54 protein-coding genes (1 of these 54 running past the window's edge) are annotated in these 48,689 nt (G+C 67.7%); 26 read left to right on the forward strand and 28 right to left on the reverse strand.

Annotation, left to right across the window (positions count from 1 at the left end; translation table 11 throughout):
- The 4 genes in view from HPA02_RS06620 to HPA02_RS06635 are tightly spaced (at most 19 nt apart) and all read left to right on the forward strand, a layout consistent with a single transcriptional unit that may run on beyond the window.
- Positions 1-654, forward strand: partial view of a penicillin-binding protein activator gene (locus tag HPA02_RS06620; protein WP_146802299.1) — the final stretch only. Its footprint begins 1,098 nt before the window's first position; the window shows 654 of its 1,752 coding nt (coding positions 1,099-1,752); its start codon lies beyond the left edge, outside the window; its stop codon occupies positions 652-654.
- Positions 638-1,006, forward strand: coding sequence for a YraN family protein (locus HPA02_RS06625; RefSeq protein WP_146802300.1), 369 nt, complete (start codon positions 638-640; stop codon positions 1,004-1,006). Before HPA02_RS06620 ends, HPA02_RS06625 begins: the two co-directional genes overlap by 17 nt.
- A 19-nt stretch (positions 1,007-1,025) precedes the next feature.
- Complete coding sequence (locus HPA02_RS06630) at positions 1,026-1,622, forward strand: phosphoheptose isomerase (protein ID WP_146802301.1); 597 nt, start codon at positions 1,026-1,028, stop codon at positions 1,620-1,622.
- Between the two features lie 2 nt (positions 1,623-1,624).
- Positions 1,625-2,179 carry a BON domain-containing protein gene (locus tag HPA02_RS06635; RefSeq protein ID WP_146802302.1) on the forward strand — a complete coding sequence of 185 codons (555 nt, stop codon included), beginning with the start codon at positions 1,625-1,627 and terminating at the stop codon, positions 2,177-2,179.
- Positions 2,180-2,256: 77 nt separating this feature from the next.
- Here the strand turns inward: HPA02_RS06635 and HPA02_RS06640 are convergent, their stop codons facing one another.
- The 8 genes from HPA02_RS06640 to zapE all read right to left on the reverse strand — a co-directional run bounded on the left by HPA02_RS06640 (position 2,257) and on the right by zapE (position 8,631).
- Positions 2,257-2,742, reverse strand: a complete 486-nt coding sequence (locus HPA02_RS06640) for a ClpXP protease specificity-enhancing factor (RefSeq protein ID WP_146802303.1) — start codon at positions 2,740-2,742, stop codon at positions 2,257-2,259.
- 75 nt (positions 2,743-2,817) lie between these two features.
- Positions 2,818-3,444, reverse strand: a complete 627-nt coding sequence (sspA, locus tag HPA02_RS06645; RefSeq protein WP_146802304.1) for a stringent starvation protein SspA — start codon at positions 3,442-3,444, stop codon at positions 2,818-2,820.
- Between the two features lie 187 nt (positions 3,445-3,631).
- Positions 3,632-4,399 (reverse strand): cytochrome c1, encoded by a 768-nt coding sequence (locus HPA02_RS06650; protein ID WP_146802305.1) that lies wholly within the window; start codon positions 4,397-4,399, stop codon positions 3,632-3,634.
- Positions 4,399-5,658: a cytochrome b gene (locus tag HPA02_RS06655; RefSeq protein ID WP_146802306.1), complete on the reverse strand. Its 1,260-nt coding sequence runs from the start codon at positions 5,656-5,658 to the stop codon at positions 4,399-4,401. Before HPA02_RS06655 ends, HPA02_RS06650 begins: the two co-directional genes overlap by 1 nt.
- Entirely contained in the window at positions 5,658-6,257 is a 600-nt protein-coding gene (gene petA / locus HPA02_RS06660; protein ID WP_146802307.1) for a ubiquinol-cytochrome c reductase iron-sulfur subunit, read from the reverse strand. The genes HPA02_RS06655 and petA overlap by 1 nt, the downstream gene beginning before the upstream one ends.
- 218 nt (positions 6,258-6,475) lie before the next feature.
- Positions 6,476-6,865, reverse strand: a complete 390-nt coding sequence (gene rpsI, locus HPA02_RS06665) for a 30S ribosomal protein S9 (RefSeq protein WP_146802308.1) — start codon at positions 6,863-6,865, stop codon at positions 6,476-6,478.
- Positions 6,866-6,878: 13 nt separating this feature from the next.
- Complete coding sequence (gene rplM / locus HPA02_RS06670) at positions 6,879-7,307, reverse strand: 50S ribosomal protein L13 (protein ID WP_146802309.1); 429 nt, start codon at positions 7,305-7,307, stop codon at positions 6,879-6,881.
- Positions 7,308-7,461: 154 nt separating this feature from the next.
- Entirely contained in the window at positions 7,462-8,631 is a 1,170-nt protein-coding gene (gene zapE, locus HPA02_RS06675) for a cell division protein ZapE (protein WP_146802310.1), read from the reverse strand.
- A 179-nt stretch (positions 8,632-8,810) separates the two neighbouring features.
- Here zapE and HPA02_RS06680 point away from each other — a divergent pair, with 179 nt between their 5' ends.
- Entirely contained in the window at positions 8,811-9,275 is a 465-nt protein-coding gene (locus HPA02_RS06680; RefSeq protein WP_146802311.1) for a Z-ring associated ZapG family protein, read from the forward strand.
- Positions 9,276-9,355: 80 nt separating this feature from the next.
- On the opposite strand, the gene HPA02_RS06685 is transcribed toward HPA02_RS06680, so the two are convergent.
- On the reverse strand, positions 9,356-10,114 hold the full coding sequence (locus tag HPA02_RS06685) for a Nif3-like dinuclear metal center hexameric protein (RefSeq protein ID WP_146802312.1): 759 nt from the start codon (positions 10,112-10,114) through the stop codon (positions 9,356-9,358).
- Between the two features lie 88 nt (positions 10,115-10,202).
- On the opposite strand from HPA02_RS06685, the gene HPA02_RS06690 reads away from it, so the two are divergent.
- Positions 10,203-11,420, forward strand: a complete 1,218-nt coding sequence (locus tag HPA02_RS06690) for a Do family serine endopeptidase (RefSeq protein ID WP_146802313.1) — start codon at positions 10,203-10,205, stop codon at positions 11,418-11,420.
- Between the two features lie 150 nt (positions 11,421-11,570).
- Here the strand turns inward: HPA02_RS06690 and hisD are convergent, their stop codons facing one another.
- From hisD to HPA02_RS06735, 9 genes are all read right to left on the reverse strand, one after another.
- The gene (hisD, locus tag HPA02_RS06695) at positions 11,571-12,878 is read right to left on the reverse strand and encodes a histidinol dehydrogenase (RefSeq protein ID WP_146802314.1); all 1,308 of its coding nucleotides are present in this window, start codon (positions 12,876-12,878) and stop codon (positions 11,571-11,573) included.
- Between the two features lie 107 nt (positions 12,879-12,985).
- A complete protein-coding gene (gene hisG, locus HPA02_RS06700; protein ID WP_146802315.1) occupies positions 12,986-13,639 on the reverse strand; it encodes an ATP phosphoribosyltransferase in 654 nt (217 codons plus the stop codon).
- A gap of 41 nt (positions 13,640-13,680) precedes the next feature.
- A complete protein-coding gene (gene murA, locus HPA02_RS06705) occupies positions 13,681-14,943 on the reverse strand; it encodes a UDP-N-acetylglucosamine 1-carboxyvinyltransferase (RefSeq protein WP_146802316.1) in 1,263 nt (420 codons plus the stop codon).
- Between the two features lie 8 nt (positions 14,944-14,951).
- Positions 14,952-15,206, reverse strand: a complete 255-nt coding sequence (locus tag HPA02_RS06710; protein WP_146802317.1) for a BolA family protein — start codon at positions 15,204-15,206, stop codon at positions 14,952-14,954.
- A gap of 154 nt (positions 15,207-15,360) precedes the next feature.
- Positions 15,361-15,699: an STAS domain-containing protein gene (locus tag HPA02_RS06715; RefSeq protein ID WP_146802318.1), complete on the reverse strand. Its 339-nt coding sequence runs from the start codon at positions 15,697-15,699 to the stop codon at positions 15,361-15,363.
- A complete protein-coding gene (locus HPA02_RS06720) occupies positions 15,696-16,349 on the reverse strand; it encodes an MlaC/ttg2D family ABC transporter substrate-binding protein (protein WP_146802319.1) in 654 nt (217 codons plus the stop codon). Before HPA02_RS06720 ends, HPA02_RS06715 begins: the two co-directional genes overlap by 4 nt.
- 28 nt (positions 16,350-16,377) lie before the next feature.
- The gene (gene mlaD / locus HPA02_RS06725; RefSeq protein WP_146802320.1) at positions 16,378-16,842 is read right to left on the reverse strand and encodes an outer membrane lipid asymmetry maintenance protein MlaD; all 465 of its coding nucleotides are present in this window, start codon (positions 16,840-16,842) and stop codon (positions 16,378-16,380) included.
- Between the two features lie 94 nt (positions 16,843-16,936).
- The gene (gene mlaE, locus HPA02_RS06730) at positions 16,937-17,719 is read right to left on the reverse strand and encodes a lipid asymmetry maintenance ABC transporter permease subunit MlaE (protein ID WP_146802321.1); all 783 of its coding nucleotides are present in this window, start codon (positions 17,717-17,719) and stop codon (positions 16,937-16,939) included.
- Positions 17,716-18,528, reverse strand: coding sequence for an ABC transporter ATP-binding protein (locus HPA02_RS06735; RefSeq protein ID WP_146802322.1), 813 nt, complete (start codon positions 18,526-18,528; stop codon positions 17,716-17,718). Before HPA02_RS06735 ends, mlaE begins: the two co-directional genes overlap by 4 nt.
- Positions 18,529-18,666: 138 nt before the next feature.
- Between HPA02_RS06735 and HPA02_RS06740 the strand changes: the two genes are divergently transcribed.
- The 11 genes from HPA02_RS06740 to HPA02_RS06790 all read left to right on the forward strand — a co-directional run bounded on the left by HPA02_RS06740 (position 18,667) and on the right by HPA02_RS06790 (position 26,907).
- Positions 18,667-19,605 carry a calcium/sodium antiporter gene (locus HPA02_RS06740; RefSeq protein WP_146802323.1) on the forward strand — a complete coding sequence of 313 codons (939 nt, stop codon included), beginning with the start codon at positions 18,667-18,669 and terminating at the stop codon, positions 19,603-19,605.
- Positions 19,606-19,636: 31 nt separating this feature from the next.
- Positions 19,637-20,617: a KpsF/GutQ family sugar-phosphate isomerase gene (locus HPA02_RS06745; RefSeq protein WP_146802324.1), complete on the forward strand. Its 981-nt coding sequence runs from the start codon at positions 19,637-19,639 to the stop codon at positions 20,615-20,617.
- A gap of 97 nt (positions 20,618-20,714) precedes the next feature.
- Entirely contained in the window at positions 20,715-21,284 is a 570-nt protein-coding gene (locus HPA02_RS06750) for a KdsC family phosphatase (protein ID WP_146802325.1), read from the forward strand.
- On the forward strand, positions 21,271-21,849 hold the full coding sequence (gene lptC, locus HPA02_RS06755; protein ID WP_146802326.1) for an LPS export ABC transporter periplasmic protein LptC: 579 nt from the start codon (positions 21,271-21,273) through the stop codon (positions 21,847-21,849). Before HPA02_RS06750 ends, lptC begins: the two co-directional genes overlap by 14 nt.
- Before the next feature lie 35 nt (positions 21,850-21,884).
- Positions 21,885-22,397 (forward strand): lipopolysaccharide transport periplasmic protein LptA, encoded by a 513-nt coding sequence (gene lptA / locus HPA02_RS06760; RefSeq protein WP_146802327.1) that lies wholly within the window; start codon positions 21,885-21,887, stop codon positions 22,395-22,397.
- An 8-nt stretch (positions 22,398-22,405) separates the two neighbouring features.
- Positions 22,406-23,131, forward strand: a complete 726-nt coding sequence (gene lptB, locus HPA02_RS06765; RefSeq protein ID WP_146802328.1) for an LPS export ABC transporter ATP-binding protein — start codon at positions 22,406-22,408, stop codon at positions 23,129-23,131.
- A 177-nt stretch (positions 23,132-23,308) separates the two neighbouring features.
- Positions 23,309-24,721 (forward strand): RNA polymerase factor sigma-54, encoded by a 1,413-nt coding sequence (locus HPA02_RS06770; RefSeq protein WP_146802329.1) that lies wholly within the window; start codon positions 23,309-23,311, stop codon positions 24,719-24,721.
- A 164-nt stretch (positions 24,722-24,885) separates the two neighbouring features.
- Positions 24,886-25,194, forward strand: coding sequence for a ribosome hibernation-promoting factor, HPF/YfiA family (hpf, locus tag HPA02_RS06775; RefSeq protein WP_146802330.1), 309 nt, complete (start codon positions 24,886-24,888; stop codon positions 25,192-25,194).
- Between the two features lie 6 nt (positions 25,195-25,200).
- Positions 25,201-25,689, forward strand: coding sequence for a PTS IIA-like nitrogen regulatory protein PtsN (gene ptsN / locus HPA02_RS06780; protein ID WP_146802331.1), 489 nt, complete (start codon positions 25,201-25,203; stop codon positions 25,687-25,689).
- A gap of 38 nt (positions 25,690-25,727) precedes the next feature.
- Entirely contained in the window at positions 25,728-26,651 is a 924-nt protein-coding gene (rapZ, locus tag HPA02_RS06785) for an RNase adapter RapZ (protein ID WP_146802332.1), read from the forward strand.
- A complete protein-coding gene (locus HPA02_RS06790) occupies positions 26,638-26,907 on the forward strand; it encodes an HPr family phosphocarrier protein (RefSeq protein ID WP_146802333.1) in 270 nt (89 codons plus the stop codon). The genes rapZ and HPA02_RS06790 overlap by 14 nt, the downstream gene beginning before the upstream one ends.
- A gap of 96 nt (positions 26,908-27,003) precedes the next feature.
- On the opposite strand, the gene pmbA is transcribed toward HPA02_RS06790, so the two are convergent.
- Positions 27,004-28,344, reverse strand: coding sequence for a metalloprotease PmbA (pmbA, locus tag HPA02_RS06795; RefSeq protein ID WP_146802334.1), 1,341 nt, complete (start codon positions 28,342-28,344; stop codon positions 27,004-27,006).
- Between the two features lie 92 nt (positions 28,345-28,436).
- On the opposite strand from pmbA, the gene yjgA reads away from it, so the two are divergent.
- Positions 28,437-28,943, forward strand: a complete 507-nt coding sequence (gene yjgA / locus HPA02_RS06800; RefSeq protein WP_146802335.1) for a ribosome biogenesis factor YjgA — start codon at positions 28,437-28,439, stop codon at positions 28,941-28,943.
- Between the two features lie 98 nt (positions 28,944-29,041).
- Here yjgA and tldD read toward each other — a convergent pair whose 3' ends face one another.
- From tldD to HPA02_RS06835, 7 genes are all read right to left on the reverse strand, one after another.
- Positions 29,042-30,511, reverse strand: coding sequence for a metalloprotease TldD (gene tldD / locus HPA02_RS06805; RefSeq protein WP_146802336.1), 1,470 nt, complete (start codon positions 30,509-30,511; stop codon positions 29,042-29,044).
- Positions 30,508-34,287 (reverse strand): YhdP family phospholipid transporter, encoded by a 3,780-nt coding sequence (locus HPA02_RS06810; RefSeq protein WP_146802337.1) that lies wholly within the window; start codon positions 34,285-34,287, stop codon positions 30,508-30,510. Before HPA02_RS06810 ends, tldD begins: the two co-directional genes overlap by 4 nt.
- A 69-nt stretch (positions 34,288-34,356) precedes the next feature.
- Positions 34,357-35,820, reverse strand: a complete 1,464-nt coding sequence (gene rng, locus HPA02_RS06815; protein WP_146802338.1) for a ribonuclease G — start codon at positions 35,818-35,820, stop codon at positions 34,357-34,359.
- 30 nt (positions 35,821-35,850) lie between these two features.
- Positions 35,851-36,450, reverse strand: a complete 600-nt coding sequence (locus HPA02_RS06820) for a Maf family protein (protein WP_146802339.1) — start codon at positions 36,448-36,450, stop codon at positions 35,851-35,853.
- Positions 36,451-36,462: 12 nt separating this feature from the next.
- On the reverse strand, positions 36,463-36,951 hold the full coding sequence (gene mreD, locus HPA02_RS06825) for a rod shape-determining protein MreD (protein WP_146802340.1): 489 nt from the start codon (positions 36,949-36,951) through the stop codon (positions 36,463-36,465).
- Positions 36,951-37,802: a rod shape-determining protein MreC gene (gene mreC, locus HPA02_RS06830; RefSeq protein ID WP_146802352.1), complete on the reverse strand. Its 852-nt coding sequence runs from the start codon at positions 37,800-37,802 to the stop codon at positions 36,951-36,953. The genes mreD and mreC overlap by 1 nt, the downstream gene beginning before the upstream one ends.
- Positions 37,803-37,878: 76 nt before the next feature.
- Positions 37,879-38,916, reverse strand: a complete 1,038-nt coding sequence (locus HPA02_RS06835; RefSeq protein WP_146802341.1) for a rod shape-determining protein — start codon at positions 38,914-38,916, stop codon at positions 37,879-37,881.
- A 202-nt stretch (positions 38,917-39,118) separates the two neighbouring features.
- Here HPA02_RS06835 and gatC point away from each other — a divergent pair, with 202 nt between their 5' ends.
- From gatC to thmT, 5 genes are read left to right on the forward strand one after another with little or no spacing between them, the layout of a single operon-like run.
- Positions 39,119-39,406 (forward strand): Asp-tRNA(Asn)/Glu-tRNA(Gln) amidotransferase subunit GatC, encoded by a 288-nt coding sequence (gatC, locus tag HPA02_RS06840; protein ID WP_146802342.1) that lies wholly within the window; start codon positions 39,119-39,121, stop codon positions 39,404-39,406.
- A 44-nt stretch (positions 39,407-39,450) separates the two neighbouring features.
- The gene (gene gatA, locus HPA02_RS06845) at positions 39,451-40,911 is read left to right on the forward strand and encodes an Asp-tRNA(Asn)/Glu-tRNA(Gln) amidotransferase subunit GatA (protein WP_146802343.1); all 1,461 of its coding nucleotides are present in this window, start codon (positions 39,451-39,453) and stop codon (positions 40,909-40,911) included.
- Positions 40,911-42,377: an Asp-tRNA(Asn)/Glu-tRNA(Gln) amidotransferase subunit GatB gene (gene gatB, locus HPA02_RS06850; protein WP_146802353.1), complete on the forward strand. Its 1,467-nt coding sequence runs from the start codon at positions 40,911-40,913 to the stop codon at positions 42,375-42,377. Before gatA ends, gatB begins: the two co-directional genes overlap by 1 nt.
- Before the next feature lie 51 nt (positions 42,378-42,428).
- Complete coding sequence (locus HPA02_RS06855; protein WP_146802344.1) at positions 42,429-42,980, forward strand: cupin domain-containing protein; 552 nt, start codon at positions 42,429-42,431, stop codon at positions 42,978-42,980.
- Positions 42,981-43,027: 47 nt separating this feature from the next.
- Positions 43,028-43,345: a 2-hydroxymuconate tautomerase gene (gene thmT, locus HPA02_RS06860; protein WP_146802345.1), complete on the forward strand. Its 318-nt coding sequence runs from the start codon at positions 43,028-43,030 to the stop codon at positions 43,343-43,345.
- A 197-nt stretch (positions 43,346-43,542) separates the two neighbouring features.
- Here the strand turns inward: thmT and HPA02_RS06865 are convergent, their stop codons facing one another.
- Positions 43,543-44,460 (reverse strand): LysR family transcriptional regulator, encoded by a 918-nt coding sequence (locus HPA02_RS06865; protein WP_146802346.1) that lies wholly within the window; start codon positions 44,458-44,460, stop codon positions 43,543-43,545.
- 195 nt (positions 44,461-44,655) lie between these two features.
- On the opposite strand from HPA02_RS06865, the gene HPA02_RS06870 reads away from it, so the two are divergent.
- The 3 genes from HPA02_RS06870 to HPA02_RS06880 are packed head-to-tail and all read left to right on the forward strand — an operon-like array spanning position 44,656 to position 48,373.
- On the forward strand, positions 44,656-45,813 hold the full coding sequence (locus HPA02_RS06870; RefSeq protein WP_146802347.1) for a M20 metallopeptidase family protein: 1,158 nt from the start codon (positions 44,656-44,658) through the stop codon (positions 45,811-45,813).
- 15 nt (positions 45,814-45,828) lie between these two features.
- Positions 45,829-47,253: a YfcC family protein gene (locus tag HPA02_RS06875; RefSeq protein ID WP_146802348.1), complete on the forward strand. Its 1,425-nt coding sequence runs from the start codon at positions 45,829-45,831 to the stop codon at positions 47,251-47,253.
- Positions 47,254-47,266: 13 nt separating this feature from the next.
- Positions 47,267-48,373 carry a mandelate racemase/muconate lactonizing enzyme family protein gene (locus tag HPA02_RS06880; RefSeq protein WP_146802349.1) on the forward strand — a complete coding sequence of 369 codons (1,107 nt, stop codon included), beginning with the start codon at positions 47,267-47,269 and terminating at the stop codon, positions 48,371-48,373.
- 192 nt (positions 48,374-48,565) lie between these two features.
- On the opposite strand, the gene HPA02_RS06885 is transcribed toward HPA02_RS06880, so the two are convergent.
- Positions 48,566-48,689 (reverse strand): aldehyde dehydrogenase family protein (locus HPA02_RS06885; RefSeq protein ID WP_146802350.1); only part of this gene is annotated, 124 nt, incomplete at its 5' end.

Genomic DNA, 48,689 nt, shown 5'->3' on the forward strand with positions numbered 1-48,689 from the left:
GACGGCCATCGCCGCGCCGCCATGCTGTTCCCCGGCAACGAGTGGGGCCAGCGGGTCGCCCGCGCCTTCGAGCGCGAGTGGCAGGCCCTCGGCGGCGAACTCGCCCAGCGCGTCGGCTACAACCCCAACGCCCCCGCCACCGACGCCGCGCGACGCGCCGCCGCCGGTCGCCCGGACATGCTGTTCCTGCTGGCGATCCCCGGCTATGCGCGCCAGGTCCCTCCCAACCTGGAATTCATCGGCGTCGACGACCTGCCCATCTACGGCACCTCCCAGCTCTACGAGGGCCGCCCCCAGCCGCGCCTCGATCACGACCTCAATGGCGTCCTCTTCGTGGAGATTCCCTGGTTGATTCCCGATGCCGCGGTGGGCGGCGAGGCGGTCCTGCCCTTCCGCGACAGCTACCAGCGGCTGCGCGAGAGCGACGACCCGGGCCTGCTGAAGCTGGGCGCCATGGGCGTGGATGCCTTCGAGCTGGGGCGTCGCCTGCCACAATTGCAGGTGCTCGGCAGCACCGAGATCCAGGGCGCCACCGGCACCCTGCGCCCGGCGGCCGACGGACGCATCCAGCGCGAGCTGCCCTGGGCGCGTTTCGAGGGCGGCGTGCCCCAGCTGCCACTGTTCAACCGCTTCGACGATGGCCGGACCCGCTGACGCACGTGCTCGTGGCGCCGCCGTCGAGGCCGCCGCCGAGGCCTGGCTGGTCGAGCGCGGCCTGACCCGAGTGGCGCGCAATCAGCATGCCAAGGGCGGCGAGCTCGACCTGGTGATGCAAGACGGCGCTACCCTGGTGTTCGTCGAGGTCAAGCATCGCCGCGACTGCCGCCACGGCCACCCCCTGGAAAGCGTCACCCCCACCAAGCAGCGTCGCCTGATTCGGGCGGCGCATTTTTATCTCCAACGCAACCGGCTATCATGTCCCTGCCGCTTCGATGTGGTGGCCGTCACCGGCCAGCCTCCGCACCTGGAGTTCCACTGGGTGCGCGCCGCCTTCGAAGCGTTCTGACTGCCAAAGGACCCGGAAGATGGATTTGCAGACGCGCATTCTCGGCCACTTCAACGCCAGCATCGACACCAAGACCTACGCCAGCGAGGTGCTGCCGCCCTTTATCGAGGTGGCCAGCCAGATGATGGTGCAATGCCTGGTCAACGAGGGGAAAATCCTGGCCTGCGGCAATGGCGGCAGCGCCGGCGATAGCCAGCACTTCTCCTCGGAACTGCTCAACCGTTTCGAACGCGAGCGCCCCAGCCTGCCCGCCCTGGCCCTGACCACCGACACCTCGACCCTGACCTCGATCGCCAATGACTACAGCTACAACGAGGTCTTCTCCAAGCAGGTGCGCGCCCTGGGTCAGCCCGGCGACATCCTGCTGGCGATCTCCACCAGCGGCAACTCCGCCAACGTCATCCAGGCCATCCAGGCCGCCCACGATCGCGACATGACGGTGGTCGCCCTGACCGGCCGCGACGGCGGCGACATGGCCTCCCTGCTGGGCCAGGACGATTGCGAGATCCGCGTGCCCGCCACCTCGACCGCACGCATCCAGGAGGTACACCTGCTGGTGATTCACTGCCTGTGCGACCTGATCGACGAACAACTCTTCGGCAGCAGCGAGGCCTGACCATGCGCTACCCTCTCGTGACATCCCTGCTGGTCGTCGCCGCCCTCGGCCTGTCCGGCTGCGCCGTCAACTCCTCGGGCGAGAACTACAGCCAGCGCACCCTGGGCGCCCAGGTGGAGGACCAGAGCATCGAGTTCAAGGTCAAGGGCGACCTGGAACGCGCCGACGCCCGTTTCCGCGATGCCCGGGTCATGGTCGATAGCTACAATGGCATCGTGCTACTCACCGGCCAGGTGCCCAGCCAGGAACTCCAGGCCCGCGCCACCGAGATCGCCAGCCGGGTACGCCAGGTGCGCCAGGTACACAACGAGTTGGCGGTGGCCGCCAACCTGCCGCTCTCCCAGCGCGCCACCGACACCTGGCTGACCACCCGGGTCCGTGCCCACCTGGTGGCCGACGCCAGCATCGATGCGGCGCGCCTGCGGGTGATCACCGAGAATGCCAGCGTCTACCTGATGGGCCTGGTCACCCGCGCCGAGGCCGAGCGTATCGTCGCCTCGGTGGCCGAAGTGCCCGGCATCCAGCGCATCGTCAAGGCCTTCGAGTATCTCGACTGATTGCCTTCAGACGCAACGACAACGGCGGCCCGCAGGCCGCCGTTGTCGTTTTATCCCTCGTCGCGAGGCACCAGGCGCTACTTGACCACCCGTAGACTAGGGCGCCCCTTCTTGGGCGAGGGTCGCTCCTCGCTCGCCGCCTCGTCCGAGGCGTCGACGGGGTCGGCGTCGCTCTCCACGCTGCTGAGGGCGGGCCCGGCGACATCGTCGTCGGGCTCCTCCACCGCGGCGCCATCGTCGAAGCCAGGCATCACCGGCTCGTGACCGAAGACCATGCCGACGCCATTCTCGCGGGCATAGAGGGCCACCAGGGCCTCGCCGGGTACCACCACCTGCATGGGCTGCCCGCCGAAGCGCGCCCCGAAGGTGATGGCCTCGTTACCCAGCTCCAGGTCGCGCACCGCCGTGGGGGCGATATTCAGCACGATCTGGCCATTCTGCACGAACTGGGTGGGCACCACCACGCCGGGGCGTTCGGCATCCACCACGATATAGGGAGTCTGGTCGTTATCCAGCAGCCACTCGTACAGGGCCCTGGCCAGATAGGGACGGCTCGATAGCATCTCTGCCCTCCTCGTCGTCTCGATCGCGTCGGCGGGATCACCGCCGACACGCAAAGTGAATGGCCGAGCGCCGCCTCAGGGGCGCATCTCCTTCTCGGCCTCGGTCAGCGAGGCCTGGAAGGCGTCACGCTCGAAGACCCGCTGCATATAGCCCAGCAGCGGCTTGACCTGCTTCTCCGGCAGCTCGATGCCCAGCGCCGGCAGGCGCCACAGCAGCGGGGCCAGGCAGCAGTCCACCAGCGAGAACTCCTCGCTCATGAAATAGGGCATGTCCTCGAAGATCGGCGAGATCCCCACCAGGCTCTCGCGCAGCTCCTTGCGCGCCTTCTCGGCATCCTTCTTGGCGCCATCGAGGATCTGCTCCACCAGCGGGCACCACTCCCGCTCGATACGGTGCATCCACAGGCGACTCTGGGCCCGGGCCACCGGATACACCGGCAGCAGCGGCGGATGCGGGAAGCGCTCGTCCAGGTATTCCATCATCACCTTGGATTCGTAGAGCACCAGGTCGCGATCCAGCAGGGTCGGCACGCTGTTGTAGGGGTTGAGATCCGCCAGCTCCTCGGGATGATTCTCCTCGGAGACCTCCAGAATATCGACGGCCACCCCCTTCTCCGCCAGCACGATACGAACCCGATGACTGAAGTGATCATCGCTACCGGAATAGAAGGTCATCGACGACCGCTTGGCCACTACACCCATGAAACAATCCTCGCATCAGTTCGAGCCAAGATGATAACACGCTCATCCTGGCGTGAGACGCACCCTCGGTGCATTCGACACGGCACCTCGGGAACTCGGAGCCCTGCCCCTGCATCGGCTCCCGGACATTCGACGCAAAGGGGGCGCATGACCCGGTCATGCGCCCCCGCACCGAACGGCATGCCGATCAGTGAATGTCGCGCCAGTACTCGCGCTTGAGCAGGTAGGCGATGACGCCGAAGATAAAGATGAAGATCAATACCTTCGGGCCCAGTGCCTGAGCCTGGAGCTTGGAGGGCTCACCCACATAGGCGAGGAAGTTGGTCAGGTCATAGACCGCCTCCTCGAACTCCTCGGGCTCCATGGCCCCGGGGCGGGTCACCTGCAGTACCTCGCAGGACTGGTACTTGCCGGTCAGCGGATCGAGCTCGGCATGACCGTGGGGACGATCGCTCTCGGCACACACCATCTCCTGCACCCCCTGCAGCGGCTCCAGCACATTGGGCATGGCCACCAGCTCGAAGACCGCGTTGTTCACCCCGGTGGGGCGGCTCGGGTCCTTGTAGAAGCTGAGCAGGTAGGAGTAGATCCAGTCGGTACCGCGCAGGCGCGCCTCCAGGGTCAGGTCGGGCGCCGCGGCACCGAACCAGTTCTCGGCATCCTCGGCGGCCATGGCGTTATGCATCTGGTCGTTGAAGGCCAGATCGGAGGAGAAGATCAGGTTCTCCTCGACCAGGTCCTGGGGCATGCCCAGGTCCTCGGCGGCGCGAGCGAAACGCTGATGCTCCAGGCTGTGGCAGCCCATGCAGTAGTTGGTGAACAGCTGCATGCCCCGCTGCAGGGAGGCCTGATCCTGAAGGTCGGGAGTCATCGAGTAGGGCACAGCGGCGCCCCCCGCCGCCAGCGCCGTGAAGGGCACCAGCGCGAACAGCAGTGCGAAGAGTTGCTTTTTCATTAGCCAGTCACCCTCTCCGGAACGGGTTTGGTCTTCTCCAGCTTGGTGTAGAGCGGCATCAGCAGGAAGAAGGCAAAGTAGATCGCGGTACACACCTGGGATACCAGGGTACGCACCGGGGTCGCCGGCAGCACGCCGAGCACGCCGAGGATCACGAAGCTGATGGCGAAGAGCACCAGCATCACCTTGGAGATCCAGCCCTTGTAGCGCATGGAGCGCACCGGGCTACGGTCGAGCCAGGGCAGCACGAAGAGGATCGCGATCGCCCCACCCATGACCACCACGCCGAGGAACTTGGCATCCAGGCCGAACAGCGAGAAGGTAATGGCCCGCAGCATGGCGTAGAAGGGCGTGAAGTACCAGACCGGCGCGATATGATCCGGGGTCTTCAGCGGGTTGGCCGGCTCGAAGTTGGGCCGCTCGATAAAGTAGCCACCGCCCTCGGGGAAGTAGAAGATCACCACGCAGAAGACGAACAGGAAGACCGCCACACCGACGATGTCCTTCACGGTGTAATAGGGATGGAAGGGAATGCCGTCCAGCGGCTTGCCGGTCTCGTCCTTCTTCTCCTTGATATCGATGCCGTCCGGGTTGTTGGAGCCGACCTCGTGCAGGGCGATGATATGCAGCACCACCAGCGCCAGGATCACGATGGGCAGGGCCACCACATGCAGGGCAAAGAAGCGGTTCAGGGTAATGCCAGAGATCAGGAAGTCACCGCGCACCCACTGGGCCAGGTCGGGACCGACCGCCGGGATCGCCGAGAACAGCGAGATGATCACCTGGGCCCCCCAGTAGGACATCTGTCCCCAGGGCAGCAGGTAGCCCATGAAGGCTTCCGCCATCAGCAGCAGGTAGATGGTCATGCCGAAGATCCACACCAGCTCGCGGGGCGCCCGGTAGGAGCCGTAAAGCAGGCCACGGAACATATGCAGATAGACCACCACGAAGAAGGCCGAGGCCCCGGTGGAGTGCATATAGCGGATCAACCACCCCCACTCCACGTCGCGCATGATGTACTCGACGGAGGCGAAGGCCCCCTCGGCGGAGGGGTTGAAGCTCATGGTCAACCAGACGCCGGTGAGGATCTGGTTGACCAGCACCAGCAGCGCCAGGGAACCGAAGAAGTACCAGAAGTTGAAGTTCTTCGGGGCGTAGTACTTGGAGAGGTGCTCCTGCCACATCTGGGTGGCCGGGAAGCGATCGTCGATCCAGCGCATGATGCCGCTGTCGGCCTTGACGCGATTCGGGTTACCCATCAGGCGGCCTCCTCATCTTCACCGATCACGACGATCTCGTCGCTATCGAAACGGTAGGGGGGCACCTCGAGGTTGATGGGTGCCGGCACATTGGCGAAGACCCGGCCCGCCAGGTCGAAGCGTGAGCCGTGGCAGGGACAGAAGTAGCCGCCCGGCCAGCTGTCGCCGCCCAGGTCGGCGGCACCGGGCTCGGGCCGGAAGGTCGGCGAGCAGCCCAGGTGAGTACAGATGCCCACCAGCACGCCGATCTCGGGACGCAGCGAACGCAGCTGCCCGCTGACATAGGCCGGCTGCTGCGGCACCGTCGACTCCGGATCGGAGAGGCGCGAGGGGTCGATGCCCTGGGTACGCTCGATCATCTCCGCGGTGCGGTGCACGATCCATACCGGCTTGCCCCGCCACTCGACGGTCATCTGCTGCCCCGGCTCGAGCTTGGAGATATCCGCACTGACCGGGGCACCCGCCGCCCTCGCCCTGGCACTGGGCTGCCAGGAAGCCACAAAGGGAACCGCAACCCCGACGGCGCCCACCGCACCCACTACGGTGGTAGCACCCACGAGGAAACGGCGCCGCCCTTTGTTTACGCCGTTATCTGCCATTTTCAGGTTTCTCCCATCAACTTACCCGTTGTCGTTTCGCGGAACCGCGATCCGCAGCCACGGATACAAATGCGCACTATGGTAAAAAAATGCCTGCCGGAACACAACAATAAGCAGGCCCTGACCTAAGTGGAAGGCTGATATAAGTCATTGTCATATCATAAAAAAACGCCCAGACCCGCGAGGGTCTGAGCGCTCTTGACAGTCTCGAAGCGAGATTAACGCTTGGAGAACTGCGGACGACGACGCGCCTTGCGCAGGCCGACCTTCTTACGCTCGACCTGACGCGCATCGCGGGTCACGTAACCGGCGGCGCGCAGCGGCTTGCGGAACTCTTCGTTGTACTCGATCAGGGCACGGGTGATGCCGTGACGAATCGCGCCCGCCTGGGCGGAGCCGCCGCCACCCTGAACGGTGACGTAGATATCGAACTGACCGGTGGTCTCGGTCAGTTCCAGGGGCTGACGCACCACCATACGACCGGTGACGCGACCGAAATACTCGTCCAGATCACGGTTGTTGACGGTGATCTTGCCGGTGCCCGGCTTGACGAAGACGCGCGCGGTAGAGGTCTTGCGGCGCCCGGTACCATAATACTGCTGTGACATGGCGAATTATCCCTCAGATGTTCAGTTCTTGCGGCTGCTGAGCGGCATGCGGATGCTCGGCACCGGCATAGACCTTGAGCTTGGTGTACATGGCGCGACCCAGCGGACCCTTGGGCAGCATGCCCTTGACGGCCTTCTCGATGATGCGCTCGGGAGCGTGATCGATCAGCTTCTCGAAGGTCATGGAACGCAGACCACCCGGGTAACCGGTATGACGATAGTAGGTCTTGTCCTGGGCCTTGTTGCCGGTCACCTTCACCTTCTCGGCGTTGATCACGACGATGTAGTCGCCGGTATCCACGTGGGGGGTGTACTCGGGCTTGTGCTTGCCACGCAGGCGGCGAGCGATTTCGGTAGCCAGACGACCGAGCGTCTTGTCCGCGGCGTCGACGACATACCAGTCGCGCTGCACGGACTGCGGCTTAGCAGTGAACGTCTTCATGGATGAATCACCAAAAGTCGAAATTTGGGTCTTGCGGGCCGGGCCCACGCGACCATCCCTATTTTTCTTGGTTGCCAGGGCCTGAGCCATGGCAACGTTCGAGCGAGGGCGCATTCTACACGACCCGCCCCCGCCGGGGCAATCACCCGCCGACTCAGGGCTTATGCGGCAGCGCCAGGTACTCGTGGGACTGCATCTCCTGGAGCCGCGACAGGGTACGGTCGAACTCGAAGGAAAGGCTGCCCTCGGTGTAGAGCCGCTCGGCCGCCACTTCCGCCGACATCAGCAGCTTGACGCCGCGATCGTAGAACTCGTCGACCATATTGATAAAGCGCCGCGCCTGATCGTCGCTGCCGCGCCCCATCTGCGGCACATTGGAGACCAGCACCGTATGGTACTCCCTCGCCAGCTCGATATAGTCGTTCTGGCTGCGCGGCCCGTCGCACAACTCGCGAAACTCGAACCACACCACATCGTCATGGTGGCGACGCGACTTGAGCACGCGCCGATTGATCTCGATGGGCACCCCAGCCTCCCCCGCCTGGCCGGCGATCTCGCGAAAACTGCGCGAAAGCTCCGCCTCGGCGGCATCGTCCAGGGGCGCATGAAAGATCTCGGCCCGCTCCAGGGCCCGCAACCGGTAGTCGATGCCCGAGTCCACGTTGACCACCTCGCAATGGCGCTCCAGCAGGTCGATGGCCGGCAGGAAACGTGCCCGCTGCAGGCCATCCTTGTAGAGCTCCGAGGGGACGATATTGGAGGTGGTCACCAGCACCACGCCGCGCTCGAAGATCGCCTCGAGCAGGTTGGCCAGGATCATCGCATCGGTGATGTCCTTGACGAAGAACTCGTCGAAGCAGATCACCCGCGCCTCGGCGGCAAACTTGGCGGCGATCAGGGTCAGGGGGTTCTTCTCGCCCTTGTAGTGCTCCAGCTCGTTGTGCACCCGCTGCATGAAGCGGTGGAAATGCGTGCGCATCTTCTCCGGGAAGGGCAGCGACTCGTAGAAGGTATCCACCAGGTAGGTCTTGCCGCGACCGACGCCCCCCCAGAAGTAGAGCCCCATGATCGCCGGCGGCCGGGGCGCCGCGTCACTCTTCTTCTTGCCGAACAGGCCGGCCACCCGCGATTTCAGGCCCTTGCCGGGCACGCCCGCCTTGGCCGGCGCCGGTCGCCGGACCAGGTCGTCGTAGAGTCGCTGCAGGTGGGCCACCGCCTGCTCCTGGGCGGCGTCGTACTGGAAACCGTCGCGCTCCAGGTCGGCACGGTAGCGAGCCATGGGGCCCGCGGCGGGGGTGGCAGGGGAAGTCATTGTCGCGCACATCAGCGTCTTGGCTACCTCGGACTCGGGGCTTCGGGGCGCTATTATACGCAGGCGCCGACGGATTCCCATGCGTCGGCGGTCGCATTGACCCGGCCCTCGGAGTGCCTCGTATAATGACGCGAGCGTGATGCCAACCGCCAGGAGCCGCCTGGCTGATAAAGAATTTCAAGGGGAACACCGTGTACGAGAGCAATATCGACTGGATCCTGGCCATCGCCAGCGGCCTTGCCGGCATCGGCATCGGCGCCCTCGGCTACCATCTGCTCAACGCCAACGTGGCCCGCAATCAGAAGGTGCGTCAGCGCCTGGCCGAGAGCGAGCTGGAGCTGACCCAGGTCAAGGACTCGCTGAACGATCACTTCGCCCGGGCCGCCGACCTGCTGCAGGGCATCCAGCGCCAGAGCCAGGAACTGCAGCAGCAGCTCGCCCAGAGCGCCGAGCGCTTCTGCGACGATGACCAACTGAAGCGCCGCCTCAAGGGGAGCGACGAGAGCGTCGAGAGCGGCGACGACGCCGAGGGCACCGCCCCGCCCCGGGACTATGCCGACGGCACCCATGGCACCCTCTCGGAAGATTTCGGCCTGCGCCGCGCCCCCGAAGAAGCCGAGACGGCCTCCGCCACGGCCCAGCCGCCGCGCTACTGAATCCCACCCAGAGCAATCAAACAGCGGGGCCAGGCAAATGCCTGGCCCCGCTGTTTGTGTTTGCGAACCGCAGCCGCCATTTAAGCGGGATTATCGATATCCACGAAGCGATGCTCGACCCCGAAACGCCGGGCGAGCCAGTCGCCCAGCGCCTGGACGCCATAGCGCTCGGTGGCATGATGCCCCGCCGCCAGGTAGCCGATGCCCAGCTCTCGGGCCAGATGGGTGGTGCGCTCGGAGATCTCGCCGGAGATAAAGGCCTGGGCACCGGCCTCATGGGCCAGGCTGATCATGTCCTGGGCGCCGCCGGTGCACCAGGCGACTCGCTCGATGGGCCCGGCATGGCCGGAGATCAACAGCGGCTCGCGCCCCAGACGCTCGCCGATCCGCGCGGCCAGCGCCGCCTCATCGAGGACCTCGTCCGGCTCGCCCAGCCACACCAGCCCCTCCCCCAGTTCGCCATCGGCGCAACCGCTGGCACGCAGCCCCAGGCGCTCGCCGAGGCGGGCGTTATTGCCCAGGGTCAGATGGGCGTCCAGCGGCAGATGGTAAGCCAGCAGGCTGATATCGTGACCGAGCAGCGTCTTGAGGCGACGCTGCTTGATCCCGGTAATCGCCACCGGTTCATTCTTCCAGAAGTAACCGTGATGCACCAACAGCAGATCGGCACCCCAGGCCACCGCCTCATCGAGCAGCGCCTGACAGGCGGTCACCCCGCTCATCACCCGGGTCACCCGCTCACGCCCCGCCACCTGCAGGCCGTTGACGGTGTAGTCCTTGAAGCGCTCGGCATTCAGCTCCGCCTGGCAGGCCGCCACCAGCTCGTCGCGTCTGATCATTCCTGCTCCTCGATTGGGGCAATGGTACAATGCCGGCCATTGTAACCACTGTGGCGGAGGCCCCGCCACGCCAGACCGGGAGCCCTGCATGGGTCGCAAGCTGATCTCCTGGCTATGGCCGGCCCTGGCGGGCCTGGTCATCGCCGCCCTCCTGCTGCTGCTCTTTCCCCAGCTGGGCGGGCGCACGCCCCCCGTCGAGCAAGCCCCCCTACCCACCATCGCTCAGCCCGTCGAGCGCGAGAGCCGCCCCGCTCCGGAGATCGAACAGGCCGCGCCGCTGAGTCGCGACCAGGGGCCGGTCAGCTACGCCGAGGCGGTGGAGCGTGCCGCCCCGGCGGTGGTCAACATCTACTCGTCGCGGATCGTCGAGCGCGACGAGCACCCGCTGATGTCCGACCCCTTCTTCGGCCAGTTCTATGGCGACGACCTGCCCAGCCAGCAGCGCATGCTCTCCAGCCTGGGCTCCGGGGTGATCGTCAGCCGCGACGGCTATGTACTCACTAACCACCATGTGATCAACGGCGCCGACCAGATCCAGGTGGCCCTGCGGGATGGTCGCGAGACCCTCGCCGAGGTGATCGGCACCGACCCGGAGAGCGACCTGGCGGTGCTGCATATCGAGCTGGATGACCTGCCAGTGATCGCCCTCTCCGACTCCAATCGCGTGGCGGTGGGTGACGTGGCCCTGGCCATCGGCAACCCCTTCGGGGTCGGCCAGACGGTGACCATGGGCATCATCAGCGCCACGGGGCGCAGCCACCTGGGCCTCAATGCCTATGAGGACTTTATCCAGACCGATGCCGCCATCAACCCGGGCAACTCCGGCGGCGCCCTGATCGACCCGGAAGGCGCCCTGGTGGGCATCAATACCGCCATCTTCTCCCGTTCCGGCGGCTCCCAGGGCATCGGCTTCGCGATTCCCGCCAACCTGGCCCGCAATATCCTCGAGGAGCTGGTCACCCAGGGTCGCGTGATCCGCGGCTGGCTGGGCATCGAGGCCCAGCAGATGACCCCGGAGCTGGCCCTCTCCTTCGGCCTGCAGACACCCCAGGGGGTGGTGATCGCCGGCGTGATGGCGGACGGCCCCGCGGACCGGGCCGGCCTGCGCCCCGGCGACGTGCTGCTGGCGGTGGACGGTCGCCCGATTCTCGATGCCCGGGCGGCGATGAGCGATATCGCCGCCATCGCCCCCGGCGCCGAGCTGCCGCTGACGGTGATCCGCAGCGGCCAGCCGCGGGAAGTAATCTTGGAAGTGGGCGAACGCCCGACGCCGACCACCCCTAATGGCCCGGAGCGACGCCCCTGACTGACTCCCGCGACCAGCAACCGAAACCGGCTCTTGACAGCGGCGAACGCCCGACGTCGCTCCCAGCGGTCCTCAACGGCGCTGAACGGCGGCTCGCAACGACGGCGGCCCCGCCTAGGCGGGGCCGCGTCACAGGCGCCTCGGGCCGACTCAGGACTTGATGCGATACTCCGCTGAGCGGGCGTGGGCGGTCAGGGATTCACCGCGCGCCAGGATGGAGGCGGTGGGCCCCAGGCTCGAGGCGCCCGCCTCGGAGCAGTGGATGATCGAGGAGCGCTTCTGGAAATCGTAGACCCCCAGCGGCGAGGAGAAGCGTGCGGTCCCCGAGGTCGGCAGCACATGATTGGGGCCGGCGCAGTAATCACCGAGGGCCTCGGCGGTGTGGCGCCCCATGAAGATGGCACCGGCATGGCGCACCCGGGGCAGCCAGGCCTCGGGGTCGGCCACCGAGAGCTCCAGGTGCTCGGCGGCGATGCGATTGATCAGCTCCACCGCCTCGGCCTCGTCGCGGCAGTGGATCAGTGCCCCCCGCTCGGCCAGGGACTGGCGGGCGATGGCTTCCCGCTCCAGCGTCGGCAACAGCCGAGCCATGGCCTCGGCCACCGCGTCCAAATGCTCGGCGTCCCAGCTAACGAAGATCGCCTGGGCATCCTCGTCGTGTTCGGCCTGGGAAAAGAGGTCCATGGCCAGCCACTCCGGGTCGGTGCCACCATCCGAGACCACCAGGATCTCCGAGGGACCGGCGATCATGTCGATCCCCACCTGGCCAAAGACCGCCCGCTTGGCGGTGGCCACATAGATATTGCCGGGGCCGACGATCTTGTCGACCCGCGGCACCGTCTCGGTGCCATAGGCCAGGGCCGCCACCGCCTGGGCACCGCCCAGGGTAAAGACCCGGTCGACCCCGGCCAGGTGGGCGGCGGCGAGCACCAGCTCGTTGAGCACGCCATCCGGGGTCGGCACCACCATGATGATCTCCTTGACCCCGGCCACATGAGCGGGGATGGCATTCATCAGCACCGAGGAGGGATAGGCCGCCTTGCCGCCGGGCACATAGATGCCGGCGCGGTCCAGGGGGGTCACCTGCTGCCCCAGCACGCTGCCATCGGCCTCGGTGTACTGCCAGGACTCCGGCTTCTGGCGCTCGTGATAGACCCGCACCCGCTCCGCGGCCAGGCGCAGTGCCTCGCGCTGCGCCTCCGGCAGGCCGTCGAAGGCCTGACGCAGACGCTCGGGGGTCAGGGTCAGCTCGTCCATGCCGCTGACCGAGAGGCGATCGAAGCGGTTGGAGAGCTCCACCAGAGCGGCATCACCCCGGGCGCGCACCTCGGCGATGATCGTCTCGACCCGATGCTGCACCTCGGCATCGGAAACGCCTTCCCAGGCCAGCAGGCCGTCGAGGCGTGCGGTGAAGTCGGAGTCACGGGTGGAGAGTCGAGCGATATCGAGTGCGGTCATGGTTTTCTCTTGTCAGGATCGGCACGGGGCCTTCAGCATGCCGCCATCGATGCCGGCGAGCAATCCCGAAGGCCCTATGGGGAAGATATGCCGAACGTATCGGCGACTCAGGCCTCGGCGGCCTGGCGGCGCGCCGCCACGGCGGCCTCGAGGCGCTCCAGCAGCGGCTTGAGGCGCTCGTGCTTCATGGTCATGGCGGCCTTGTTGACCACCAGCCGGGTGCTGATGGGCGCGATCAGCTCGCGGGGTTCCATGCCATTGGCGCGCAGGGTATTGCCGGTATCGACGATATCGACGATCTCGTCGGCCAGGTTCATCAGCGGCGCCAGTTCCATGGCGCCGTAGAGCTTGATCACCTCGGCCTGAATGCCCCGCTCGGCATAGTAGCGACGCGCGACATTGACGAACTTGGTGGCGACCCGACGCCGGGCCCGACTGGGCTCGGCGCCGGTGACCCCGGCGGTCATCAGCTTGCACTTGGCGATCTCCAGGTCGAGGGGCTCGTAGAGTCCCTCGACGCCATGCTCCAGCAGCACGTCCTTGCCGGCCACGCCGAGATCGGCGGCGCCCAGTTGCACATAGGTGGGCACGTCGGTGGCACGAATCACCACCAGCTTGACATCGGGCAGGTTGGTATCGAAGAGCAGCTTGCGGCTCTTGCCCAGGTCCTCGGCGGGCTCGATACCCGCGTCCGCCAGCAGCGGCAGGGTCTCGTCGAGGATACGGCCCTTGGAGAGGGCCAGGATCAGTTGTTTAGACATAGTCGCCTTCACAGGTCCAGGAAATCGGTGGCCAGTCGCGCCTAGCCGGGCACGCGACGGATCTTGGCGCCGAGCAGCTGCAGCTTCTCCTCGATGCACTCATAGCCCCGATCGATATGATAGATGCGGTCCACCAGGGTCTCGCCGTCGGCCATGGTCGCCGCCACCACCAGGGAGGCGGAGGCGCGCAGGTCGGTGGCCATCACCGGGGCCCCCGAGAGGCGCTCGACGCCGGTGACCACGGCGGTATTGCCCTCCAGGGCAATGCTGGCACCCATGCGGTTGAGCTCCTGGACGTGCATGAAACGGTTCTCGAAGATGGTCTCCACCACCCGCCCGGTGCCCTCGGCCACCGCGTTCATGGCCACGAACTGGGCCTGCATGTCGGTGGGAAAGGCCGGATAGGGCGCGGTGCGAATGTTCACCGCCCGGGGCCGGCGCCCCTCCATGTCCGCCTCGATCCAGTCGTCGCCGGTGGTCACCTTGGCCCCGGCCTCCTCCAGCTTGGCCAGCACCGCTTCCAGCACGTCGGCCCGGGTACGGCGCACCTTGACGCGGCCGCGAGTCACGGCGGCGGCTACCAGGAAGGTACCGGTCTCGATTCGATCCGGCATCACGTCGTGATAGCAGCCATGCAACCGCTCCACCCCCTCGATGGTGATGGTGTCGCTGCCATGGCCGGTGATTTTCGCGCCCATGCCGATCAGGCACTCGGCCAGGTCCACCACCTCGGGCTCCCGGGCGGCGTTCTCCAGCACCGTGGTGCCCTCCGCCAGGGTGGCGGCCATCAGCAGGTTCTCGGTACCGGTCACGGTGACGGTGTCGAAGAAGATGGTCGCGCCCTTGAGGCGGCCATCGACCCGGGCGCGGATATAGCCGCCCTCGACGCGGATCTCCGCCCCCATGGCCTCCAGGCCGCGGATATGCAGGTCCACCGGCCGCGAACCGATGGCGCAGCCGCCCGGCAGGGAGACGTCGGCATGACCGAAGTGGGCCAGCAGCGGCCCCAGCACCAGGATGGAGGCGCGCATCTTCTTGACCAGCTCGTAGGGCGCATGGCAATCGCGCACCTGAGCACCGTCGAGCTGGATGGTCATCTTCTCGCCCATCACCGGCTCGACCCCCATGCGCCCGAGCAGCTCCAGGGTGGTGGTGATGTCCTGCAGGTGGGGCAGGTTACCGATGGTCACGGGCCCTTCGGAGAGCAGGGTAGCGCAGAGGATCGGCAGGGCCGAGTTCTTGGCGCCGCTGGCCCAGACTTCGCCGTCGAGGGCGCCGTTGCCGGTAATGATCAACTTGTCCATGTGGCGGCTCAGGCTCCGGTGTTTTCCGGGGCCCCTTGCCACTGGGCCGGGGTATAGGTCTTGATGCTCACGGCGTGCAGGGCGCCGCTGGCGATCTCCTCGGCGAGGGCGCCGTAGATCAGTTGCTGTCGCTTCACCGGCGAGAGCCCCTCGAAGACCTCGCCCACGGCGATCACCTGGAAGTTGCAGCCTTCGCCCTGGATATGGAAGTCACAGCCCTCGATCTGGGCCTCGAGCCGCGCCTTGACATCACTGGGTTGCATGGGCGTAAGCCTCCTTGAGTGGGTAGCGGGCGCCCTCGGCGGGCGCAGCGGAAATCGTGGAGGCCCATGGTAATCAAAAGCGCCGCCGATGGCGATGGCGGCGCGCGGCGACGACTCGGCCGAGGCACTGTCGCCGGGGCGCGACAGGCATCACTCAGGAGCTCGCGCTCCCCACACCGGGCAGCAGGGCATCGAGGTCCGCCAAGCGGGTCAGCCGGGCCAGGGGCTCGGAGAGCGCCACCTCGTCCACCTCCACGCCGGCGCCGCGACTGTCGCGCAGCCATTGCAGCAGCACGCTCAGGGCCGCGCTGCTGACCCGGTCGACGCCGCCCAGGTCGATCACCACCCGGCTGCCCGACGCCAGGCCCGCCAGCCAGTCGCTACCGGCGGCGGCCAGGGAGGCCGCGACATCGAAGTCCACCTCCCCATCCACGCGCAGGCGCTCCCCCTCGGCCGAGAGGCACACCCCCTGGGCCTCGAGCAACTGCGTCATGCACCACGTCCCTCCTCCAGGGCCTCGGCGCCCACCTCCGGCGCCCAGGTATCGATCACGGCGTCGTAGTCGCGCCCCAGGTCGCGCATCGCCTGGTCGAACTGATTGCGGAAGGTCAGCCCCAGGTTGATGCCGTTGACGATCACATTGACCACCTTCCACTGACCATCGCTCAGGCGCAGGGAATAGCTGACCGGATAGACCTGACCGTCGCCGGCCACCACTTCCATCTCGACGCTGGCCTGATCCGACTGGCGCGAGGCCCGCTGGTTGTCGAGCACCCGCAGCTCGCGATAATCGAAGGTCACCAGCCCCTTGACGTAGGTGTCGATCAGGGTCTGGCGGAAGGTGGTAGCGAAGCGCGCCCGCTGCTGGGGGGTGGCATTCTGGAAGTAACGCCCCATCACGCTGGCGCCGATATAGCGGAAGTCGGCGACCTCCTCGAGGCTCTCGTCGACCAGGGCTTCCAGCTCATCGAGGTTATCGGCGAAGTAGTCGCGCCGCCCCTCGATCTGCCCCATCAGTTCATCGATGCTGTCGCGGATCATTCGCTCGGGAGAGTCGCCGGACTGGGCCAGGGCCGGCGGCGCCAGCATCAGGCACAGCAGTAGCAGCCAGGGACGCCACAGGGTCGGGGAAAGGGTCTTCATGGGGCCATCCTTTTTTCTCTGGGGTGACTCAGTCACGGACCATATTCGACACGAACTGCTGGATCAGCTCTTCCAGCACCAGGGCCGATTGGGTATCGGTAAGGGTATCGCCATCGCCCAGGGTCTCGGGATCGCCCCCCGGCGAGAGGCCGACATACTGTTCGCCGAGCAGGCCGGCGGTAAGGATCGCCGCGGTGGTATCCCGGGAGAGCTGCCCCTCCAGGGCGCCATCCAGCTCCAGGGTGACCCGGGCATCGTACCAGTCGGTATCCAGCTCGATGGCACTCACCCGCCCCACATTGACCCCGGCCATGGTGACCCGGGCGCGAGGCTTGAGGCCGCCGATATTGGCGAAGTTGGCCTGCAGGGTGAAGGTGTCCGCCGGCACCGACAGGCTCAGGCCGCTGACCCTTAGGCCGAGGAATACCAGGCCCAGGATGCCGGCCAGCATAAAGAGCCCGACCCCCAGCTCCATCGTCTTGCTACGTTTCATGCGCGCTCTCCGCCAACCATCACTGCCCGTTCACTTCCCTGCATTGCCCGTTGCTTGCCGCCTGGCATAGGCCGCCTCCATTGATTAACACGCCTTATGACAGGCCCCCGAACATCACCGCGGTCAGCACGAAATCGAGCCCCAGCACCGCCAGGGAGGAGTAGACCACGGTGCGGGTGGTGGCCCGGGAGATTCCCTCCGAGGTAGGGATCAGATCATAGCCCTGGAAGACCGCGATCCAGGTCACCACCAGGGCGAACACCAGGCTCTTGAGCATGCCGTTACCCACGTCGGCGATAAAGTCGACGCTGGCCTGCATATTGCTCCAGTAGGAGCCCTCGAAGAGTCCCAGCCACTCGACCCCCACCAGGAAGCCGCCATAGATTCCCACCACGCTGAAGCCCACGGTGAGCAGCGGCAACGACACGAAGCCGGCCCAGAGGCGCGGCGCCACCACCCGGCGCAGGGGATCGACGCCGATCATCTCCATGCTGGTGAGCTGTTCGGTGGCCTTCATCAGGCCGATCTCGGCGGTCAGGGCCGAGCCGGCGCGCCCGGCGAACAGCAGCGCCGCCACCACCGGCGCCAGCTCCCGCAGCAGCGACAGGGCCACCATCTGGCCGAGGGCCTGCTCGGCCCCGAAATCGATGAGAATGGTGTAGCCCTGCAGCGCCAGCACCATGCCGATAAAGAGGCCCGAGACCAGCACGATGGCCAGCGACAGCACCCCGACGAAGTGCATCTGGCGAAGCCACAGATAGAGCCCTTCCCGGGAGGGCCAGCCCAGGGCCGATTGGGCCAGGAAGAGGCCGGAACGCCCCAGGGCCTCGAGCAGATCGCAGCCGTGGCGCCCGAGGGCGATAACGCGAGGAATCATCGCTGTCTCCCCGTATCGAGGATATCCCGGTAGAAGTCCACCGCCGGGTAGTGGAAGGGCACGGGGCCGTCCGGCTCGCCATGCACGAACTGGCTGACCCGCGGGTCCCGTTCCACGTCGAGGCTGGCCGGCGTGCCCTCGGCCATCACCTGGCCGTCGGCGATCACATAGACATAGTCGGCGATGGAGAGGGTCTCCTTGATGTCGTGGGAGACCACCACGGCGGTCAGGCCCAGGGCCTCGTTGAGGCGCTTGACCAGTTGCACCAGCACCCCCATGGAGATGGGGTCCTGACCCACGAAGGGCTCGTCATAGAGGATCAGTTCCGGGTCCAGGGCGATGGCCCGGGCCAGGGCCACGCGACGCGTCATGCCCCCGGAGAGCTCCGCCGGCGTCAGGTGACGCGCCCCGCGCAGCCCCACCGCCTGCAGCTTCATCAGCACCAGGTCGCGAATCATCGGCTCCGGCAGATCGGTATGCACCCGCAGCGGGAAGGCCACGTTCTCGAAGACATCCAGGTCGGAGAACAGGGCCCCGCTCTGGAACAGCATGCCCATGCGCCGACGCAACCGGAACAGCGCCTTGCGGGAGAGCGCGTGGACGTCCTGTCCGTCGATGCGCACCCGCCCCGCGTCGGGCGCGAGCTGGGCGCCGATCAGCTTCAGCAGGGTGGTCTTGCCGGTGCCGCTGGGCCCCATGATGGCGGTGATCTTGCCACGGGGAATGCGCATCGAGACCCCGCGAAAGATCTCCTTGTCGCCGCGGGAGAAGTGGAGATCGTCCACTTCCACCAGAGGGGTATCCGTCATCGCTCCGGGTTTCCTTGGATAATTATCGAACATCGTATCCTAACCGGGCCCGTTCCGACTACCCTCGGCGGCGCCTCCCTTGATTCGGCGCTCGCTCACGCGTTTAATGGGCGCCCTCGCCCACCAAGGAACGCTTCGATGCCGATCGCCCTGCTCGCCGTGCTGCTCGGATTCGCCGGCCTGCTGTGGAGCGCCGACCGCTTCGTCGGGGCCGCCGCCGCCACCGCCTACCGGGCGGGCATGAGTCGGCTGCTGGTCGGCATGACCATCGTCGCCCTCGGCACCTCGGCCCCGGAAATGCTGGTGGCCCTGATGGCCGCCCTGGATGGCCTCCCCGACCTGGCCACCGGCAACGCCCTGGGCTCCAATATCGCCAATATCGCCCTGGTGCTGGGCGCCACCGCCCTGGTGGCACCGATCCCGGTGCGCTTCTCCCTGGTGCGTCGCGAGCTGCCCCTGCTGCTGGGCGCCACCGGCCTGGCCGGCTATGCCCTGGCCGACGGCCACCTGGGCCGCCTCGACGCCTTGCTGCTGGCGGCCCTGCTGGGCTTCAGCTTATGGTGGCTGTTTCGCGCCGACACCCCCGACGAAGCCTTCGACGACGAGATTCCCGCCCTGCGCCTGGGGCCGGCCCTGGGCTGGCTGGTGGTGACCCTGGTGCTGATGGTGGTCAGCTCGCGCCTGCTGGTATGGGGCGCCAGCCAGATCGCCGCTGGCTTCGGCGTCAGCGAGCTGGTGATCGGCCTGACCCTGGTGGCCATCGGCACCAGCCTGCCGGAACTCGCCGCCTGCCTCATGAGCGCCCTGCGCCGGCATCATGACCTGGCCATCGGCAATGTCATCGGCTCCAACCTGTTCAATATGCTGGCGGTACTGCCGATTCCCGGCTTATTGGCCCCGGGGGCCGTGGACGCCGCCGCCGGCCAGCGTGACGTGCCGGTGATGGTCGTGCTGACCCTGGCCCTCGGCGCCTGGCTGCTGTGGCAGCGTCGCGGCCGCCTGGGCCGCCTGCCCGGCGCCCTGATGCTCCTCGCCTATCTGGGCTACCTCGGCCTGCTGGCCGTCGACATGACTTGAGCCCCGCCCCGCAACCGGCAACAATCTCCCCATGACACCGACACCCGATTTCGACTTCCGCGCCAGCGCCCGCCGCACCCTGCAGCTCGAGCAGCAGGCCCTGGGCGCCCTGATTCCCCGCCTCAACGGCGACTTCGACCAGGCCTGCCGGCTGCTGCTGGCCTGCCGCGGGCGCGTCGTGGTCACCGGCATGGGCAAGTCCGGCCATATCGGCGGCAAGCTGGCCGCCACCCTGGCCAGCACCGGCACCCCGGCCTTCTTCGTGCACCCCGGCGAGGCCAGCCACGGCGACCTGGGTATGATCACCCGCGGCGACGTGGTGATCGCCCTCTCCAACTCCGGGGAGACCGGCGAGGTGACCGCCCTGTTGCCGCTGCTCAAGCGCCTCGGTACGCCGCTGATCAGCCTTACCGGGCGCCCCGCCTCGACCCTGGCCCGCCACGCCGATGCCCACCTGGATACCGGCGTCGAGCGCGAGGCCTGCCCCCTGGACCTGGCCCCCACCGCCTCCACCACCGCCGCCCTGGCCATGGGCGACGCCCTGGCGGTGGCCCTGCTGGAGGCCCGCGGCTTCACCGCCGAGGAGTTTGCGCTGTCGCACCCCGGCGGCAGCCTGGGCCGCCGCCTGCTGCTCAAGGTCGGCGACCTGATGCATCAGGGCCAGCGCCTGCCGACGGTGCCCCTGGGTAGCCCGCTGCGCGACGCCCTGCTGGAGATCACCCGCCAGGGCCTGGGGTTCACCTGCGTGGTGGACGAGACGGGCCACCTCGCCGGGGTCTATACCGACGGCGACCTGCGCCGCACCCTGGACCAGCACACCGACCTCAGCCGGCTCAAGGTGGACGACGTCATGACCCGCCCCGGCAAGCGCATCGGCGCCGAGGTGCTTGCCGCCGAGGCGGTGCGCGTCATGGAAGACAACCGCATCACCGCCTTGGCGGTAGTGGACGACGCCGGCCGACCGGTGGGCGCCCTACATATGCACGACCTGCTGGCCAGCGGCGTAATCTAAGGAATCCTGACATGACGTTCGACTCCCCCTGCTCGACCGCGCCCGCGGGGTTATGCACGCGCTGCTGGCCAGCGGCGCGACCTAAGGAACTGCTGACATGACGTTCGACTCTCCCCTGCTCGACCCGACCCTGCTCGACCGCGCCCGCCGGGTGCGCCTGCTGGCCCTGGACGTGGATGGCGTCTTCACCGACGGGCGCCTCTACTTCCAGGCCGACGGCGTGGAGATCAAGGCCTTCCATACCCAGGACGGCCAGGGCATCAAGCTGCTGCGCCGCGCCGGGGTGGAGGTCGCCCTGATCACCGGCCGTGACTCCCCCATGGTCAGTCGCCGCGCCGCGGCCCTGGGCATTGCCCATGTCTACCAGGGCCGCGAGGACAAGCTCGCCGCCCTCGCCCAACTCGCCGAGCGCCTCGAGCTGGAGTGGGAGACCATCGCCTACGCCGGCGATGACCTGCCGGACCTGGCGGCGATTCGTCGGGCCGGGCTCGGCATCAGCGTGCCCAATGCGCCCGCCTATATCCGCAGCCAGGCCGACTGGGTCACCGAACGCAGCGGCGGCCATGGCGCCGTGCGCGAGATCTGCGACACCCTGCTGGAGGCGCAGGGTCACTGGGGCGCGGTAATCGACACCTACCTGCACGGCCAGGGCCATGACGACCGCTGAGCGTCTGGCCACGCCGCTGGTCCGCCGCCTGGCCCTGCTGCTCCTGCTGCTGGCCCTGGGCGGCGTGCTGGTGCTGCTCACCGACCGGCAGCCGACGCCGCCGGGTCCCGTGCCCCAGGACGAGGCCGGCGAGCCCGACTACTACCTGGAGCAGGCAGAACTCGTGCGTTACGACGCCGAGGGCCTGGCCCATCAGCGCCTGAACAGCCCGCGCCTGGTGCACACGCCCCACGACGACGTGCTTCGCGCCGAGACCCCCCGAGCCGAACTCCTCGACAACGCCGGGCGGCGCTGGACCGTGCGAGGCGAACGGGGCACCCTGGCGGATCAGCGCTTGACGCTGAGCGGCGACGCCAGGCTCAATGCGCCTGATGCCGGCTGGCGACTCGACACCCAGGAGCTGCACCTGAACACCCGCACCGGCCATGCCTGGAGTGACGTACCCGCGCGCTTCGAAGCCCCGCCACAGCACGTCGAGGCCGAGCGCTTCGAGGCCTGGCTCGAGGATGAACGCCTGCACCTGGAAGGTCGGGTACACGGCCATCATCCGCCGGCCCGGCAGTGAGCGATGTCCCCTGCCGCTTCCATGAGGACCCCATCATGAGTGACTCCCCCCGCCAGCGCCTGATCGGCTGGCTCGCCGCCGGCCTGCTGGGCCTGACCCTGACCGCCCCCGCCCTGGCTCAGCAGAGCGAGCCCATCGAGGTGGAGGCCGACCGCCTGGAGCTCGACGACCGCGCGGGTACCGCCGTCTACAGCGGTGCCGTGGAGATTCGCCAGGGCAACCTGCAGCTGACCGGCGCGCGGGTCGAGATTCAGCGCAACGACGCCGGCGAGGTCTCGCGACTCACCGCCACCGGCGAGCGCGCCTACCTGGAGCAGACCCCCGTCGACGGCGAGCGGATCCAGGGCTGGGGCCGCACCATCGTCTACCATGCCGCCGAACGACGGGTGGAGCTGATCGATCGCGCCGAACTGCACCGCGGCGCCGACACCTTCAACGGCGCCTACGTGGAGTATCTGATCGACCGCCGCCTGGTGGAGGCCCGCGCCGACGCCGAGGGCACCGAGCGCCAACGAGTCCGCATGACCCTCACCCCGGAACAGCAGTAAGGGCCGCCATGAAGACCCTGACCGCCAGTCACCTGGCCAAGAGCTACAAGCGTCGCCGCGTGGTTCACGATATCAGCCTCGCCATCGAGCAGGGCAGCGTGGTGGGCCTGCTCGGCCCCAACGGCGCCGGCAAGACCACCTCCTTCTACATGATCGTCGGCCTGGTGCGCGCCGACGCGGGCCGGGTGGCCATCGACGACCGCGACCTCTCCACGGCGGCCATGCATGAACGCGCCCGGGCCGGCATCGGCTACCTGCCTCAGGAGGCGTCGATCTTCCGCAAGCTGTCGGTGGCCGACAATATCCTGGCCATCCTCGAGACCCGCCAGGACCTGGATCGCGCCGGTCGCCAGGCACGGCTGGAGGCCCTGCTCAACGACTTTCATATCACCCATATTCGCGACAACCTGGGGATGAGCCTCTCCGGGGGCGAGCGGCGCCGGGTGGAGATCGCCCGAGCGCTGGCCACCGAGCCCACTTTCATCCTCCTCGATGAACCCTTCGCCGGCGTCGATCCCATCTCGGTGGGCGAGATCAAGGGCATCATCCGTGCCCTCAAGGCGCGGGATATCGGCGTGCTGATCACCGACCACAACGTGCGCGAGACCCTGGATATCTGCGACCGCGCCTATATCGTCGGCGACGGCCAGATCATCGCCGAGGGCGATGCCGAGGCGATCCTCGCCAACCGCCGGGTGCGTGAGGTCTACCTGGGCGAAGATTTCCGCCTCTAGCGAAACCACAGGGAATCGCCACTGCCAATTCGCTGAAAGTCTTAGCCACGAGATCGATTTGGCATATTCATTGCGGCTGGCATATAACTTGCTATGAAGTCATGCCCAATGGGCTTGCACGGGCCCGGACGGCGGGCTACCGTGTCTCCCACCTTTGTCACGGAACCCTAGCACACCATGGCAATGAAACCCTCGTTGCAGCTCAGGGTCGGCACGCAGCTGACCATGACCCCACAACTGCAGCAAGCCATCGCCCTGCTGCAGCTCTCCACCCTCGACCTGCGCCAGGAGATCCAGCAGGCCCTGGAGTCCAATCCCATGCTGGAACTGGACGAGGCCTACGGCGAACTGGCGGTGGAAGCGCCCAAGGAGGACGAGTGGTCCGAGGCGATTCCCGAGCAGTTGGCGGTGGACAGCGACTGGTCCGACACCTATCAGGACATGGCCCCCAGCGGTGGCGGCGAGGCGCCGGACTTCGAGCGCAATGCCGATGTTCCCAGCCTACGCGATCACCTGACCTGGCAACTGGCCATGACCGACCTGACCGCGCCCCGGGAGCGCGCCATCGCCGAGAGTCTGATCGATGCCGTGGATGCCAATGGCTACCTGACCCTGCCCCTGGAGGAGATCACCGAGGGGCTGCGCCATCAGGACCTCGCCGGCCTCAAGGTCGGCGACGTGGAGGCGCTGCTGATGCGCCTGCAGCAGTTCGAGCCCACCGGGGTCTTCGCCCGCGACCTGCGTGAATGCCTGCTGCTGCAACTCGGCGCCCTCCCCGACGATACCCCCCTGCTGCCCCAGGCCAAGCGCCTGGTGCGCCAGTTCCTCGAGGCCCTGGCGGGGGACGATCGCAAGCTGCTCAAGCGCCGCCTGCGCCTCGAGGACGACCAACTGGACACGCTGATCCAACTGGTCCGAAGCCTCGACCCGCGCCCCGGCCAGGCCTATGCCGAGGGCGGCAGCGACTATGTGATCCCCGACCTGATCGCCCGCCATGACCGCGATGGCTGGCGGATCGAGCTCAATCCCGAGGCGCTGCCGCGGATGCGCATCCAGCCCGATTATGCGGCGCTGATCCGCCGCGCCGACAAGAGCGACGACAACACCTTCATGAAGCAGCACCTGCAGGAGGCACGCTGGCTGCTCAAGAGCCTCTCCAGTCGCAATGACACCCTGCTGCGGGTGGGCCAGGAGATCATGACCCGCCAGCTCGACTTCCTGGAGCGGGGCGAAGAAGCCATGAAGCCCCTGGTGCTCGCGGATATCGCCCAGACGGTGGAGATGCATGAATCGACCATCTCCCGGGTCACCACCCAGAAGTACATCCACACCCCCCGCGGGGTCTTCGAGCTCAAGTACTTCTTCTCCAGCCAGGTCGGGGGCGGCGAAGGCGATGCCCACTCCAGCACCGCCATTCGCGCCCGCCTCAAGAAGCTGATTGGCGAGGAGCCGCCGCGCAAGCCACTCTCCGACAGCAAGCTGGTGAGCCTGCTCGCCGATGATGGCATTCAGGTGGCGCGGCGCACCGTGGCCAAGTATCGCGAGGCCATGGGCATTCCCCCCTCCAGCGAGCGCAAGCGCCTCTCCTGACCGACAAGGCTTTCGTCGATTCTCGGAAAAACCATTTATCCCATTGATCTCAATGGGATAAAAATCCTATAGGGCTTGCGTTGGAAATCCCCGACGCCAAGGGGTTTGCAGGGGCGAAAAAAGGGTTACAATCGAGATGACACCCGCAGGAAGAGGAGCGTGCCATGCAAGTCAATATCACCGGCCATCACGTCGAATTGACCGATGCACTGCGTGACTATGTGAACGAGAAGCTCGCACGACTGGAGCGGCATTACGACAATATCACCACGGCACAGTTCACCCTGTCCGTCGAGAAAGAACGCCAACAGGCCGCTTGCGTACTCCACGCTGCCGGTGCCGATCTGCACGCCGAAGCCCAGGATGGCGACATGTATGCCGCTATCGATGCGCTCGCCGACAAGCTCGACCGCCAACTGGTGAAACACAAGGAAAAGGCTCAGGCCCGCGCCCAGGGCGCCGGTGCCCGCTAACCCTCCATGACTCTGCAATCCATCCTTCCCCCCGAGCGGGCGCTGTTCGATGTCCCCGGGGGGAGCAAGAAACGGGTGCTGGAATTCTTCAGCACCTTTATCGCTCAGAACACCCCCAGCCTCGATAGCCAGGAAGTCTTCAGCCGACTGATCGGTCGCGAGCGCCTGGGCAGTACCGGCATCGGCCATGGCGTCGCGATTCCGCATGCCCGTAACGCCCACTGCAAGGCGCCCCTGGCCGGCTTCCTCAAGCTCGCCGAGCCGGTGGACTTCGATGCGGTGGACGGCGAGCCCGTCGATCTGGTGTTCGTGCTGCTGGTGCCGGAAGAGGCCGACGATACCCACCTGGCCCTGCTGGCTCAGGTGGCCGGCATCATGAACGATGCCGAGACCCGTCAACGGCTGCGCAAGAGCGACAGCCAACGCCAGCTTTACGATACCCTGATCGAGGCCATCGAGCGCCACGCCGAGGCCGGCCCCCCCGCCTCGCCCTGAGCGCTTGGCGCCACCCCTCAGGCAGCCAGGAGGCTCCCATGCAACTGGTGATCATCAGCGGCCGCTCCGGGTCGGGGAAATCGATCGCCCTTCAGGCCCTGGAAGACCTGGGCTTCTATGCCATCGACAACCTGCCGGCCATGCTGCTGGGCTCCCTGGTCGACGAGCTGCAAGCCGACGACGCCCACTACGATGCCATCGCGGTCAGCATCGACGCCCGCAACCTGCCCGGCGCCCTGCGGCGCTTCCCGCAGCTGCTCGACGAGGTCCGCCAGCGCGGGATCCAGGCCCAGATCGTCTACCTGACCGCCGATGCCCGCATCCTGCTGGAGCGCTACTCCCATACCCGGCGTCGCCACCCGCTGACCCGCAACAGCCAGATGACCCTGGCCGAGGCCATCGAGCGGGAGGAGCAGGCCCTCGGCGAGATTCGCGACCTGGCCGACCTGGTGGTGGACACCTCACGGCTGTCGCTGCATGACCTGCGTTCGCGGATCACCGAGCAGGTGGCGGGCCACCAGGCCGGCCAACTGACCCTGACCCTGGAGTCCTTTGGCTTCAAGCGTGGGGTCCCCCTGGATGCCGATACCGTCTTCGACGCTCGTTGCCTGCCCAACCCCTACTGGGATCCGCGTCTGAGGGATGCCAACGGCCGCGACACCCCGGTGATCGACTTCCTGGAGAGCTACCCGGAGGTGGCAGCTATGGCCGCGGATATCCAGCAATGGCTGGAGCGCTGGCTGCCCGCCTACCAGGCCAGCCGCCGCAGCTATGTGACGGTGGCCATCGGCTGCACCGGCGGCCAGCACCGCTCGGTCTACCTGGCCGAGCGCCTGGCCCGCCACTTCGCCGCCGACTATCCAGGGTTGCGCCTTCGCCATCGGGAACTGGGCATTCACACCGACCTGGGAGAGCAAGATGCCAGCCCCCTGCAAGGAAGCTCGAGGCATGCCGAGCCGTGAGCTGACCCTGATCAACAAGCGCGGCCTCCACGCCCGCGCCGCGACCCGCCTGGTGCAGTGCTGCCAGGCCCATGACGCCCGCGTCACCGTGTCCCATCAGGGGCGCGACGCCGACGCGGCCAATATCATGGCCCTGCTGATGCTGGCCGCCCCCTGTGGCAGCCGGCTCACCGTCAGTGCCGAGGGCAGTGACGCCGAGGCGGTCCTCGACGCCCTGACGGCGCTGGTCGAGGCTCGCTTCGACGAAGGGGAATGACCCCCACGCGCCGACGCCGGAAGACAGCGCAGTGTGAATCGCCCCCCATGGCCGAGCCATGGGGGGCGATGTTCCTTTCGCGTCACGCGCCCGGCGTCAGCTTCCGGCGATGGTCATATCGTCGATCAGCCAGCTACCGGTATGGATGCTGCCGCGGGTATCGATGTCTTCGCCGACGCCGGCCAGGTTGGCGAACATCTGCCCCAGGTTGCCGGCGATGGTGAACTCCTCCACCGGGTACTGGATCTCACCGTTCTCCACCCAGAAGCCCGCCGCGCCCCGCGAGTAGTCCCCGGTCACGCCATTGACCCCTTGGCCCATCAGCTCGGTGACCAGGACGCCGCGGCCCATCTGCCGGAGCAAGGCCTCGCGGCTGGCCAGGGGCGCCTGGAGGCGCACGTTGCGGGCGCCGCCGGCGTTGCCGGTGCTCTCCATGCCCAGCCGCCGGGCGCTGTAAGCGGAGAGCATGTAGCTGGCCAGGCGGCCGCTGTCGATAAAGGTGTTGTCGCGGGTATAGACGCCATCGTTATCGAAGGGGGCGCTGGCCATGGCGCCACGCTCCAGGGGCCGCTCCACCAGCGAGAACCACTCCGGGAAGAGTGGCTCACCGAGGCGGTCGCAGAGGAAGGAGGCCTGGCGATAGAGGGCGCCACCGGCGATGGCGCCGAGGAAGTGTCCCACCAGGCCGGCGGCCTGGGTGGGGTCGAAGAGCACCGGGAAGCGCCCGGTGGCGGGACGCCGGGCGCCCAGCCGACGCAGGGTGCGCTCGGCGGCACTGGCCCCCACCGCCTCGGCGGAGCGCAGCTGCCGCGGGTCTCGCACGCTGCTGTAGTCGTAGTCGCGCTGCATGCCCTGGGCATCCTCGGCGATCAGCATGCAGGAGAGCGAGTGCCGGCTGCCCCGCTGGCTGCCCAGGAAGCCATGACTATTGCCGTAGACCCGCACCCCCTCGCCGCTGGAGAGGCTGGCGCCGTCGGAGTTGCTGATGCCCTCGACGCCGCGCCCGGCGGCCTCGCAGGCCAGGGCCAGGTCGATGGCGGCATCGGTGGTCAGTGCCCAGGGGTGATGCACCTCCAGGTCCGGAAGCTCGCGAGCCATCAGTTCCGCCGGCGCCAGGCCCGCGGCCGGGTCCTCGCCGGTATGGCGGGCGATGGCCAGGGCCTTCTCCACCGCCGCGCTCACCGAGGCCTCGCCGGTATCCGAGGAAGAGGCACTGCCCTTGCGGCTTCCCACATAGACGGTGACCGCGAAGCCCTGATCCCGGGAGAGCTCGACGCTCTCCACCTCGCCCAGGCGCACGCTGACGCCGATCCCCTGGTCGACGCTGGCGCCCACCTCGCAGGCGTCGGCTCCCAGCCGCTTGGCCTGTGCCAGGGCGGCCGCTACCCGCGACTCCAGCAGGGCCTGCTGGGCGGCGGCATCGAAAGCCTGTGTCATCTGATTCTCCCTCTGATCATTCTGTGTGGATGCTACGCGCACCGGCCGGACTGGTATACTCTGCCCTACACTCCGATGCTGATGGTAATGGCATGTCCTTCGATTCCCCCGCCGACCAAGACGGTTGGCAGAGCAAGACCCAGCGCAAGCAGGAAATGCACGCCCTGCAGGCCCTGGGCGAAAAGATCATCGCCCTCTCCGAGGCACAGCGCGCCAAGCTGCCGCTCTCCGACGACATGCTCGCCGCCGTGGAAGAGACCGGTCGCATCCGCGCCCGGGAGGCGCGCCGCCGCCATATGCAGTACGTCGGCAAGCTGATGCGCAAGGAAGACACCGAGGCGATCCAGGCCGCCTTCGATGAATTCGAGCAGGAGAAGCTGCGCCGCGACCACGCCTTCCACCGACTGGAGCGCTGGCGGGATCGCCTGATCGACGAGGGCGACGAGGCCGTGGAGGCCTTCCTGGCCGACTTTCCCGATGCCGATCGCCAGGCGCTGCGCCAACTGATCCGCAATGCCCAGCGCGAGCGGGACGCCGGCAAGCCCCCGGCCAGCTCCCGCAAGCTGTTCAAGCTGATCCGCGATATCGCCGGGCTGTAACTCCCAAAGCGTGAAGCCGGAAGTTACCGAAACCCGCCACGTCATGGTGTGTTCTTCCAGCTTCCAGCCGTGACGCGGCGCGCTTCCCGCGTCGGGCGTTATGATTGCGTCCCGCCCACGGTCAGCTCGTCCAGCTTCAGGGTCGGCTGACCGACCCCCACTGGCACCCCCTGCCCTTCCTTGCCACAGACGCCGACCCCGGTGTCGAGTTCCAGGTCATGGCCGATCATCGACACCCGGCCCATGGCCTCGGGACCGTTACCGATCAGGGTCGCCCCCTTCACCGGGGCGGTGATGCGGCCGTCCTCGATCAGGTAGGCCTCGCTGGCGGAGAAGACGAACTTGCCGGAGGTGATATCCACCTGGCCGCCGCCGAAGCTCACCGCATAGATGCCACGCTTGACGCTGCCGAGGATATCGGCCGGGTCGTCCTGACCCGCCAGCATATAGGTGTTGGTCATGCGCGGCATGGGCATATGCGCATAGGACTCGCGGCGCGCGTTGCCGGTGGGCGCCATGCCCATCAGCCGGGCATTGAGCTTGTCCTGCATGTAGCCGGTCAGGATGCCGTCCTCGATCAGCGGGGTGTACTGCCCCCGGGTGCCCTCGTCATCGATGGTCAGGGAACCGCGGCGATCGGCCAGGGTGGCGTCGTCGACCACCGTGACTCCGGGGGCGGCGACCCGCTCGCCGAGGCGCCCGGCGAAGGCGGAACTGCCCTTGCGATTGAAGTCGCCCTCGAGGCCATGGCCCACCGCCTCGTGGAGCAGGATGCCCGGCCAACCCGGGCCCAGCACCACCGGCAGCTGGCCGGCCGGGGCGTCCACCGCCTCCAGGTTGACCAGGGCCTGGCGCACCGCCTCCTTGGCGTAGCGCTCGGCCACCCCCTCGTCGCGCAGCCGCGCCATGGGATAGCGGCCGCCACCGCCGGCGCTACCCCGTTCGCGGCGGCCGTTGCGGATGGCGATCACGCTGACATTGAAACGCACCAGGGGCCGCAGGTCCGCCGCCAGGGTGCCGTCGCTGGCACGCACCAGCACCACCTCGTAGAGGCCAGTGAGGGAGGCACTGACCTGGCTCACCGAGGGGTCCGCGGCCCGGGCGATGCGATCCGCCTCCTTGAGCAGGGCGATCTTCTCCTCGGCGGAGAGGCCGGCGAGTGGGTCCTCGGCGCCGTAGCGGGCGGGATGGCTAGGCACCGCCACCGCCTGGGGCGAGAGCCGGGCGCCGCTCCGGGCGATCCCCGAGGCGGTCTGGCCGGTCTCGGCCAGGGCCTCGGCGGTGATCTGATTGGAGTAGGCGAAACCGGTCTTCTCGCCGGTCATGGCGCGCACCCCCACGCCGCCGTCGATGTTGTAGCCGGCCTCCTTGACCTCGCCGTCCTCCAGCACCCAGCTCTCGTGCCAGCTGCGCTGCAGGTAGAGGTCGGCGAAGTCGATGCCCGCGCCCAGGGCATGGCCGAGGCCGGCATCCAGGTCGTCGAGGCCGAGGCCCGTCGGCGCCAGCAGGGTGGCGACGGCGGTGTCCAGGGCACGATCCGCCGCGGGAACGCTAGTCGGTTGATTCATTCGGCGTCTTCCAGTGTGATCCGTGGCGAGGTCCAGGGCCCCTCCACGCGATAGTGAATTCGTGTCACCCGGTCGATGACACCACCGAACAGGCGGTGGGCGATAAAGAGGGCGCCGCCCACGACGGGGGCACCGGCCACCACCGCCGCCAGCGGCAGGTTCTGACTCAAGGGTAACGTAACCGCCAGGTGGTGATCGAGCTCCCGCCGCGCCAGGTCCACCTGGCCATCGAGGCTGAAGGAGGTGGCCGGGCCACGCACCTCCACCGGTCCCTGAGTCTCGAGGATACCATCATAGAGGGTGGCCACCCCCATCACGCTGTCGAAGGCGGTGCCACGTTGAGTGACGTCGGAAAAGTCGAGCCGCAGGCGGCGCAGCAGGTTATCGAAGTTGAGCAGACCGATCAGCTTGGCGGAGGGCGAGTCGATATAGCGGAAATGACCATCCGTCAGGTTCACCTCGAGGCTGCCCCGGGAGCGCGCCAGGTCGAACTGCCAGGGCGCACCGGGCCAGGCCAGCCGGGCGTCGACGCGGGTCTCGGCATTGCGGATCGCCACCGGCTGGGCGAGGCGTTCCAGGGCCGTACCCAGGTCGCCACCGGCGAGGGCGAGGCGGCCGCGAGTCAGGCTGGCCTCCGCGCCGGCGGCCTCCCAGACCAGCTCGCCGCTGGCCTCCAGCTCGCCCAGGGTCAGACGCAGGGGCGCGAGGCGCAGCCCTTCTTCCGTGGCCTGCCACTCGGCGCTCAGGGGCCCGAAGCGCTGGCCCTGGCGCGCCAGACTCGCCACCTCGAGGCGCCCCGCCGGCAGCCGCCGCGCCCAGTCGGCCAGGGGTTCCGGTGCCGGTGGCACCGCCACTTCCTCGAACAGCGCCACGCCCTCGCTGGGAGCCGGTAGCAGCGCATCCAGGTCGAGACTCTCGAGCTCGATCGCCAAAGGCCGCGTACTGGCGGGGCGGTAGCTCGCCTGCCCTTCCGCCAGGCTGCCGCCCAGATCGAGTCGCCAACGCCCCGCCTCGGGCGTCGCCCGGGCGCGCAGCGAGCCCAGGCAACGCCCTTCCAGCAGCAGGCAGTCGGTGGCCAGGTCCAGGGTCAGCGCGGGCGACGCCCCCGCCCCGTCAGCCTGGACCAACGGCGCCAGGGCCGCCGCCCAGGGGGCGGGGTCGAACCGCGCCGGTCGCCAGCCGATCTCCAGGCCGGGGCGCACCGGCCAGGTGGGCGACTCCGGCCAGCGCTCCAGCCATAGCTGCCCCTGGGCTCCCAGGGCGCTCTGCTGCCGCCAGCGCAGCCGGGCCAGCCCCTCCAATTCGGCGTCGAGCCGTCCGCTGGCGGTATCCATTTCCAGCCACAGCGGACGGCGCGCCTCGGCCGACTTGGCGAAGGGGGCCGGCAACTCGAGCGCCAGCCCCTCGAGGGAGCTATCCAGGCGCAACCGGGCCCCGGCATCGGTCAGGGTCAGGCCGCCGCGATAGGCTAGCCGCCCGGTGATCGGCAGCCCCTCGCCGGACACCCCTCCCCAGGCCAACAGCCGCGACGCCTGGGCCTGCCCCTCGAAGTCGATCCGCTCCCCCGCCAGGGTGGCGGTCACGGCCCCGCCCAGCGCCTGGCCGTCGAGACGCCCCTCGAGCGCCCCCTCGCCATCACCATAGCGATAGGCCAGGGGCCCGGTGACCGTGGACAGATCCAGCCCCAGGGGGCGATAGCGGGCCCGCGGCAGGTCCAGGGTCGTCTCGACATCCAGCGCCAGGGCCTCGGGATCGCTCAGCGGCAGGGCCAGGTCCAGGCGGCCCTCGAGGCGCCCGGCCTCGGGCCAGGCCCAGTCATTCAGGGCCTCGAGCCCCTCCAGGGGGGTCGCGGCCAGGTAGCCGACCAGCGCCTCCGGCCCGCCCTCGACGCTGCCATTCACGGCCAGCTCGCCGTCGGGGCTCAGGGTGACCCGCCCGTCGCGGATCGTCAGGCCCCGGCTCTCGGCACGGTCGATCGCCGCCTCCAGGCTCAGGTCGGTGAGGGTCAGGCGCCCCTGCACGCCGTCCAGGGCCGGCCAGCCCGGCAGGTAAGGCAGGCGCCCCTCCTCGATAGCCAGCTCGAGGTCCAGGCGCATCTCCTCGGCCCCCGCCCCCTCGAAGAGCGGCTGGTGCAGCGCCAGATGCCCCCGGCTCACCCGACCGGCGAGCCCCGCCGACAGCCACTCGCCCAATTCTTCGCCGAAGGCGCCCATGGGCAGCCACTCGTTCAGGGCCGTGTCGCGGGCATCCACGTCGCGCAGGTCCAGCTCCAGGCCGAGCACCCCGGGCCCGCCGTTGCCGAGCACCAGGCCGAAGTCGCCGCTCACCTCGGCCCCGCGCCAGTCGGCGTGCAGGTCGCGACCGCTGACCCGGGTCAGGCCATCGGCATAGGTCCAGCCCACCACCCCGGAGGCGGCTCCCAGGGCCATGGGGGCGGTGAATAGCCGCGGGAAGTGCAGGGTGGTATCGCCGACCCCAATGAAGCGCACCTCCCCAGCCAGGTCCCGGGCCTCGACCCAGGCATCCAGGGGGCCGCCGCCGGGGGCATCCTCCCAGGGCGACACCGCCACCTCACGCAGGGCGCCCCGGGCCAGCCAGTGCCCGTCGCGACGACCGAAGGTGAAGCCTTCCACCCAGCCCTGGGGGTCCAGGGTGCCGAGCAGGCGCACCAGCCCCTGGGGCAGCGGCAGTCGTTCGCTCCAGTCGGCCAGGGCCGGCAACTCGAAGCCGTCGGTGGTCGCCCACCAGTCCGTGCCGTCGCCACGCAGCCGCCAGCGGCTGGGCAATGCCGGCCCCTGGGCCACGCCCTCGGCGTCGGCACTGGCCGCCAGGTTGAGCCAGGCGTTCCAGGCCTCGCCATCGCGCAACCACTGCCCCTCGGCGCGAATATCCGCCAGCGCCAGGCTGGCCTGATCGTGCCCGATGGCCAGCGCCGGCACCTCCAGGGCCAGGCGCACGTCCTCCAGGGCGCCCCGGTGCCAGCGCCCCCAGAGGGTCGCCTCCCCTTCCGCCCGCTCCAGGCGCAGGGGCTCGTCGCCGCTCAGCTGGCGGACCAGCTCGGCCAGGCTGGAGAGCTCCATGCGGGCCTGCAGGGCGGCATTGAAGTCGGCCAGGCCACGCTGGCCCGGCAGCACCTCGGCCACCACCTCCAGGGTGGTCTGCTCCTGGCCGGCCACATGGGCCCAGCCCTCCAGGTGCAGGCGTCGTTCGTCGCCGGTCAACAGCAGGCTGGGCGCTTGAAGCTCCACGCGGCGCTCGTGACCATGCAGCACCAGGCGCACCTGGCGGGCGTCCAGGCGCTGACGCAGCAGCAGGCCGATCCAGGCATCCAGGCGGGAGAGATCGAAATCGGGGGACGCCTCGAAGGGCAGCTCGGCGGGGCGCGGCCAGTGCCAGTAGCGCCCCTCCCCCTGATAGAGGTGCAGGGTGAGCCCCTGCACCCGGGCCCGGGAGGTCACCGGCACGCCGGCACGCAGGGAGGCCAGGGTATCCAGGCGTAGCTCGGCACGCCGCAATTCCAGCAGGGGGCGCTCGTCCAGGCTCAGGCGCAGGTCATGGAGGGCCAGGGAAGGATCGACCCCGCGGGTGTCCGCCGTCAGGGCACCGATCCGGGTCTCGGCCCGGGTTCGCTCGGCCAGCACCCTTTCCAGGGGCTCGCGCAACGCGTCCGCCTGGCCGGCGGCCAGGCGCCAGGCCGAGACGATCAGGGCCAGGCTCAACAGCCCCAGGGCCAGCAGGGTCAAGGCCCAGCGCCCGACGATCCGCCACCCCGTCATGACTGCCCCTCGTTCATCGGCCTCGCCTCCTTCACTGCCGGCCCCGGGCCGTCCTGGCCGGGGAATCGCTCACATCAGCACGATATCGTACTGCTCCTGGGAGTAGTGCCCCTCCACCTGGAAGCGGATGGTCTTGCCGATAAAGGCTTCCAGGTCCGCCACCGCCGCCGACTCCTCGTCGAGCAGGCGATCCACCACCGCCTGGGAGGCCAGTACCGTATAGGTCTCCGGGGCATAGGCGCGCTCCTCGCGGAGGATCTCGCGGAAGATCTCGTAGCAGACGGTCTCCGGGGTCTTGAGGGTGCCGCGCCCCACGCAGGTGGGGCAGGCCTCGCAGAGAGTCTGCTCGAGGCTCTCCCGGGTGCGCTTGCGGGTCAGCTGCACCAGCCCCAGCTCGGTGACCCCGGTGCACTTGGTCTTGGCGTGATCCCGCTCCAGGGCCTTCTCCAGCACCCGCAGCACCTGGCGCTGATGCTCGGCATCTTCCATGTCGATGAAGTCGATGATGATGATGCCGCCCAGGTTGCGCAGGCGCAGCTGGCGGGCGATGGCGGTGGCCGCCTCCAGGTTGGTCTTGAAGATGGTCTCTTCGAGATTGCGGTGTCCCACATAGCCGCCGGTATTGACATCGATGGTGGTCATCGCCTCGGTGGGGTCGATCACCAGGTAGCCGCCGGACTTGAGCTGCACCTTGCGGCCGAGCGCCTTGTGGATCTCATCCTCGACGCTGTAGAGATCGAAGATGGGCCGCTCCCCAGGATAATACTCGATGCGCTCCACCGCATCGGGCATGAACTCCTCGGCGAACTCCTTGAGCTTGAGGTAGTTCTCCCGGGAGTCGATGCGCACCTTCTCGATGTCATCGCGCATCTGATCGCGCAGGGTGCGGATAAACAGCGGCAGGTCGTCGTAGATCACGCTGGGCACGCCGGCGGTCACCTTGCGCTCGCTGACCTTGCGCCACAGCCGCAGCAGGAAGTGCATGTCGGCGTAGAGTTCGTCCTCGCTGACCCCCTCGGCGGCGGTGCGAATGATGAAACCGCCGGTCACGTCCAGCTCCTGGCGCGCCTGACAGGTCTCCACCAGCTGACGCAGGCGTTCCCGCTCGCCCTCGTCCTCGATCCGCTGGGAGACGCCGTTATGGGGCGCCTCGGGCATATACACCAGGTAGCGGGAGGGCACCGAGAGGTGGGTGGTGAGTCGTGCCCCCTTGGTGCCGATGGGGTCCTTGGTGACCTGCACCACCAGCGACTGCCCCTCGTGGAGCAACTGACTGATGGTGGCCTGTTCCTCGGCGGGGGTATGGGCCGCCATCACCTCATGGGCATGAATAAAGGCGGCCCGCTCCAGGCCGATATCGACGAAGGCCGCCTGCATGCCCGGCAGCACCCTGACCACCTTGCCCTTGTAGATGTTGCCGACGATGCCGCGCCGCCGGGAGCGTTCGATAAAGGCTTCCTGGAGGACGCCGTTCTCGACCACCGCCACGCGGGTCTCCATGGGCGTCAGGTTGATCAGTACTTCACCACTCATGCGGGATTCCTTGTCGTTGGCATGGGGGCATTATGCCATAGGCGGCAAGCTCCCCGACCACAGGGGGAGCCCCTGGCGGCGCAGCAGCTCGGCGGTCTCGAACAGCGGCAGTCCCACGACGGCGGAGTAACTGCCCTCCAGGCGGCTGACGAAGGTCGCCGCCAGCCCCTGGACGGCATAGCCGCCGGCCTTGTCGGCGGGCTCGCCGCTGGCCCAGTAGGCCTCGGCCTCGGCCGGGGAGATCTCGCGCATCCCGACCCGGGTGGTGACGGCGGCCTCCAGCAGGCCCGCGGGGCCGGTCACTGCCACCGCGGTAATCACCCGATGCTCGCCGCCGGACAGCGCCGCCAACATGGCCAGGCCATCCGCCCTGTCCCGGGGCTTGCCGAGGATCCGCTCGCCCAGCACCACCACGGTATCGGCGCCCAGCACCGCCTGGCCCGGGGCGGCCGCCGTGGCACCGGCCAGGGCCTTCTCCCGGGCCAGGCGAGTCACATAGGCCAACGGCGCCTCGTCGGGGGCCGGGGTCTCGTCTATATGCACCGGGCGCACCAACGGTGCGACGCCGATGGAGGCCAGGAGGTCGCGGCGCCGCGGCGAGGCCGAGGCGAGAATCAGGGAAGCAGCCATAAGGGCTCCGGTTCAGCCGAGGGCGAAGCGCCGCCGCAGCGCCTGCAGCATGGTGAAGAGCCAAGGCCAGAGCAGGGCGCCGATCAGCGACGACAGCAGAAACGCCAGGTGGATGGAGAAGGGACCGAACAGGGTGGTGAGCCATTGCCGCACCAGTTGCGTCAGCCCCAGCAGGACGAAGACCAGTACCGCCTGCTGCACCAGGGAGTAGGCGCGCATGCGCTGATAGACCAGGGCACAGAGGAAGGCCAGCAACGAGAACACCAGGGCATTGTGGCCGAGCGGCGCCCCCTCGATCAGGTCCAGCAGCAGGCCCAACACGAAACCGTGCAGGACCCCCACGCGATGCGGGGCGGCGATGCACCAGTAGACCAGCATCAGACCCAGCCAGTCGGGACGCCAGATCAGCCAGCCATCGGGCAGCGGCATCACCTGCAGGCACAGGGCCAGCAGCAGGCTGCTCCACACCAGTAAGAGACCACGGACTCCCAGGGCACCCATCAGCGTTGCAGCTCCTGTGGCGGTTCGACGACGGAAAAGGACTCATCCCAGAGCGCCTCCCCGGGCCGCGGCTCCGGCGGCGGAAACAGCAGCAGGAAGTGGCGGGAGCGCTGCAGCTGCGCCGCCGGCTCGGCGATGACCCGGGCGAAGGGCTCGCCGGGGTCGTGCTCCACCGAGACCACCCGGCCCACCGGATAGCCCAGCGGGAAGCGCCCCGCCAGTCCCGAGGTAAGCAACCGGTCACCGACGCGGATATCGGCGGTATCCGGCACATGCATGACATTGAGCCGCTCGTAGTGACCGCTGCCCTGGACCACGAAGCGCAGGCCATTGCGGGTCACCTGCACCGGCAGGGCATGGCTGGCGTCATTGATCATCAGCACCCGGCTGGAGAAGGCGGAGACCGCGGTGACCTGCCCCACCAACCCCGAGGCGTCCATCACCGGCTGGCCCACGTAGGCGCCGTCGCGGCGACCGCGGTCGATCACCATCTGATGGGTGAAGGGATCGGAATCCAGGGAGAGCAGTTCGGCGGTGATATAAGGCATCTCGTCGCGCCGCGCCGCCCGCAGCAACTCGCGCAGGCGCACGTTCTCGGCGGTAAGATGGGCGGTCTGCTGGGCGCGCTGGGAGAGGGTCAGCAACTGCTCGCGCAGGCGGCGATTCTCCTCGACCAGGGCGCGCTGGTCGGAGAGCGCCAGGGCCCCCCAGGTCAGCACCTCGCTGGGCAGGCTGACCACCCACTGCACGGGCGCCACCAGGGTAGAGAGCTGGGCACGCAGCTCGTCCATGCGCGTGAAGCGATGTTCCGCGAACATCAGGCCGAAGGCGACTATCGCACACAGCAGCATGCGATAGCCGGGCACCGCGCCGTGTGAGAACAAGGGTTTGATAGGCGCTCTCCCCGAAGTCAGCCCGGCCCCAGTCTCAGTCGCTGGACAGCAGCTCGAAGGTGTGCTGGTCGATCATCTCCAGCGCCTTGCCGCCACCCCGGGCCACACAGGTCAGCGGATCCTCGGCGACGATCACCGGCAGGCCGGTCTCTTCCGAGATCAGCTTGTCCAGGTCGCGCAGCAGGGCGCCGCCGCCGGTCAGCACCAGGCCGCGCTCGGCGATATCCGAGGCCAGCTCCGGGGGCGACTGTTCCAGGGCGCTCTTCACCGCGGTGACGATGGAGGAGAGGGTCTCCTGCAGGGCCTCGAGGATCTCGTGGGAATTGAGGGTGAAGCTGCGCGGAATGCCCTCGGCCAGGTTACGGCCGCGCACGTCGATCTCGCGCAGCTCGCCGCCGGGGTAGGCGCAGCCGATCTCCTGCTTGATGCGCTCGGCGGTGGCCTCGCCGATCAGGCTGCCGTAGTGGCGGCGCACATAGGCGATGATCGCCTCGTCGAAGCGGTCGCCACCGACGCGGATCGACTCGGAGTAGACCACGCCGTTGAGCGAGATGATGGCGATCTCGCTGGTGCCGCCGCCGATATCCACCACCATGGAGCCCTGGGCCTCCTCCACCGGCAGGCCGGCGCCGATGGCCGCCGCCATGGGTTCCTCGATCAGGAACACCTCGCGCGCCCCGGCGCCCTCGGCGGACTCCTTGATGGCGCGACGCTCGACCTGGGTCGACATGCAGGGCACGCAGACCAGTACCCGCGGACTGGGGGTCAGGAAGGTGCTCTGATGCACCTTGCGAATAAAGTGCTGCAGCATCTGCTCGGTCACGGTGAAGTCGGCGATCACGCCGTCCTTCATCGGCCGGATGGCGGTGATATTGCCCGGGGTGCGACCCAACATGCGCTTGGCATCCGAGCCCACCGCAGCGACGCTGCGCATATTGCCGGCCTGGCGAATCGCCACCACCGACGGTTCATCCAGCACGATGCCCCGTCCACGGACATAGATCAGCGTATTGGCCGTTCCCAGGTCGATGGACAGATCGCTGGAGAACAACCCCCTTAAACGTTTAAACATGAAAGTCTTTCACCTAGTGCAGACCGGAACCGGAACCCTGTGCGGAGGCAAACGGTATCATCGCCACCCGGAAGCGGCAAGCGACAACGCCTGCCAGCACGGCCAAGATATGATACCTTTTGGCGTTATTTTCCCCGCACCGATGGGCGCCAGCCTATGGCAGCCTGTCGGTCGATGTTCATCCTGTTAAGGAATTCCGATCATGGCGCTTGAACAGACCCATGTGCAGCGCGCGGCGCATCTGGCACGCCTGGCGCTGGATGACGCGGACGCCGACCGCTACCTGGACGACCTGAGCAATATCCTGGCGATGGTCGACCAGCTCCAGGGCATCGATACCACCGGGGTCGCCCCCCTGGCCCACCCCCTGGACGCCACCCAGCGGCTGCGCGCCGACGAGGTCACCGAAGCCGACCAGCGCGAGACCTTCCAGCGCTGCGCTCCGGCGGTGGAGAACGGCCTCTACCTGGTGCCCCGCGTGGTCGAGTGATCGCACCCGACGTTATCCTGTCCCGACCCGGAGACACTCATCCGATGCATGACAAGACCCTCCGCGAACTGGCCGCCTCCCTGGAGGCCGGCGAGTTCTCAAGCCGCGAGCTGACCCAGGCGCTGCTCGGGCGCATCGATCGCCTCGACGGCGAGCTCAACAGTTTCATCAGCGTCACCGCCGACCAGGCGCTGGCCGCCGCCGACGCCGCCGACGCCGCCCGCGGCCGCGGCGAGGCGGGCCCGCTGACCGGCCTGCCCCTGGCCCTCAAGGACATCTTCTGCACCCGGGGCGTCAAGACCTCCTGCGGCTCGAAGATGCTCGACAACTTCGAGGCGCCCTACGACGCCACCCTGGTGGAGAAACTCCAGGCCGCCGGCACGGTGAGCCTCGGCAAGACCAATATGGACGAGTTCGCCATGGGCTCCTCCAACGAGAACAGCTTCTATGGCCCGGTGAAGAATCCCTGGGACCTCGGCGCCGTGCCCGGCGGCTCCTCCGGCGGCAGCGCCGCCGCGGTGGCCGCGGGCCTGGTGCCGGCGGCGCTGGGGACCGATACCGGCGGCTCGATCCGCCAGCCGGCGGCCTTCTGCGGTATCACCGGCCTGAAGCCCACCTATGGCCGGGTCTCCCGTTACGGCATGATCGCCTACGCCTCGAGCCTCGATCAGGCCGGCCCCATGGCTCGCACCGCCGCAGACTGCGCCCTGCTGCTGGGCGCCATCGCCGGTCACGACGTGCGCGACTCCACCAGCGTGGCCCGCGGCGTGCCGGATTACACCGCCACCCTCGACGACTCCCTGTCGGGACTGAAGATCGGCCTACCCAAGGAGTATTTCGGCGAGGGCCTCGACCCGGCGGTGGCCGAGGCGGTCCAGGCGGCCATCAAGGTCTACGAGTCGCTGGGCGCCACGGTGCGCGAGGTCAGCCTGCCGCATACCCACCTGGCGATCCCCGCCTACTACGTCATCGCTCCGGCGGAGGCCTCCTCCAACCTGTCGCGTTTCGACGGCGTGCGCTTCGGCCACCGCTGCGAGGATCCGAGCGACCTGATCGATCTCTACAAGCGCTCCCGCGCCGAGGGCTTCGGCGAGGAGGTCAAGCGACGCATCCTGATCGGCACCCACACCCTCTCCGAGGGCTTCTTCGACGCCTACTACACCAAGGCCCAGCAGGTGCGCCGACTGATCCGCCAGGACTTCCTCGACGCCTTCGAGGAAGTCGACGTGCTGATGGGGCCGGCCTCCCCCACCCCGGCCTTCGACCTGGGCGCCAACAAGGACCCGGTCTCCATGTACCTGCAGGACATCTACACCATCGCCATCAACCTGGCGGGCATCCCCGGCATCAGCGTACCGGCGGGCTTCGTCGGCAAGCGCCCGGTGGGCCTGCAGATCCTCGGTAGCCACTTCGCCGAGGCCCAGCTGCTCAACGTGGCCCACCAGTTCCAGCAGGCCAGCGACTGGCACCTGCGCCGCCCCGATTTCGCCAAGGAGACCGCATGATGGAATGGGAGACCGTGATCGGCCTGGAGGTCCACGTTCAACTGGCCACCAAGTCGAAGATCTTCTCCGGCGCCTCCACCGCCTTCGGCGCCGAGCCCAACACCCAGGCCTGCGCCGTGGACCTGGGCCTGCCCGGGGTGCTGCCGGTATTGAACGAGCAGGCGGTGGCCATGGCGGTGCAGTTCGGCCTGGCGATCCATGCCGAGATCCCCGAGGTCTCGGTGTTCGATCGCAAGAATTACTTCTACCCGGACCTGCCCAAGGGCTACCAGACCAGCCAGATGTATCACCCCATCGTCGGCGCCGGCGAGGTGGAGATCGCCCTCGACGACGGCGGCACCAAGCGCATCCGGGTGCACCATGCCCACCTGGAGGAGGACGCCGGCAAGTCGCTCCACGAGGACTTCCACGGCATGACCGGCATCGACCTCAACCGGGCCGGCACGCCGCTGCTGGAGATCGTCTCCGAGCCGGACATGCGCAGCGCCAAGGAGGCGGCCGCCTATCTGAAGGCGATTCACTCCATCGTCACCTACCTGGGCATCAGTGACGGCAATATGGCCGAGGGCTCGATGCGCTGCGACGTCAACGTCTCGGTGCGCCCCAAGGGCCAGGCGGAGTTCGGCACCCGCGCCGAGATCAAGAACGTCAACTCCTTCCGCTTCGTGGAGCGGGCCATCGCCTATGAGGTGGAGCGCCAGATCGAGCTGATCGAGGACGGCGGCCGGGTGGTCCAGGAGACCCGTCTCTATGACCCGGAGCGCGACGAGACCCGCGGCATGCGCACCAAGGAGGAGGCCAACGACTACCGTTACTTCCCCTGCCCGGACCTGCTGCCGGTGGTGCTCGACCAGGCCTATGTCGATCACCTGCGCGACAACCTGCCGGAGCTGCCCGACGAGAAGCGCACGCGCTTCCAGGAGGCGCTCGGCCTCTCCGCCTACGACGCCGGGGTGCTCTCGGCGAGCCGCGCCATGGCCGACTACTTCGAGGCGGTCAAGGACGCCTGCGGCGACGCCAAGCAGGCCGCCAACTGGGTGATGGGCGAGCTTTCCGGCGCCTTGAACCGCGAGGGCCTGGCCATCGAGGACAGCCCGGTCTCCGCCGCCCAACTGGGTCGGCTGATCGCCCGGGTGCTCGACGACACCATCAACGGCAAGGCCGCCAAGCAGGTCTTCCAGGCGCTATGGAACGGCGAAGGCGGGGGTCAAGCGGATGCCGCCGATGCGGTGATCGAGGCCAAGGGCCTCAAGCAGGTCACCGACACGGGCGCCATCGAGGCGATGATCGACCAGGTGATCGCCGACAGTCCCGCCCAGGTGGCCCAGTATCGCGACGCCGAGCCGGACAAGCGCGGCAAGATGATCGGCTATTTCGTCGGCCAGGTGATGAAGGCTTCCCGGGGCACCGCCAATCCCCAGCAGGTCAACGCCCTGCTCAAGGAAAAGCTCGACGCCCTGTGCTGAGCAGCGGAGGCGGGCCGCCCGGCCCGCCCCTTCGATTTCAGAGGACGACCCATGGCAGATGATGTCGGCGCGCGACTGCGCGCCCTGCGCAACCTCAGGGGCATCTCCCAGCGCGAGCTGGCCAAGCGCTGCGGGGTCACCCACTCCAGCCTGTCGTTGATCGAACAGGGCAAGGTGAGCCCCTCGGTCAGCTCCCTGAAGAAGATTCTCGACGCCATTCCCATCGGCGTCGGCGACTTCTTCACCATGGACCTGGAGAGCCGCGACCAGGTCTTCTACTCCGCCGACGAGCTGGCCGACATGGGCAGCGGCGAGGTGATCTTCAAGCTGGTGGGTGCCAACCGCGAGGCCCGGGCGCTCTCCTTTATGATCGAGACCTACCCCCCGGGCACCGATACCGGGCGCGAGATGATCGCCCACCAGGGCGAGGAGGCCGGGGTGGTACTCGAAGGCGAGATCGAGATCACGGTGGGCGCCGAGACGCGCATACTGAGCACCGGCGAGGCCTACTACTTCGATACCAATGTGCCCCACCGCTTCCGTAACGCCGGCAAGGCGCCCTGCCGCCTGGTTAGCTGCTGCACTCCCGCCAAGGCGTTCTAGCTCGGCGTCTCCCCCACGCCCCCACCGGCGCCCCGCGCCGGTTTTTTATGGCGCCTTTCGCCCTGCCTCGCCTTTCTCCATGCCTCGCCTTTGACAGCCATCGACGAAGCTGGAATCATATTTGTGAAAATCATTTCCACAAAAGGATTCCGAGCATGCCCATCGTTAATATCCAGCTGATCGAAGGCCGCAGCGACGCCCAGAAAGAGGCGCTGATCGAGAAGGTCACCGAGGCCTGCGTGGCCTCCATCGACTGCACCCCGGAGAGCGTGCGCATCCTGCTCTCCGATGTCTCCACCCAGCACTTCGGCGTGGCCGGAGAGTCGGTGGCCAAGCGTCGCGCCGCCAAGGAGGCCGCGTCCTGACCCACCACCGCGTAGCAAGGCCCCGCCGCGCGACGAGCTGCGGGGCGCCCCCTGCCGCTCGCCCCTGCCTTCTCCGACACCTTGCCTAGCACGGCAACCGCCCTGCCGGCGCCACCTCTCCTCGCTGAACCGCCTCGCCCGTCGTGACGGACTCCCGGCCACGCCAAACCAGCGACATGAGCACCTTCCGACGTGGACTAAGCCCGGCCATCCTCCGGCGGCGTCGCCATGATATTGCCCGGGGCATCGACCATGCGACACAACGCATCGACGGCCTTCGAATCACCGCCCTTGCGCCAGGCCAGCATCAGCTGCGACGAGATCGGTAGGTCCTCCAGCTCGTAGGCCACCAGGTCGCTCTCCCCCCGCACCATGATGCTCGGCATGATGGCATACCCCATGCCCGTGGCCACCAGGCTGCGGATGGTGATGTCGTCATGACACTCCTGGACGGTATTGGGCACGATACCTGCCCGCCGGAAGCATCGATCGACCCTGTCGTAGCTGCCCGGCGTCGAGTCGCGACTGAAGCGAATGAAGGGGGCCTCGGCGAAGGCTCGCAGCGAATGCGGTGATGCCTCGGTGAGGGGGTGGCGGCGGCTGACGATGACGGCCATGCGGTAACTGGCGATCGGCAGGTAGGCCAGCCGGGGATCCTCTTCCCGCTCGGTAAAGAGGATGCCGGCATCGATGCCGCCGTCGAGAATCGCCTTCTTCTGCGGGCCAGACAGCATCGATTCCAGGGTCAGCCGTATGCTCGGATTCTGCGCCCGGAAACGGCTGATCAGGCTCGAGATGCTCGGAATATAGGGATGAATGGTGGTGATACCGATCGCCAGGCTGTCGCTGAAGCCATCCGAGATGGCCCGGGTCTTCTTGGCCACGCTGTCCAGTTCGGCCACCAGTCGGCGCCCGTTGTCGTAGAGGAACCGGCCGGCGCGCGTCAGCGACACCCCCTTGCGATCGCGCTCGAAGAGCCGGGCCCCGACCCGCTCCTCGAGCAGACGGATCTGTCGCGTCAGGGCAGGCTGGGCGACCGGGATCCGTCTGGCCGCCGCGGTAATGGAACCGGCGTCCACCACGGCGAGAAAGTACTTCAGCTTCTTGATATCCATGGGCCTATCTCAGCGCTCGGACCAGGCAGCATACCAAAAAAGCATGACCGCATAGGAAAGAAGTATTTTTTCTCCCCTCAGTGGCCTGAGCATACTGGAACTCGCTTACCCCAGGGCCGGTGGATGGACGCTTCACAGGCGTCGGCGATACCACTTCCGCCTGACTCCCGACCAGAACAAGCACAGGACAACGCGATGCAAGAGCGTGATGCACAACGAATGATCGCCTTTCGACGGGAGCTTCACCGCTATCCCGAACTCTCCTGCGAGGAACGCCAGACGGCACGGCGCGTCGCGACCCTGCTGCGCGATATCGGCGTCGACGAAGTGCACGAGGGGATCGGCGGCCATGGCATCGTGGCCGTGATCCACGGACAACAGCCCGGCCCGTCCGTCGGCCTGCGGGCCGACATCGACGCCCTGCCCCTGCAGGAAGCCACCGGGCTGGCGCACGGCTCGACCCATGACAATGTCATGCATGCCTGCGGGCATGATGGCCACACCGCCATGCTGATGGGCGCGGCCCTGGACCTGATCCAGGCACGCCCGGCGCGAGGCCGGGTCGTTCTGATCTTCCAGCCCGCCGAAGAGCTGGGCACCGGGGCCCCGGCGATGATCGAGGACGGACTGCTCGAGCGTTTCCCCATCCAGGCCGTCTTCGGCCTGCACAACTGGCCGGGCGTGGAAGCGGGTGCCTTCGTCATTCATGACACCCCGCACATGGCCTCCAGCGATGATTTCGAGCTGAGCTTCCACTCCGAAGGTGGACATGGGGCCATGCCGCACCTGACCACCGATCCGATCGTCGCCGCCGGGCTGTTCGTCACCGCGGCGCAGCAGATCGTCAGCCGCAATGTCGACCCCGAGGACATTGCCGTGGTCAGCCTGGGCAGCCTGCAGGGCGGGCATGCCAGCAACATCATTCCCGCCACGGTGCGGCTGAAGGGCACGGCCCGCTGCTTCAAGCCGGACGTTCGCCGCCGGCTCGAAACGCGGATTCGCGAGGTTGCCGAGGGCATCGCCCGCGCCAGCGGCTGCGACGTGACATTGAACTATGTGCCCTCGACTCCCGCGGTGGTCAACGACGCCGCCTGCGTCAGGCTGTGCCGGGAAGTCGTCGAGGCGCACTGGGGCCGAGAGCGCCTGGTCTCTCACCCCATCAGCATGGGCGCCGATGACATGGGCTTCCTGCTCGAGGCCGTGCCCGGCGCCTATGGCTGGATCGGCAACGGCAAGGGGGCCGCGGCGCCCGCGCTGCATCAGCCGGACTACGACTTCAACGACGACATTCTGGAGGCGGGCAGCGACTTTCTCGCCGGCGTGGCCCGGCGCTTCCTCGATAATAACCACTAGATCCAGAGGCTTGGCATGAACGATTTCGACACAACAACGACACTCGAAACGGCATCACCGCGAACGCTGAAGTTCCCACATATCTTCGTGGTGTTGTTCACCTTCATCTGCATCGCCGCGCTATCGACCTACCTGGTCGATGCGGGCAGCTATGAGCGCATCACCACCGAGCAGGGCCGGACCGTCGTCGTACCGGGCAGCTACGCCCCGGTGGACACCGACCCGGCCGGCTGGTTGACGCCCTTCATGGCCGTCTTCGAGGGCATGCGGGAAGGCAGCAGCATCATCTTTTTCATCTTCATCTCCGGCGGCGCCTTCGGCGTGCTCAAGGCCACGGGCGTGCTGCAGACCCTCGTGGCCAGCCTCAGTCAGGCCCTCTCCGGGCGCGACATCGCCCTGATTCCCCTGCTGATGCTGCTATTCGCCGCCGGTGGCGCCACCTTCGGCCTGGCCGAGGAGACCATTGCCTTCATCATTATCCTGGCGCCGATGCTGCGCCTGCTGGGCTATGACTCCATCACCGCCGCCGCCGTCCCCCTGGTCGGCGCCGGTGCCGGTTTCTCGGCGGCCTTTATGAATCCCTTCACCGTCGGCGTGGCCCAGGATATTGCCCAGCTGCCGCTCTTCTCCGGCATGACGCTGCGCGCCTGCTACTGGACGGTCTTCGTCGGCGTCAGCATCGCCTTCGTGACGCGCTATGCGGCCAGGGTCAAGGCGCAGCCCGAGCGCAGCCTTACCTACCACAGCGACCGCCGACAATTCGGCAACCCCGCCCCCCTGCAGGGAAAGCAGCGACTGAGCCTGTCGGACAAGCTGGTGCTGTCGGCCTTCGTCGGGGCCATCGCCGGCATCGCCTATGGCGTTATCCGCCACGGCTGGTATATCGGCGAGATGTCGGGTGTCTTCCTGCTGATGGGGATCCTGGTCGGCGTACTGGCACGCATGGGACCCAACGAGATTGCCGAGCATTTCGTCAGCGGCTTCAAGGAGATCGCCATGGGCGCCCTGGTGGTGGGGTTCGCCTATGGCATCCTGATCGTGCTCAAGGATGGCAGCATTCTCGATACCATCCTGTATCGGCTCGAGGGACTACTGAACGGCATGCCGGCGGTACTGACCGCCATCGGCATGTTCCTGGTGCAGCTGCTGCTGAACTTCCTGGTGCCTTCCGGCAGCGGACAGGCGGCCCTGACCATGCCCCTCATGGTGCCCTTGGCCGACCTGGTGGGCGTGACGCGCCAGACCGCGGTGCTCGCCTTCCAGTTCGGTGACGGCATCTCCAATATCATCACCCCCACCTCGGGCTACTTCATGGCCGGCCTGGCCGTGGCCGGGGTGTCCTGGAGCAAATGGATCAAGTGGATAGCGCCCCTGGCCCTCACCCAGCTGCTGCTGGCGAGCGGCATGATCACCCTGGCTCACCTGCTCTCCTGGACCTGAAAGGAATCCTCTCATGACGATCAAGCGCATCACCCTGCATGGCATCCGCCTGCCCCTCAAGCGACCCTTCAAGATCGCCTACGACAGCTACGAAGAGATCGAGAGCCTGGTGGTCAGCATCGAGTCGACCCGTGGCGATATCGGCTGGGGCGAGGCCGTGGTCGACCAGCATGTCTCCGGCGAGACCTGGCAAGCGGCTCGCGACGTCATCGCCAGGGAACTGGCTCCCCTGCTGATCGGCCAGCCCGCCGACGATATCGGCGCCTTCCATCGTGCCGCCGAGGCGCGCATCCGGCACAATCCCTCGGCCAAGGCGGCCCTGGATATCGCCCTGCACGACCTGCTGGCCCGGCAGTGCCGGCGACCGCTCTACTCCCTGCTCGGCGGCCGCTGCCATGAACGCCTCGAACTCCCCTGCGTGATCAGCATGCTGTCACCGGAGGAGATGGCACGCCAGGCCGACGAGGCGTGCCGGCAAGGCTTCCGCTCGATCAAGATCAAGCTCGGCGATACGCCGGAAGCCGACGTCGAACGCATCGCCCGGGTGCGGGAGGCACTGCCGCCCGGCATGGCCCTGAGAGTGGACGCCAACCAGGGCTGGAGCGCCAAGCAGGCACTGGAGGTGATCCGCCGGGCCGCCCCCTACCGAGTGGAGTGGTACGAACAGCCGGTGTTCATCGAGAACCTCGAGGCCTTGGCCCGGGTGACCCAAGCGACGGAGGCGGTGATCATGGCCGACGAGCCGATCCACGGACTCCGCGATATGCTCCGGGTCATCCGCCTCGAGGCGGCCGACATGGTCAACATCAAGCTGATGAAATCCGCCGGCCTGCATGCCGCCCGCGCCATGGCCGACTTGGGCATGGCGGCCGACATCCCCTGCCAGGTAGGCTCGATGGTGGAATCGTCCATCGCCACCCTGGCCGGAGCCCACCTGGCCATCGCCCATCCCAACATCATTGCCAACGACCTGGTCGGCCCCGAGATGATCGCAAGCGACGTGGCCGAGATGCCGGGTGACGGCACGCATATCCCCCTGGACGAATCCCCGGGGCTCGGCATCCGGGTCGACGGCGACCGGGTGCGCGAACTCAGCGTCTTCGAAGCGCGCATCGACTGATGCCAGCCGGCACTCGCACCCACTCGAGGACGCCATCGAGGATACGCTTCGGGCCCGGCCAATGCCGGGCCCGAGGCGTTTCTGGGTGGCCGGCTCCACTCCCGCCCCACAAAAAAGCCGGCCCCGTAGAGGCCGGCAAACCGATAGAGGCAGACATCCGTCTATCAGTGCATCGCTCGTTGTGTGGTGGACTTACCCCTCCAGGGACATCCAGACGGTCTTCAGTTCGGTGTACTCCGCCAGGCTATGGTGGGACTTGTCGCGGCCGTTGCCGGACTGCTTGACGCCGCCGAAGGGCACCGTCTGATCGCCCCCA

Origin of the sequence: Bisbaumannia pacifica (assembly GCF_007989625.1) — a bacterium.
GTDB lineage: Bacteria > Pseudomonadota > Gammaproteobacteria > Pseudomonadales > Halomonadaceae > Bisbaumannia > Bisbaumannia pacifica.

Excerpts from the sequence above, each read along its gene's own strand:
- HPA02_RS06690 (WP_146802313.1), top strand. The coding sequence starts at position 10,203 with ATGGGTCGCAAGCTGATCTCCTGGCTATGGCCGGCCCTGGCGGGCCTG.
- HPA02_RS06650 (WP_146802305.1), bottom strand. The coding sequence starts at position 4,399 with ATGAAAAAGCAACTCTTCGCACTGCTGTTCGCGCTGGTGCCCTTCACG.
- HPA02_RS06810 (WP_146802337.1), bottom strand. The coding sequence starts at position 34,287 with ATGACGGGGTGGCGGATCGTCGGGCGCTGGGCCTTGACCCTGCTGGCC.
- HPA02_RS06870 (WP_146802347.1), top strand. The coding sequence starts at position 44,656 with ATGCAAGAGCGTGATGCACAACGAATGATCGCCTTTCGACGGGAGCTT.
- hisD (WP_146802314.1), bottom strand. The coding sequence starts at position 12,878 with ATGACCGCACTCGATATCGCTCGACTCTCCACCCGTGACTCCGACTTC.
- rpsI (WP_146802308.1), bottom strand. The coding sequence starts at position 6,865 with ATGTCACAGCAGTATTATGGTACCGGGCGCCGCAAGACCTCTACCGCG.
- HPA02_RS06640 (WP_146802303.1), bottom strand. The coding sequence starts at position 2,742 with ATGCTATCGAGCCGTCCCTATCTGGCCAGGGCCCTGTACGAGTGGCTG.
- HPA02_RS06770 (WP_146802329.1), top strand. The coding sequence starts at position 23,309 with ATGGCAATGAAACCCTCGTTGCAGCTCAGGGTCGGCACGCAGCTGACC.
- gatC (WP_146802342.1), top strand. The coding sequence starts at position 39,119 with ATGGCGCTTGAACAGACCCATGTGCAGCGCGCGGCGCATCTGGCACGC.
- HPA02_RS06715 (WP_146802318.1), bottom strand. The coding sequence starts at position 15,699 with ATGACGCAGTTGCTCGAGGCCCAGGGGGTGTGCCTCTCGGCCGAGGGG.
- thmT (WP_146802345.1), top strand. The coding sequence starts at position 43,028 with ATGGCGCCTTTCGCCCTGCCTCGCCTTTCTCCATGCCTCGCCTTTGAC.
- HPA02_RS06835 (WP_146802341.1), bottom strand. The coding sequence starts at position 38,916 with ATGTTTAAACGTTTAAGGGGGTTGTTCTCCAGCGATCTGTCCATCGAC.
- HPA02_RS06820 (WP_146802339.1), bottom strand. The coding sequence starts at position 36,450 with ATGGCTGCTTCCCTGATTCTCGCCTCGGCCTCGCCGCGGCGCCGCGAC.
- sspA (WP_146802304.1), bottom strand. The coding sequence starts at position 3,444 with ATGGGTGTAGTGGCCAAGCGGTCGTCGATGACCTTCTATTCCGGTAGC.
- HPA02_RS06745 (WP_146802324.1), top strand. The coding sequence starts at position 19,637 with ATGACACCGACACCCGATTTCGACTTCCGCGCCAGCGCCCGCCGCACC.
- murA (WP_146802316.1), bottom strand. The coding sequence starts at position 14,943 with ATGGACAAGTTGATCATTACCGGCAACGGCGCCCTCGACGGCGAAGTC.
- mlaE (WP_146802321.1), bottom strand. The coding sequence starts at position 17,719 with ATGATTCCTCGCGTTATCGCCCTCGGGCGCCACGGCTGCGATCTGCTC.
- tldD (WP_146802336.1), bottom strand. The coding sequence starts at position 30,511 with ATGAATCAACCGACTAGCGTTCCCGCGGCGGATCGTGCCCTGGACACC.
- pmbA (WP_146802334.1), bottom strand. The coding sequence starts at position 28,344 with ATGACACAGGCTTTCGATGCCGCCGCCCAGCAGGCCCTGCTGGAGTCG.
- mreD (WP_146802340.1), bottom strand. The coding sequence starts at position 36,951 with ATGGGTGCCCTGGGAGTCCGTGGTCTCTTACTGGTGTGGAGCAGCCTG.
- rplM (WP_146802309.1), bottom strand. The coding sequence starts at position 7,307 with ATGAAGACGTTCACTGCTAAGCCGCAGTCCGTGCAGCGCGACTGGTAT.
- lptC (WP_146802326.1), top strand. The coding sequence starts at position 21,271 with ATGACGACCGCTGAGCGTCTGGCCACGCCGCTGGTCCGCCGCCTGGCC.
- lptA (WP_146802327.1), top strand. The coding sequence starts at position 21,885 with ATGAGTGACTCCCCCCGCCAGCGCCTGATCGGCTGGCTCGCCGCCGGC.
- rapZ (WP_146802332.1), top strand. The coding sequence starts at position 25,728 with ATGCAACTGGTGATCATCAGCGGCCGCTCCGGGTCGGGGAAATCGATC.
- HPA02_RS06625 (WP_146802300.1), top strand. The coding sequence starts at position 638 with ATGGCCGGACCCGCTGACGCACGTGCTCGTGGCGCCGCCGTCGAGGCC.
- lptB (WP_146802328.1), top strand. The coding sequence starts at position 22,406 with ATGAAGACCCTGACCGCCAGTCACCTGGCCAAGAGCTACAAGCGTCGC.
- HPA02_RS06735 (WP_146802322.1), bottom strand. The coding sequence starts at position 18,528 with ATGACGGATACCCCTCTGGTGGAAGTGGACGATCTCCACTTCTCCCGC.
- HPA02_RS06875 (WP_146802348.1), top strand. The coding sequence starts at position 45,829 with ATGAACGATTTCGACACAACAACGACACTCGAAACGGCATCACCGCGA.
- HPA02_RS06880 (WP_146802349.1), top strand. The coding sequence starts at position 47,267 with ATGACGATCAAGCGCATCACCCTGCATGGCATCCGCCTGCCCCTCAAG.
- HPA02_RS06855 (WP_146802344.1), top strand. The coding sequence starts at position 42,429 with ATGGCAGATGATGTCGGCGCGCGACTGCGCGCCCTGCGCAACCTCAGG.
- HPA02_RS06790 (WP_146802333.1), top strand. The coding sequence starts at position 26,638 with ATGCCGAGCCGTGAGCTGACCCTGATCAACAAGCGCGGCCTCCACGCC.
- mlaD (WP_146802320.1), bottom strand. The coding sequence starts at position 16,842 with ATGAAACGTAGCAAGACGATGGAGCTGGGGGTCGGGCTCTTTATGCTG.
- zapE (WP_146802310.1), bottom strand. The coding sequence starts at position 8,631 with ATGTGCGCGACAATGACTTCCCCTGCCACCCCCGCCGCGGGCCCCATG.
- gatB (WP_146802353.1), top strand. The coding sequence starts at position 40,911 with ATGGAATGGGAGACCGTGATCGGCCTGGAGGTCCACGTTCAACTGGCC.
- HPA02_RS06750 (WP_146802325.1), top strand. The coding sequence starts at position 20,715 with ATGACGTTCGACTCTCCCCTGCTCGACCCGACCCTGCTCGACCGCGCC.
- HPA02_RS06720 (WP_146802319.1), bottom strand. The coding sequence starts at position 16,349 with ATGAAGACCCTTTCCCCGACCCTGTGGCGTCCCTGGCTGCTACTGCTG.
- mreC (WP_146802352.1), bottom strand. The coding sequence starts at position 37,802 with ATGCTGCTGTGTGCGATAGTCGCCTTCGGCCTGATGTTCGCGGAACAT.
- hpf (WP_146802330.1), top strand. The coding sequence starts at position 24,886 with ATGCAAGTCAATATCACCGGCCATCACGTCGAATTGACCGATGCACTG.
- HPA02_RS06865 (WP_146802346.1), bottom strand. The coding sequence starts at position 44,460 with ATGGATATCAAGAAGCTGAAGTACTTTCTCGCCGTGGTGGACGCCGGT.
- gatA (WP_146802343.1), top strand. The coding sequence starts at position 39,451 with ATGCATGACAAGACCCTCCGCGAACTGGCCGCCTCCCTGGAGGCCGGC.
- ptsN (WP_146802331.1), top strand. The coding sequence starts at position 25,201 with ATGACTCTGCAATCCATCCTTCCCCCCGAGCGGGCGCTGTTCGATGTC.
- HPA02_RS06635 (WP_146802302.1), top strand. The coding sequence starts at position 1,625 with ATGCGCTACCCTCTCGTGACATCCCTGCTGGTCGTCGCCGCCCTCGGC.
- HPA02_RS06655 (WP_146802306.1), bottom strand. The coding sequence starts at position 5,658 with ATGGGTAACCCGAATCGCGTCAAGGCCGACAGCGGCATCATGCGCTGG.
- hisG (WP_146802315.1), bottom strand. The coding sequence starts at position 13,639 with ATGTCTAAACAACTGATCCTGGCCCTCTCCAAGGGCCGTATCCTCGAC.
- HPA02_RS06740 (WP_146802323.1), top strand. The coding sequence starts at position 18,667 with ATGCCGATCGCCCTGCTCGCCGTGCTGCTCGGATTCGCCGGCCTGCTG.
- HPA02_RS06685 (WP_146802312.1), bottom strand. The coding sequence starts at position 10,114 with ATGATCAGACGCGACGAGCTGGTGGCGGCCTGCCAGGCGGAGCTGAAT.
- yjgA (WP_146802335.1), top strand. The coding sequence starts at position 28,437 with ATGTCCTTCGATTCCCCCGCCGACCAAGACGGTTGGCAGAGCAAGACC.
- HPA02_RS06710 (WP_146802317.1), bottom strand. The coding sequence starts at position 15,206 with ATGCAACCCAGTGATGTCAAGGCGCGGCTCGAGGCCCAGATCGAGGGC.
- petA (WP_146802307.1), bottom strand. The coding sequence starts at position 6,257 with ATGGCAGATAACGGCGTAAACAAAGGGCGGCGCCGTTTCCTCGTGGGT.
- rng (WP_146802338.1), bottom strand. The coding sequence starts at position 35,820 with ATGAGTGGTGAAGTACTGATCAACCTGACGCCCATGGAGACCCGCGTG.
- HPA02_RS06630 (WP_146802301.1), top strand. The coding sequence starts at position 1,026 with ATGGATTTGCAGACGCGCATTCTCGGCCACTTCAACGCCAGCATCGAC.